61 protein-coding genes and 1 tRNA gene (2 of these 62 running past the window's edge) are annotated in these 54729 nt (G+C 56.3%); 33 read left to right on the top strand and 29 right to left on the bottom strand.

Annotation, left to right across the window (positions count from 1 at the left end):
* On the top strand, positions 1-309 hold the end of the coding sequence (locus MWU39_RS02235) for a hypothetical protein (RefSeq protein WP_247158346.1). 498 nt of this gene lie to the left of the window's left edge; 309 of the gene's 807 nt are visible here — the last part of the coding sequence; its start codon lies beyond the left edge, outside the window; the stop codon is at positions 307-309.
* 29 nt (positions 310-338) lie between these two features.
* On the opposite strand, the gene uxuA is transcribed toward MWU39_RS02235, so the two are convergent.
* From uxuA to MWU39_RS02260, 5 genes are all read right to left on the bottom strand, one after another.
* Entirely contained in the window at positions 339-1520 is a 1182-nt protein-coding gene (gene uxuA / locus MWU39_RS02240; protein ID WP_247158347.1) for a mannonate dehydratase, read from the bottom strand.
* Positions 1521-1536: 16 nt separating this feature from the next.
* Positions 1537-2793: an Nramp family divalent metal transporter gene (locus MWU39_RS02245; protein ID WP_247158348.1), complete on the bottom strand. Its 1257-nt coding sequence runs from the start codon at positions 2791-2793 to the stop codon at positions 1537-1539.
* Between the two features lie 50 nt (positions 2794-2843).
* Entirely contained in the window at positions 2844-3488 is a 645-nt protein-coding gene (gene gmk, locus MWU39_RS02250) for a guanylate kinase (RefSeq protein WP_247160285.1), read from the bottom strand.
* A 56-nt stretch (positions 3489-3544) separates the two neighbouring features.
* Positions 3545-3913, bottom strand: coding sequence for a hypothetical protein (locus tag MWU39_RS02255; protein WP_247158349.1), 369 nt, complete (start codon positions 3911-3913; stop codon positions 3545-3547).
* Positions 3914-3977: 64 nt separating this feature from the next.
* Positions 3978-4478, bottom strand: a complete 501-nt coding sequence (locus MWU39_RS02260; protein WP_247160286.1) for a ClpXP protease specificity-enhancing factor SspB — start codon at positions 4476-4478, stop codon at positions 3978-3980.
* A gap of 138 nt (positions 4479-4616) precedes the next feature.
* Here MWU39_RS02260 and hisB point away from each other — a divergent pair, with 138 nt between their 5' ends.
* The 15 genes from hisB to pal all read left to right on the top strand — a co-directional run bounded on the left by hisB (position 4617) and on the right by pal (position 13461).
* Positions 4617-5231 carry an imidazoleglycerol-phosphate dehydratase HisB gene (gene hisB / locus MWU39_RS02265; protein WP_247158350.1) on the top strand — a complete coding sequence of 205 codons (615 nt, stop codon included), beginning with the start codon at positions 4617-4619 and terminating at the stop codon, positions 5229-5231.
* The gene (locus MWU39_RS02270) at positions 5224-5520 is read left to right on the top strand and encodes a YciI family protein (RefSeq protein ID WP_247158351.1); all 297 of its coding nucleotides are present in this window, start codon (positions 5224-5226) and stop codon (positions 5518-5520) included. Before hisB ends, MWU39_RS02270 begins: the two co-directional genes overlap by 8 nt.
* Entirely contained in the window at positions 5513-6139 is a 627-nt protein-coding gene (gene hisH / locus MWU39_RS02275; RefSeq protein WP_247158352.1) for an imidazole glycerol phosphate synthase subunit HisH, read from the top strand. Before MWU39_RS02270 ends, hisH begins: the two co-directional genes overlap by 8 nt.
* The gene (gene hisA, locus MWU39_RS02280; RefSeq protein WP_247158353.1) at positions 6136-6864 is read left to right on the top strand and encodes a 1-(5-phosphoribosyl)-5-[(5-phosphoribosylamino)methylideneamino]imidazole-4-carboxamide isomerase; all 729 of its coding nucleotides are present in this window, start codon (positions 6136-6138) and stop codon (positions 6862-6864) included. Before hisH ends, hisA begins: the two co-directional genes overlap by 4 nt.
* Before the next feature lie 3 nt (positions 6865-6867).
* The gene (locus MWU39_RS02285) at positions 6868-7131 is read left to right on the top strand and encodes a hypothetical protein (RefSeq protein WP_247158354.1); all 264 of its coding nucleotides are present in this window, start codon (positions 6868-6870) and stop codon (positions 7129-7131) included.
* A complete protein-coding gene (locus tag MWU39_RS02290) occupies positions 7128-7427 on the top strand; it encodes a hypothetical protein (RefSeq protein ID WP_247158355.1) in 300 nt (99 codons plus the stop codon). Before MWU39_RS02285 ends, MWU39_RS02290 begins: the two co-directional genes overlap by 4 nt.
* Complete coding sequence (gene hisF, locus MWU39_RS02295) at positions 7424-8206, top strand: imidazole glycerol phosphate synthase subunit HisF (protein WP_247158356.1); 783 nt, start codon at positions 7424-7426, stop codon at positions 8204-8206. The genes MWU39_RS02290 and hisF overlap by 4 nt, the downstream gene beginning before the upstream one ends.
* 15 nt (positions 8207-8221) lie before the next feature.
* Positions 8222-8536: a phosphoribosyl-ATP diphosphatase gene (locus MWU39_RS02300; RefSeq protein WP_247158357.1), complete on the top strand. Its 315-nt coding sequence runs from the start codon at positions 8222-8224 to the stop codon at positions 8534-8536.
* A gap of 3 nt (positions 8537-8539) precedes the next feature.
* On the top strand, positions 8540-8920 hold the full coding sequence (locus MWU39_RS02305) for a histidine triad nucleotide-binding protein (RefSeq protein WP_247158358.1): 381 nt from the start codon (positions 8540-8542) through the stop codon (positions 8918-8920).
* Between the two features lie 96 nt (positions 8921-9016).
* Positions 9017-9475, top strand: coding sequence for a YbgC/FadM family acyl-CoA thioesterase (locus MWU39_RS02310; protein WP_247158359.1), 459 nt, complete (start codon positions 9017-9019; stop codon positions 9473-9475).
* Positions 9472-10173, top strand: a complete 702-nt coding sequence (gene tolQ / locus MWU39_RS02315; protein ID WP_247158360.1) for a protein TolQ — start codon at positions 9472-9474, stop codon at positions 10171-10173. The genes MWU39_RS02310 and tolQ overlap by 4 nt, the downstream gene beginning before the upstream one ends.
* Positions 10173-10616, top strand: coding sequence for an ExbD/TolR family protein (locus tag MWU39_RS02320; RefSeq protein WP_247158361.1), 444 nt, complete (start codon positions 10173-10175; stop codon positions 10614-10616). Before tolQ ends, MWU39_RS02320 begins: the two co-directional genes overlap by 1 nt.
* Positions 10617-10636: 20 nt before the next feature.
* Entirely contained in the window at positions 10637-11458 is an 822-nt protein-coding gene (locus MWU39_RS02325) for an energy transducer TonB (protein WP_247158362.1), read from the top strand.
* A gap of 2 nt (positions 11459-11460) precedes the next feature.
* Positions 11461-12873: a Tol-Pal system beta propeller repeat protein TolB gene (gene tolB, locus MWU39_RS02330; RefSeq protein ID WP_247158363.1), complete on the top strand. Its 1413-nt coding sequence runs from the start codon at positions 11461-11463 to the stop codon at positions 12871-12873.
* Between the two features lie 69 nt (positions 12874-12942).
* A complete protein-coding gene (gene pal / locus MWU39_RS02335; RefSeq protein WP_247158364.1) occupies positions 12943-13461 on the top strand; it encodes a peptidoglycan-associated lipoprotein Pal in 519 nt (172 codons plus the stop codon).
* Between the two features lie 18 nt (positions 13462-13479).
* On the opposite strand, the gene MWU39_RS02340 is transcribed toward pal, so the two are convergent.
* Complete coding sequence (locus MWU39_RS02340; RefSeq protein ID WP_247158365.1) at positions 13480-13641, bottom strand: hypothetical protein; 162 nt, start codon at positions 13639-13641, stop codon at positions 13480-13482.
* Between the two features lie 173 nt (positions 13642-13814).
* Between MWU39_RS02340 and MWU39_RS02345 the strand changes: the two genes are divergently transcribed.
* The 3 genes from MWU39_RS02345 to MWU39_RS02355 are packed head-to-tail and all read left to right on the top strand — an operon-like array spanning position 13815 to position 15445.
* Complete coding sequence (locus MWU39_RS02345) at positions 13815-14348, top strand: DnaJ domain-containing protein (RefSeq protein WP_247158366.1); 534 nt, start codon at positions 13815-13817, stop codon at positions 14346-14348.
* A 30-nt stretch (positions 14349-14378) separates the two neighbouring features.
* Positions 14379-14921 (top strand): NAD(P)H-dependent oxidoreductase, encoded by a 543-nt coding sequence (locus MWU39_RS02350; RefSeq protein ID WP_247158367.1) that lies wholly within the window; start codon positions 14379-14381, stop codon positions 14919-14921.
* Positions 14918-15445 (top strand): hypothetical protein, encoded by a 528-nt coding sequence (locus MWU39_RS02355; protein ID WP_247158368.1) that lies wholly within the window; start codon positions 14918-14920, stop codon positions 15443-15445. Before MWU39_RS02350 ends, MWU39_RS02355 begins: the two co-directional genes overlap by 4 nt.
* A gap of 20 nt (positions 15446-15465) precedes the next feature.
* On the opposite strand, the gene MWU39_RS02360 is transcribed toward MWU39_RS02355, so the two are convergent.
* The 7 genes from MWU39_RS02360 to MWU39_RS02390 form a co-directional block, all read right to left on the bottom strand.
* Complete coding sequence (locus MWU39_RS02360; protein WP_247158369.1) at positions 15466-16269, bottom strand: SDR family NAD(P)-dependent oxidoreductase; 804 nt, start codon at positions 16267-16269, stop codon at positions 15466-15468.
* A gap of 30 nt (positions 16270-16299) precedes the next feature.
* A complete protein-coding gene (locus MWU39_RS02365; protein WP_247158370.1) occupies positions 16300-17382 on the bottom strand; it encodes a hypothetical protein in 1083 nt (360 codons plus the stop codon).
* Between the two features lie 8 nt (positions 17383-17390).
* Entirely contained in the window at positions 17391-18707 is a 1317-nt protein-coding gene (locus MWU39_RS02370; RefSeq protein WP_247158371.1) for a cystathionine gamma-synthase family protein, read from the bottom strand.
* A 176-nt stretch (positions 18708-18883) separates the two neighbouring features.
* A complete protein-coding gene (locus tag MWU39_RS02375) occupies positions 18884-20317 on the bottom strand; it encodes a DASS family sodium-coupled anion symporter (protein WP_247158372.1) in 1434 nt (477 codons plus the stop codon).
* Between the two features lie 94 nt (positions 20318-20411).
* Complete coding sequence (locus MWU39_RS02380; RefSeq protein ID WP_247158373.1) at positions 20412-21602, bottom strand: DUF547 domain-containing protein; 1191 nt, start codon at positions 21600-21602, stop codon at positions 20412-20414.
* Positions 21603-21710: 108 nt separating this feature from the next.
* Complete coding sequence (locus tag MWU39_RS02385) at positions 21711-22835, bottom strand: DUF547 domain-containing protein (protein WP_247158374.1); 1125 nt, start codon at positions 22833-22835, stop codon at positions 21711-21713.
* A 162-nt stretch (positions 22836-22997) separates the two neighbouring features.
* Complete coding sequence (locus MWU39_RS02390) at positions 22998-24128, bottom strand: DUF547 domain-containing protein (RefSeq protein WP_247158375.1); 1131 nt, start codon at positions 24126-24128, stop codon at positions 22998-23000.
* A 458-nt stretch (positions 24129-24586) separates the two neighbouring features.
* Here MWU39_RS02390 and MWU39_RS02395 point away from each other — a divergent pair, with 458 nt between their 5' ends.
* A complete protein-coding gene (locus MWU39_RS02395; RefSeq protein ID WP_247158376.1) occupies positions 24587-25024 on the top strand; it encodes a GNAT family N-acetyltransferase in 438 nt (145 codons plus the stop codon).
* Between the two features lie 67 nt (positions 25025-25091).
* On the opposite strand, the gene infC is transcribed toward MWU39_RS02395, so the two are convergent.
* Both infC and pdeM read right to left on the bottom strand, forming a co-directional pair.
* Positions 25092-25610, bottom strand: coding sequence for a translation initiation factor IF-3 (gene infC, locus MWU39_RS02400; protein WP_247158377.1), 519 nt, complete (start codon positions 25608-25610; stop codon positions 25092-25094).
* A 99-nt stretch (positions 25611-25709) separates the two neighbouring features.
* On the bottom strand, positions 25710-26417 hold the full coding sequence (gene pdeM / locus MWU39_RS02405) for a ligase-associated DNA damage response endonuclease PdeM (RefSeq protein ID WP_247158378.1): 708 nt from the start codon (positions 26415-26417) through the stop codon (positions 25710-25712).
* A 142-nt stretch (positions 26418-26559) separates the two neighbouring features.
* Between pdeM and hemF the strand changes: the two genes are divergently transcribed.
* The 3 genes from hemF (at position 26560) to MWU39_RS02420 (ending at position 29930) form a co-directional block, all read left to right on the top strand.
* On the top strand, positions 26560-27417 hold the full coding sequence (gene hemF, locus MWU39_RS02410; protein WP_247158379.1) for an oxygen-dependent coproporphyrinogen oxidase: 858 nt from the start codon (positions 26560-26562) through the stop codon (positions 27415-27417).
* 63 nt (positions 27418-27480) lie between these two features.
* Positions 27481-29571, top strand: coding sequence for a bifunctional (p)ppGpp synthetase/guanosine-3',5'-bis(diphosphate) 3'-pyrophosphohydrolase (locus tag MWU39_RS02415; RefSeq protein WP_247158380.1), 2091 nt, complete (start codon positions 27481-27483; stop codon positions 29569-29571).
* Positions 29571-29930, top strand: coding sequence for a VOC family protein (locus MWU39_RS02420; RefSeq protein ID WP_247158381.1), 360 nt, complete (start codon positions 29571-29573; stop codon positions 29928-29930). The genes MWU39_RS02415 and MWU39_RS02420 overlap by 1 nt, the downstream gene beginning before the upstream one ends.
* On the opposite strand, the gene MWU39_RS02425 is transcribed toward MWU39_RS02420, so the two are convergent.
* Positions 29927-30262 (bottom strand): DUF1905 domain-containing protein, encoded by a 336-nt coding sequence (locus tag MWU39_RS02425; protein ID WP_247158382.1) that lies wholly within the window; start codon positions 30260-30262, stop codon positions 29927-29929. The genes MWU39_RS02420 and MWU39_RS02425 overlap by 4 nt on opposite strands.
* Positions 30259-31419 carry a peptidylprolyl isomerase gene (locus tag MWU39_RS02430; RefSeq protein ID WP_247158383.1) on the bottom strand — a complete coding sequence of 387 codons (1161 nt, stop codon included), beginning with the start codon at positions 31417-31419 and terminating at the stop codon, positions 30259-30261. The genes MWU39_RS02425 and MWU39_RS02430 overlap by 4 nt, the downstream gene beginning before the upstream one ends.
* A 77-nt stretch (positions 31420-31496) precedes the next feature.
* On the opposite strand from MWU39_RS02430, the gene MWU39_RS02435 reads away from it, so the two are divergent.
* A tRNA-Ser gene (locus MWU39_RS02435) sits at positions 31497-31586 on the top strand.
* Positions 31587-31959: 373 nt separating this feature from the next.
* Here MWU39_RS02435 and MWU39_RS02440 read toward each other — a convergent pair.
* The 3 genes from MWU39_RS02440 to MWU39_RS02450 are packed head-to-tail and all read right to left on the bottom strand — an operon-like array spanning position 31960 to position 34210.
* Positions 31960-33567: a recombinase family protein gene (locus tag MWU39_RS02440; RefSeq protein WP_247158384.1), complete on the bottom strand. Its 1608-nt coding sequence runs from the start codon at positions 33565-33567 to the stop codon at positions 31960-31962.
* Positions 33564-33974 carry a DUF2924 domain-containing protein gene (locus MWU39_RS02445; protein WP_247158385.1) on the bottom strand — a complete coding sequence of 137 codons (411 nt, stop codon included), beginning with the start codon at positions 33972-33974 and terminating at the stop codon, positions 33564-33566. Before MWU39_RS02445 ends, MWU39_RS02440 begins: the two co-directional genes overlap by 4 nt.
* A complete protein-coding gene (locus MWU39_RS02450) occupies positions 33971-34210 on the bottom strand; it encodes a DUF3489 domain-containing protein (protein ID WP_247158386.1) in 240 nt (79 codons plus the stop codon). The genes MWU39_RS02445 and MWU39_RS02450 overlap by 4 nt, the downstream gene beginning before the upstream one ends.
* Positions 34211-34399: 189 nt before the next feature.
* Here MWU39_RS02450 and MWU39_RS02455 point away from each other — a divergent pair, with 189 nt between their 5' ends.
* The 4 genes from MWU39_RS02455 (at position 34400) to MWU39_RS02470 (ending at position 37561) form a co-directional block, all read left to right on the top strand.
* Positions 34400-35719 (top strand): DNA methyltransferase, encoded by a 1320-nt coding sequence (locus MWU39_RS02455; protein ID WP_247158387.1) that lies wholly within the window; start codon positions 34400-34402, stop codon positions 35717-35719.
* Positions 35716-36255 (top strand): DUF5681 domain-containing protein, encoded by a 540-nt coding sequence (locus MWU39_RS02460; RefSeq protein WP_247158388.1) that lies wholly within the window; start codon positions 35716-35718, stop codon positions 36253-36255. Before MWU39_RS02455 ends, MWU39_RS02460 begins: the two co-directional genes overlap by 4 nt.
* Positions 36252-36830, top strand: a complete 579-nt coding sequence (locus tag MWU39_RS02465; RefSeq protein ID WP_247158389.1) for a DUF5681 domain-containing protein — start codon at positions 36252-36254, stop codon at positions 36828-36830. Before MWU39_RS02460 ends, MWU39_RS02465 begins: the two co-directional genes overlap by 4 nt.
* Positions 36831-36928: 98 nt before the next feature.
* The gene (locus MWU39_RS02470) at positions 36929-37561 is read left to right on the top strand and encodes a tyrosine-type recombinase/integrase (RefSeq protein WP_247158390.1); all 633 of its coding nucleotides are present in this window, start codon (positions 36929-36931) and stop codon (positions 37559-37561) included.
* Positions 37562-37630: 69 nt separating this feature from the next.
* On the opposite strand, the gene MWU39_RS02475 is transcribed toward MWU39_RS02470, so the two are convergent.
* Both MWU39_RS02475 and MWU39_RS02480 read right to left on the bottom strand, forming a co-directional pair.
* The gene (locus MWU39_RS02475) at positions 37631-38758 is read right to left on the bottom strand and encodes a copper resistance protein B (RefSeq protein WP_247158391.1); all 1128 of its coding nucleotides are present in this window, start codon (positions 38756-38758) and stop codon (positions 37631-37633) included.
* Positions 38755-40452 (bottom strand): copper resistance system multicopper oxidase, encoded by a 1698-nt coding sequence (locus MWU39_RS02480; protein ID WP_247158392.1) that lies wholly within the window; start codon positions 40450-40452, stop codon positions 38755-38757. The genes MWU39_RS02475 and MWU39_RS02480 overlap by 4 nt, the downstream gene beginning before the upstream one ends.
* Positions 40453-40529: 77 nt before the next feature.
* Here MWU39_RS02480 and MWU39_RS02485 point away from each other — a divergent pair, with 77 nt between their 5' ends.
* The gene (locus tag MWU39_RS02485) at positions 40530-40814 is read left to right on the top strand and encodes a metal-sensitive transcriptional regulator (protein WP_247158393.1); all 285 of its coding nucleotides are present in this window, start codon (positions 40530-40532) and stop codon (positions 40812-40814) included.
* 140 nt (positions 40815-40954) lie between these two features.
* On the opposite strand, the gene MWU39_RS02490 is transcribed toward MWU39_RS02485, so the two are convergent.
* Genes MWU39_RS02490 through MWU39_RS02500 form a run of 3 tightly spaced genes read right to left on the bottom strand, consistent with a single transcriptional unit; the run spans position 40955 to position 42455 of the window.
* On the bottom strand, positions 40955-41371 hold the full coding sequence (locus tag MWU39_RS02490; protein WP_247158394.1) for a DUF4345 family protein: 417 nt from the start codon (positions 41369-41371) through the stop codon (positions 40955-40957).
* Complete coding sequence (locus MWU39_RS02495) at positions 41368-41940, bottom strand: isoprenylcysteine carboxylmethyltransferase family protein (RefSeq protein WP_247158395.1); 573 nt, start codon at positions 41938-41940, stop codon at positions 41368-41370. Before MWU39_RS02495 ends, MWU39_RS02490 begins: the two co-directional genes overlap by 4 nt.
* A gap of 11 nt (positions 41941-41951) precedes the next feature.
* Positions 41952-42455, bottom strand: a complete 504-nt coding sequence (locus MWU39_RS02500) for an isoprenylcysteine carboxylmethyltransferase family protein (protein WP_247158396.1) — start codon at positions 42453-42455, stop codon at positions 41952-41954.
* Positions 42456-42534: 79 nt separating this feature from the next.
* Here MWU39_RS02500 and MWU39_RS02505 point away from each other — a divergent pair, with 79 nt between their 5' ends.
* Positions 42535-42966, top strand: a complete 432-nt coding sequence (locus MWU39_RS02505; RefSeq protein WP_247158397.1) for a helix-turn-helix domain-containing protein — start codon at positions 42535-42537, stop codon at positions 42964-42966.
* A gap of 248 nt (positions 42967-43214) precedes the next feature.
* Here MWU39_RS02505 and MWU39_RS02510 read toward each other — a convergent pair whose 3' ends face one another.
* On the bottom strand, positions 43215-44312 hold the full coding sequence (locus tag MWU39_RS02510; protein ID WP_247158398.1) for a cellulase-like family protein: 1098 nt from the start codon (positions 44310-44312) through the stop codon (positions 43215-43217).
* A gap of 658 nt (positions 44313-44970) precedes the next feature.
* Between MWU39_RS02510 and MWU39_RS02515 the strand changes: the two genes are divergently transcribed.
* Complete coding sequence (locus MWU39_RS02515; protein ID WP_247158399.1) at positions 44971-45948, top strand: oxidoreductase; 978 nt, start codon at positions 44971-44973, stop codon at positions 45946-45948.
* Between the two features lie 557 nt (positions 45949-46505).
* On the opposite strand, the gene MWU39_RS02520 is transcribed toward MWU39_RS02515, so the two are convergent.
* Positions 46506-47114, bottom strand: a complete 609-nt coding sequence (locus MWU39_RS02520) for an SOS response-associated peptidase family protein (RefSeq protein ID WP_247158400.1) — start codon at positions 47112-47114, stop codon at positions 46506-46508.
* A 649-nt stretch (positions 47115-47763) separates the two neighbouring features.
* Here MWU39_RS02520 and MWU39_RS02525 point away from each other — a divergent pair.
* On the top strand, positions 47764-49248 hold the full coding sequence (locus tag MWU39_RS02525; protein ID WP_247158401.1) for a hypothetical protein: 1485 nt from the start codon (positions 47764-47766) through the stop codon (positions 49246-49248).
* 394 nt (positions 49249-49642) lie between these two features.
* Complete coding sequence (locus MWU39_RS02530) at positions 49643-50002, top strand: TrbC/VirB2 family protein (protein ID WP_247158402.1); 360 nt, start codon at positions 49643-49645, stop codon at positions 50000-50002.
* A gap of 373 nt (positions 50003-50375) precedes the next feature.
* On the opposite strand, the gene MWU39_RS02535 is transcribed toward MWU39_RS02530, so the two are convergent.
* Positions 50376-50657, bottom strand: a complete 282-nt coding sequence (locus MWU39_RS02535) for a hypothetical protein (RefSeq protein WP_247158403.1) — start codon at positions 50655-50657, stop codon at positions 50376-50378.
* A 65-nt stretch (positions 50658-50722) separates the two neighbouring features.
* Positions 50723-54729, bottom strand: partial view of an RHS repeat-associated core domain-containing protein gene (locus MWU39_RS02540; RefSeq protein ID WP_247158404.1) — the 3' portion only. Its footprint extends 181 nt past the window's final position; 4007 of the gene's 4188 nt are visible here — the last part of the coding sequence; the start codon falls outside the window, past its right edge — the gene reads right to left on this strand; the stop codon is at positions 50723-50725.

A 54729-nucleotide genomic window follows, 5' to 3' on the forward strand; every position in this document is an offset into this window, starting at 1 on the left:
TTCAATACGTCGCCAAGGTTTGCGAGAGGTAAGAGGCGGTTTGATAACTTAAGGCATTCGGTTGTGGAATTTGGAGATATTTTGAAATCCATCAGGCTATTTGGCCGTGAACCAACTCAAATTTACACTTCAATCAATTGCACTAATGGCGGGGTGGCCAGTCAGCATTCTTCACGAAACCTAGCCGAGTGTCTGACTTGGATCGCTGCATGGGAAGATGTAGATGCAAAGTCATCTGTTTCCAAAAATAGCATTGCACGTCCTGACACAAGATCAAATGGACCTGACGTTCCGAGAGGCGGCAATTAGCTATCCCATAAACTGTCGCACAAACTCTTCTACCCAACCTCAGAAACTGCGCGGATAACACCGCGAATTTCTGCGAGGCCTTTCATGCGGCCGATTGCCGAATAGCCCGGATTGGAGGTGCGTCTGACATCGCCCATCATCAGATGGCCGTGATCGGGCCGGATGAAAATCTCGCGGCTCGTTGCGCCTTCGTTTTCGAGCAGGTTCCGGATCACGCGGACCATATCGATATCGCTATCAAGATGGCTGGCTTCGACAAAAGAACGCTGCTCGCTGGCATCGCGGGTCACGCCGCGCAGATGGGCGAAATGGATCCGGTCGCGGTAATCGCGGGCCATTTGCGGCAAGTCATTATCCGGACGGCTGCCATAGGTTCCCACGCACAGCGTCATGCCGTTGGATGGGCTGGGAGCGGCGGTGAACAGCTTGTCGAGATCATCCGGTGTGCAGATCACACGGGGCAGGCCGAACATGTCCCAAGGCGGATCATCCGGATGGATGGCTAGCATCACATCAAGCTTTTCCGCAGCGGGCAAAACCCGCTCCAGAAAGCCGATCAGATTGGCGCGCAGGCGGCCGTGATCAATGTCCGCATAGCGGGCCAAAGCGCGGCGAAAATCATCGAGCGAATAGGCCTCTGTCATCTTGCCCGGAAGCCCGGCGATGATGGTTTTTGTAAGAGCCGCGATGTCCTCTGCCGACATGTCATCAAAGGCTGATTTCGCGCGAGCAATTTCTTCGTCGCTGTAGTCGTGCTTCGCACCAGTGCGCTGCAGAATGAAAAGGTCGAATGCGGCAAAGCGGTCCTGATCAAACCGCAAGGCAAAGGCGCCATTGGGCAGCTGGTATTTGAGGTCGGTGCGCGTCCAGTCGATCACCGGCATGAAATTGTAGCAGATGGTTTTGACGCCCTCTGCCGCGAGGTTTTCCATGCTTTCGATCCACGCATCGACATAGGTTTTGTGGCCGTCCGAAGCGAGCTTGATATCGTCATGGACAGGGATGCTTTCCACCACCGTCCAGTGCAGCTCTGACCCCGCAACGTTGCCGCTTTCGATCAATGCGCGGTGCGCCGCAATCTGATCGCGCGGCCAAACCTCTCCAATCGGAATGTGATGCAGGGCGCTGACAATATCGGTCGCGCCCGTCTGGCGGATTTCCTCCAGAGAGACCGGATCGTCAGGGCCAAACCAACGCCAGGATTCGCGCATTGCCTTGTACCTTTCCTTAAGCCGACAGCATGCCCATCAGGCCTTGGAAGCCCATATAGCCTGTCAGTAATGAGAACAGGAACAATCCGGTCAATCCGATATTGGTGAGCGCCGAATTGCGATATTCACCCATCAGATCGGCTCGATTGCCGAGATAGATGATGCAGCCGACGGTCACCGGCAACAATACGACGTTGAAAGCCTGAGACAGGATCAGGACGAACACCGGACGCGCATCAAACAGCGGCACAACCAGACCCAGCAGCGAGATCGCGCCGACAAACAGGCGGTATTTCCACAGCGTCATATCGCGCGGGGTGCCGCGAAAATCGCACAGCAACCACGGGATCATCAACAGGTTCGGGAACTGCGAGGAAACGCCCGCCGCGATGATGCCGATGGCAAAGATCGAAACGGCAAGGGGACCAGCCAGCGGCTCCAAAAGGCCGATCATTTGTGATGCATTATCGAGGCCTACGCCCTGAACATACAGACTGCCCGCTGCCGCAGCCATGATCGATGCGCTGATCACGAACATCATGATAGCGGCAAAGGCGGCATCGCGGCGCTGCTGCTTGTCGTGCGCGATCGTCCAGCCCGCTTCTTTCACCAAAGTTGTGCGAATGATGAACAGGCCCGAGAAGATCGTCGTGCCAACCATCGAGGCGATCAGGAGCAACGGACCGGTTTCGCTCGCCGGAACATCCGGCACGGAAGGCACAAGACCGGCAGCCATATCTGCCACTGGAGGCATCAAAATGAAGAAATTGAGCACGAAACAAGCGGCCATAATCGCCACGATCACGGCAAGAGTGCGCTCGAATACCTGGGTGCGACCGCTCCAGAAAATGAAGTAAGCGACAAGGCAAAAGAACGCCGCCCAGAATAGCGGATCAATGCCGCCTTCGATAAACGTCTTCGACCATTCAAAGCTGATTTCAGCGACGATGCCCATCACGCCCATCACACTGGCGCACACTCCAATGCCCAGCGCGAGAATAAAGAACATGCCGACCGCTGGATGGATGTGTTTGCGGAATGCTTCGAGCGCAGTTTCCCCAGTTACCAAGGTGTAGCGACCATAGGTTGCGATCATCAAATAGGTCGCGGCGCAGGAAACCAGCACGGTCCACAGCAAAGTCATGCCGTAATTCGCACCGGCGGTCGCCATGGTCGTGACGCTGCCAGTCCCGATATTGAACCCGAGCAGGAAGATACCGGGCAGGAACAGCGCGAGCGTCGTCTTCCACTTCGATGGTGCCTGACTTCCCATGCCTCCCCCCAATTTTTCTATGCACCGGCACCGTCTTGGGCGCGGCCGTTTTATCCCATCAATTCGCGCACAAACGGGATAAGGCCCGTTTGCCGTGTCCGTCGCATGCGTTCCGCGTCGAGCACTTCGCGGACCCGGTCAAAACACTCATCGACATTGTCGTTGACCACGACGTAGTCGTATTCAGCCCAGTGGCTGATCTCTGCACGGGCGCGTTCCATGCGGTCGTCAATCACATCGTTGCTGTCCTGCGCCCGGCTTTCGAGCCTGCGGCGCAATTCATTGAGGCTTGGCGGGAGGACGAAGACGGTGACGACGTCCTGATCATCCTTCTGTTTAAGCTGCTGCGTTCCCTGCCAATCGATATCGAACAGGAAATCCTGCCCTTCTTTGAGTGCCTCGCGGATCGCGCCTTTGGGCGTGCCGTATCGGTGATTGAAGACATGCGCCCATTCGTAGAAATCGTCTTCCTCCACCATCCGATCAAAATCGGCATCGGAGACGAAGTGGTAATGCACGCCGTCTACTTCGCCGGGGCGGGGAGGGCGGGTCGTGGCGGATACCGACAGCTTAATCTCAGGATCAGCGTCGAGCAGCATGCGCGAAAGCGTGGTTTTGCCCGCGCCCGATGGCGAGGATAGGATGAACAGCAGGCCGCGGCGTGCAAGTTTGTCAGTGGATTGGAAGTCGCCCATGCGCCCCAATGCCGCGAACTGCCCCCAAAAATCAAGGGCGAGACGCATGCGTTGGTTTAGTCCGCTTTGCGGGCCTTACGCAGTCGTTTCCGGCGCGATTTGCCGCGATCATACAGCGTTTTCAGCACCAGACCGCCTGCGACAATGCCCAGGCCAACGGGAGAGCGGGTCGCCAGCTTACTCGCACCATACAGGCCGAGCGTCGTAATGATCCCGCGCCCGTCGAGCACATCGCGGGCTTCCTGCTGAGTTTCGGACGTCTTTTCAGCCACACGCTTTTCGACATTCTTGCGAAAAAGCGACGAAGCGCCGCGCACGACGATATCGGTGATCAGCAAATTGGTCGCCGGATTCGGGCTCAGCGGTAAAAGACCGGACGTCTTTTTTGCATCGCCTTGATCGCCGGTGGTGTCAGTTTTGCTCATGGTACCCAATCAATCCTTTGGGCGGCAATTCGATCCAGCATCTCGCTATCAAAGCACGGCGGCCTTACTTTTTCTTGCCGAAATCGACAGTTACGACATTCGAACCGTCATCGGCCGTTTGTTCAGGCACATCGCCGCTTTCCGGGCCATCATTCCCCGCAACATCATGCGCTTCGGGTGAAGCGTCGTCGCCCGACGCCTGAAACTGCAGCCCGAAATCGACCGCCGGATCAACAAAAGCTGTGATCGCAGCAAACGGGATCGAGAGCTTGGCCGGGATCTGATTGAAGGAAAGCCCCACACCAAATCCGTCTTCGCGGACCTCAAGATCCCAGAATTTGTTCTGGAGCACGATCGTCATTTCGTCCGGGAACCGTTCTTTCAGATGCGGCGGGATCGAAACGCCGGGCGCTTCGGTTTTGAATGTGATGTAGAAATGATGATTGCCGGGCAGCTCGCTGCCGCCCTCAACAATTTCGCCAAGCACACGGCCGACCACGGCACGAAGTGCTTCCTGAACGATCTCGTCATACGGGATCAGGCTGTCGGGTGTCTCATCACTCATAGTGCCCAGAGTCGTGGCGAGACGCGCCGCGCTGGTCAAGCCTTAAGCATGATTGATGCGTAAAATCAGTGGGCCAGCACGCAAAACGAAGCGTCTGTGCATCTTGCAACGTGCTCTCACCCGCTTATAGCGCAGTCCATGTCTGATACCCCTCTTTCTCCCCGCACAGGCTCAGTTGAGCGCAAGACCGCCGAAACGTCGATCGCGATCCACGTGAACCTTGACGGGACCGGTGCCTATGACGTGTCCACTGGCATCGGTTTTCTCGATCATATGGTTGAGCAGTTTTCCAAACACTCGCTGATCGATGTGACGATGAAGGTTGAGGGCGATCTGCACGTGGATCAGCACCACACGACCGAGGATTCAGCGATTGCGCTGGGTCAGGCGATTTCCGATGCGCTCGGCGATAAGGCCGGCATTGGCCGCTATGGTCACGCCTATTCGCCGATGGACGAAACGCTCAGCCGCGTTGCGCTGGATATTTCGGGCCGCCCGTTCTTTATCTGGAAGGCGAAGTTCACGCAGGAACGGTTGGGTGAATGGGATACAGAGCTGATCGAGCACTGGTTCCATTCGGTTTCGCAAAGCGCTGGACTGACGCTGCATTGCGAGCTGCTTTACGGCGTCAACAATCACCACATTTGCGAGAGTCTGTACAAAGGGTTCGCCCGCGCGATGCGCACCGCCGTCGAACGCGATCCGCGTAAAGGCGGCGCTATTCCAAGCACAAAGGGGCAGCTTGGTGGCTAGCATCTTTATCGCATCGCTGACCTACACGGTGCCGATCGACAAAATCGACGCTTTGCTGGCCGCGCATTTGGAGTGGCTCAAGGCAGGACACGCCTCTGGCCACTTTATGGCGTGGGGTCCGAAAGAACCTCGCGATGGCGGCCTCATCTTTATCCGCGCCGAAAGCCGCGAAGAGGCCGAGCGATTGGCGGCAAGCGATCCTTTCATCACGGAAGGCGTCGCAAACAGCCAGATGATCGAATGGACACCTCGCTTTGTCGGCCCGGGATTAGAGGCATTCAATGGCTGAAGTCATCGCCCTGATCGATTACGGCGCGGGCAATCTTCATTCGGTTCACAATGCATTGAAAGCGGTGGGGGCGAATGTCTCTGTCACCGCTGATCCACAAGTCGTGCGCGCAGCCGACAGGATTGTGCTGCCCGGCGTGGGATCGTTCAAAGCCTGCGCTGAAGGGCTGGCCGCGATTGATGGCATGACCGAGGCGATGACCGAGCGTGTGCATGTAGGCGGTGCGCCGTTCCTCGGCATTTGTGTCGGCATGCAATTGCTCGCCACGCGCGGGTTGGAGCATGGCACCACCGCTGGTCTCGATTGGATTTCGGGCGAAGTGCGCCTGATCGAGCCGAGCGATCCCGCGATCAAGGTCCCGCATATGGGCTGGAACGATGTCGCGTTGATGCCGCATGCGAAAGAGCACCCAGTGGTGGAGGAGGGCGAAGCGTATTTCCTCCACTCCTATCACTTTGCCGCCGACAATCCGCAGGATGTGGCCGCGATGACGGACCACGGCGAAGGCCTCGTCGCGGCGGTTGCGCGCGGCAATGTTCTGGGCGTGCAATTCCACCCTGAAAAAAGCCAGGCCTATGGCCTTGCGACCCTAACCCGCTTTCTGGAGTGGAATATATGATTGTGTTTCCGGCCATCGACCTGAAAGCTGGCCAAGTCGTGCGCCTGTCCGAAGGCGATATGGACCGCGCGACTGTCTATGGTGACAACCCGGCAGCGCAGGCGATGATTTTTGCTGAGGCCGGTTCTCAGCATCTCCACGTGGTCGATCTGGACGGTAGCTTTGCCGGAGCGACACAGAACCGGGAAGCTGTCGAAGCGATCATCAAGGAGTTTCCCGGCCACGTTCAACTGGGCGGCGGTATCCGCGATCGCGCAGGCGTCGAAGGCTGGTTCAAACTCGGCGTGTCGCGCGTTGTGATGGGTTCTGCCGCGCTCAAAGACCCCGAATTCGTGAAAGATATGGCGAAGGAATGGGAGGGCGGCATTGTCGTCGCAGTCGATGCCAAAGACGGCATGGTCGCGACCGAGGGCTGGGCTGAAGTGTCCGATGTGCCTGTGGTCGATCTCGCCCGCCGGTTCGAGGATGCAGGTGTTGCCAGCCTGCTCTTCACCGATATTGGCCGCGATGGCTTACTGAAAGGCGTGAATATCGATGCGACCGTCGAGCTGGCGCGGCAGGTTGATATTCCTGTGATCGCCAGCGGCGGGGTCAAAGGCATTGATGACATTCACGTCCTTTCGCTCAATGCCAAAGAAGGCATCGAAGGCGTCATCACAGGCCGCGCGCTGTATGAAGGCAAGCTGGATCTGGCGGCGGCGATTGCGATGGGCGCGCGCGCCTAACCGATGTCCATCGAGGATATCGCCTTACTCGGATTTTTCGGTATTATCGTTGTAACGGTGATCGATTGGCTGCGCGGGAAGACAGCGATTGGCAGATTGCAGCTGACCATAGAGAGCGATCCCGAAAAGTACTGGATGGCGCTGGTAGTTTATTTCAATATGGCTTTCGCGCTGTTCTGGCTGGCGGGGCAGGTGGCCGAGAGCGAGGCAAAAAGCATTCAAGAAGCGGGAGTGCAAACCGTGGCATTGGGAGTGGTTGATCAATGACCCGCCTGATCGGTTCGCTCTTTCTCGGTCTGACATTCCTTGCAGGCATCACGGTAGCGACGCTGGAGATCGCGCTGATCAATATGGTTGTGTTTCTGGTGCTTGCACTCGGCGTGGCCAAATTTCTTGCGCCGCGCTTTGGTCAGGAAGGATTGGTCTACGGCATGGCGGGCGCATTCTTCGTTAGCTTTCTGTGGCCCTACGCCATGATCTTTGCGAGTGATGGCTGTTCGGGTGACGAATGCCTTGCCGAAGGCGAGAGCCGCACAATCATCCTGGAGCCGATGGAACAATGACAGTCCGTATTCGAGTGATCCCCTGCCTCGACGTCGCTGAAGGGCGCGTGGTGAAAGGTGTGAACTTTGTCGATCTGAAAGACGCGGGCGATCCTGTTGAGCAGGCACGCGCCTATGATGCGGCGGGTGCGGATGAGCTGTGCTTCCTCGACATTTCCGCAAGCCACGAAGGGCGCGGGACATTGCTCGATATTGTGAAGCGCACCGCAGAGGTGTGTTTTATGCCGCTGACCGTCGGCGGCGGTGTGCGCAGTGTTGAGGATGCGCGTGCGCTCTTGCTCGCAGGGGCTGACAAGGTTGCGATCAATTCCGCAGCAGTCGCGCGGCCTGAACTGGTGAGCGAAATTGCGGCCCAGTTCGGCAGCCAATGCGTTGTTGCCAGCGTCGATGCGCGCCGCGTGATCCTGCCCATTGGCGAAGCGCTGCCCTATTGGGAGATATTCACCCATGGCGGGCGCAAATCGACCGGGATCAACGCGGTTGAGTACGGGAAAAAAGTCGCTGATCTGGGCGCGGGCGAATTGCTCGTCACCAGCATGGACGGCGACGGGACAAAGGCCGGATATGATCTCGAACTGACCCGCACGATTGCCGACGCCGTAAGCGTTCCCGTGATCGCGAGTGGAGGCGTCGGGACGCTGGATCATCTTGTCGATGGAGTGACCAAAGGCCATGCGAGCGCGGTTCTGGCGGCGTCGATTTTCCACTTTGGCGAGCACACCATCACCGAAGCGCACGAAGCCTTGCGAGCCGCAGGCTTGCCCGCGCGCGGTGTTTGAGGGAAAAGCTAAGCCATGAGCACTTTGGAACGCCTCGAAAAAACCATCGCCGCGCGGCGCGAAGCCTCGCCCGACAGCAGCTATGTCGCGAAACTCAACGCGAAAGGCGTGGCGAAGATCGCGCAAAAGGTCGGCGAGGAAGCCACCGAAACCGTGATCGCGGCCGTTTCTGGCAGCAATGAAGAACTCGTCGGCGAAAGCGCCGATCTGCTGTTCCATCTGATGGTTTTGCTGAACGCAAAAGGCGTGTCGTTTGACCATGTGCTGGGCGAACTGGACCGGCGCGAGGGGCTTTCCGGCCTCGACGAAAAAGCATCACGTACGGAGTAAACCATGCCGATTGATCCGACGCTGCCCTATGACGATGACAACATCTTTGCGAAGATCCTGCGCGGGGAAATCCCCTCCAACAAAGTCTACGAAGACGAATGGGCCTTCGCGTTTGAAGATATCAATCCGCAGGCTGAAGTGCACACGCTGGTGATCCCGAAAGGGCGCTATGTCAGCTGGGACGATTTCTCGGCCAAAGCATCCAACGAAGAGATCGGCGGCTTTGTCCGCGCAGTGGGCGAAGTGGCCCGGATGAAGGGCCTCGTTGAACCGGGTTACCGGATGATGGCCAATATCGGCGCGCACGGCGGACAGGAAGTCCCCCACCTGCACGTGCACATCTTCGGTGGACAGCCTTTAGGACCGATGATCTGGAGAAAATGAGTTTCGTCGTGCGCGAGACTCGTTTCACCTTCGTTCATGCCCCCAAACACAAACGCCGCTTTGCAGCGATTCTCCGCTGCGCTAGATGGTGCTGTAATGGTTAACCCAACTCCTCCCGGCGGCGTGTTCGATGGCCCGCGGCATCTTTATGCGGTGCGCGTCTATTACGAAGACACCGATCTTTCCGGCATTACCTATCACGCGAATTACCTGCGTTGGTTCGAGCGCGCGCGCTCCGATCTTTTGCGGATGCTGGAGATTGACCAGCGCGCCGAAATCGAAGCAGGCGCAGAAGGTGGGGCCTATGCTGTTTCTGAAATCCACCTCAAATATCTCCGCCCGGCCAAGCTCGATGATGATGTCGTGATCGAAACCATTTGCACAGAGCTGGGCGCGGCGAGCTGCCGGATGCACCAGATTGCACGGCGCGGGGATGAGAAGCTTTGTGAAGCGACCTTGCGCGTTGGCTATATCTCGCTTTCAGGGCGTCCCAAACGCCAGCCCGCGCCGTGGCGCGACGCATTCCAATCTTTCATGGACCAAGAGGCCTCATGACACTTACGCTTCAAATACTCGCCGCTGCTCCGACGACGCGGCTCGATCCGCTCGAACTGTTTTTGGACGCGGATATCGTGGTTCAGGCCGTAATGGCGGGCTTGTTATTGGCCAGCCTTTGGGTCTGGACGATCATCGTTTCATTCACGCTGCGGATGAACCGGATGGAAGGGCGTTCCCGCCAATACGAAGCCGATTTCTGGGAAACGCGCGATCGCGAAGCTTTGCTGACAAAACAGCAACGCCGCGAAGTCGCCTCGGCCCGCGTGGCCTCCGCTGGTCTCGATGAATGGAAGCGTTCGACATCAGGCTCTACGATTGACACAGGCGCTGCGCGTGACCGCATCAATGCCGCGATGGAGGGGCAGGTCGCGCACGAAGCAGACGAGCTCGCCGGCCGGCTGAACTTTCTCGCCACCACCGGATCGGTTGCGCCATTTGTCGGCCTGTTCGGCACCGTCTGGGGCATCATGAACAGCTTTTTCCAGATCGGCGCGCAGGAAAGCTCCTCTCTCGCCGTGGTTGCACCTGGTATTTCCGAGGCGCTGTTTGCGACGGCCATAGGTCTGTTCGCCGCCATTCCTGCGGTTATCGCTTACAACCGGTTCTCCAACCGCGTGAACCGTTATGAGGCAAAGCTGCAACGCTTCGCTGATAAGGTGCATGCGGGCTTAAGCCGCGAGCTGGATAAGAAATAATGGGGATGGGGCTCGCCTCTTCTCGCTCCGGTCGCCGCTCTCGCCGCGCGCCTATGTCGGAGATCAACGTCACGCCGTTTGTGGACGTGATGTTGGTGTTGCTGATCATCTTTATGGTCACTGCGCCGCTTCTGGCGGTGGGTGTCCCGATTGAACTGCCCGATAGCCGCGCCAACGCTGTGGAGCAGACACCCGAGCAAATCACCATCTCCGTCGACAGTGACGGGGTGATCTACATTGACAGCGAAGCCGTTCCTACAGGCGGTTTCCCCGCTGCACTCGCGGCGATTGATCGTCAGGCTAATGGCGAGTTGCCGATCATCGTGTTCCGCGGAGATCGCGCGGTCGAATACGGGCGCACCATGGCTGTTCTGGGCGAATTAAACCGCGCAGGCTTTACCAATATATCGCTGGTCACCAGCGGTTCAGTCTCGCCGCCATAGCCTTGGGCAGTATGGGAGAGGTGACCACCCCCGATAGCGGTATGTTCCGCAAAGAGGATAGCATCGCGCTGCCGATTGCGATTGCGCTGCATGTCGCGGTCGCAGCGGTGCTTGTGCTTCAGCCCGTGCGCGAAGAGGTTATGGAAATCCCGCGAAGCATGAATGTTAGCCTCGCAACAGAAGTCAGTCTGGAGGCGACCGCGCCCGAGCCGGTGCTGGAAAGCAGCGCCGCGATTGCGCCGGTGCTGGGCGAAGAGCTTGCGCCTGACAGCACCGAGACACCGGCCGAGGTCGTGCCGGAAACGCCCCCACCGCCCCCCGTCAACGTGACACGTCGGAATACAACGACACCGTCAACAACCCCGCCGCGCGACCGTTCGCGGCCTGATCGCACACCACCAAAACCTTCGCCAACGCCGGCGCGCGCCGCCGAACGTGGCGGTGGTAGCCGGATTGGCGATGATTTCCTTCCAGGGCAGGGCAGTTCGACGACGACAACAGAGACGCGCGCGCCAGCTGCAACGTTCGGTCGGAAGGAGCGCGCCGATCTTGCTTCAGCGATCTCACGACAGCTTAAGCGCAGATGGGATGCGCCAAACGGCATTGAGGTGGAGAAACTTGTCTCTATCGTGCGATGGAATTTGAACAAAGACGGCTCTATTCGAGGCACGCCGACGTGCAAAACCGTCCCCAGCAGCATAACACCCTCTAACAGACCGCAAGCGGGCCTCCACTGTGACCGCGCAATCCGCGCGGTTCGGCGCGCTGCGCCTTTTAACTTACCCGAGCAGTTCTATAGTCGTTGGGACGATCTCGAATGGCAATTCGACAGAAGGCTTTGATAATGAAATTGACTGTTTTTCTTGCAGCATTGGCGGGCCTGATGGCGGCTCCGGCGCTTGCGCAAAATCAGGATCTAGGGGAGCCTTTGGCAGAAGGCGGCGATGTCGCTGATGTCGCACTGGATGGCGAAGAGATCGAAGATGATGGTCCGCTGCGCGGCACCGTTACCGATGAAAGCGACTGGTCCGATATCGGCATTGCGATCCCTGCCTTTGCGACAAACCGCAACCGCACCACCGCCGCCAATGTCGATGGCACCGAAGCGCTGGGCCGCGAGATTTCCCGCGTTATCGCAGCCAACCTTCGCAACAATGGTCTGTTCAAGCCGGTCGGCCCAGACAGCTTGCCTCAACCGAGCTTTCCGCAGATCAAATCGCCTGCTTTCGGCACATGGAGCGGGCGGGGCGCGGAAATGCTGGTGCATGGTTATGTTGTCGCGCAAGACAACGGCACACTCGTTGTCGGCTGTTATCTCTACGACGTCGCGCTTCAGGATGAACTGATCCGTGAAGGATACGAAGTGCGTCCGGCCGATTGGCGGCGCGCGGCGCATAAATGCTCCGACCTTGTCTATTCGCGCCTGACCGGGGAAAGCCCGTTCTTCGACAGCCGGATCGCATATATTGCCGAAACCGGGCCCAAGGATAAGCGCGTCAAACGCCTCGCCGTGATGGACAGCGACGGCGCGAACCACCGCTTCCTGACTTTGGGCAGCGCCACTGCGCTCACTCCGCGCTATTCACCCGACTATTCGAAGATCATGTATCTGTCTTATGTAGACGGCAATCCGCGCATCTATGTCTATGATATCGGCAGCGGTAAACAGACACTGGTGACCGAAAACAGCAACCCGACGCTCGCGCCGCGCTGGTCGCCCGATGGCCGCCATGTTCTGTATTCGATGGCGGTTGCCGGCAACACTGATATTTACCGCGTGCCTGTCACTGGCGGGCGCTCGGTGCGGCTCACCAATACGCCGGGCATCGATATTGGTGGATCGTATTCCCCAGATGGCTCTAGAATCGTGTTTGAAAGCGATCGTTCAGGCACACAGCAATGCTATGTGATGGATGCTGACGGTTCGAACCAGAAACGCATCAGCTTTTCCGGTGGTCGCTGTGCGACGCCGGAATGGAGCCCACGCGGAGACCAGATCGCGTTCACCCGCATCGCTGGTGATTTCAACGTCGCGGTGATGTCGCCCAGCGGTCGCGGCATGCGTGTGCTGACGCGCGGCTGGCAGGACGAAGCGCCGACATGGGCGCCCAATGGCCGGATCATCCAGTTCTTCCGCACGACCCGCAATTCGGGGCGTTCTGCCCTGTGGCAGGTTGATCTTACAGGTGACAATGAGCGCCGTCTGCCCACTCCCGTCGATGCATCTGACCCCGCTTGGGGGCCGATCAGAGATTGATCCGTTTGAATTGAAACCAACCGGGCTTTTGGCCCGAACACCGAAGGCAGTTTTCGAAAGGATAAGATTATGAATTCGATGAAAGCCACAATGCTGCTGGTCGCGTCAGCCACCGCGCTTGCCGCCTGCTCGAAAAAGCCGCCGGAAGAGCTTCCGCCCGCTCCAATCACTTCGCCAACCCCGGCGCCGATTGACAACACGCCGAACCAGTCCGGCCCGATTGTTGGCTCGCAGGAACACTTTGCAGGGGCTGTGGGCAGCTCAACCGTGATCTATTTCGATACGGACCGCTTCAACATCGATAGCTCCGATGCTGCCGCGCTTCAGGCGCAGGCGCAGTATTTCGCGCAATATCCGCAGCTGACCTTCACCGTCGAAGGACACGCCGATGAACGCGGTACACGCGAATACAACCTTGCTTTGGGTGAGCGCCGCGCAAATGCGGCGAAAAACTATCTCGTCAGTCTGGGTGTCGGCGCAAACCGTATCCGCACGGTCAGCTTTGGTAAGGAACGCCCGGTTGCGCTGGCATCGAACGCAGCGGCTTGGGCGCAGAACCGTCGCGCCGCGAGCATCATCATCAATTAATCGGTAAAATCCGCGTGATTAGCTGTTCAGGCCGGGCGCGAGCTCGGCCTGAATTACAAACGGCTGGATCGGAGCCGCGTCTGATCCGCCTGCGCCAACCATACCGTTCACCGATGCGAGGCTGAGCACTGCCAGTGCAAGCACCGAAAAAAGGCTGGATAGGGCGAGTTGTTGGCTCATCAGGGTCTCACATTATGCGGGATCGAAAGACCCGATACCGCAGATTTGTAAACGTTGTATTGCAATGCAACATTTCACTTCGCAACTGGTTCCCTGTATTGATTGCATTGGCTTTCCTCGCCACCTCGCCTAGGTGAATCGCAATATGTCATCGACTAACAACACAGCTTCCCATGCCTAAGGCGCGCCGGTCCGACGATTGGGGTTTTCCCCGCTGGCGTTCGTATGAATCCTCGCGCGAAACCGTGGCTCAGCGTGAGTGCGATCGGCATGGCTGCGGCGAGCCGGGCCTATGCCCCGCGCCCAAATCGCCAAACAACCCAGACAAATGGTATTTCTGCCAAAAGCATGCCGCGGAATACAACAAGGGCTGGGACTATTTCGAAGGTCTCGACAAAGAGGAAAAGGAGCAGCGCGCCAAATCCGAACGGCAGGAAAGCGCTGGCTATGCCGAGGCTTCGCATTACGGGTGGACCGGATCGGGCGATGGCAGCCGCAGCGCGGACGAGATGATGGCGCTTGAGGTGCTGGAGCTTGAAGCTGATGCCGATTACCCCGCGATCAAGAAAGCGTACCGCGCCAAAGCCAAGGAAGTGCATCCCGACGTGAAGCCGGGTGATGAAGAGGCGGCCAAGCAATTCCAGGCCATCCAAGTCAGCTACGAAGTGCTCCGCGCCGCCGAAGAGCGCCGCAGCTGGAAAGGCTGATTTCGGCTACCCCACAATCTGGAGAGTAAAATGCGTATCCTCGCCTTTGCGGCCAGCAATTCATCGGTGTCGATCAATCAGCAGCTTGTTGCCTACGCCGCCAGCCTTGCTGAGGGCGCGGAGATCGAAATGCTCGACATTCACGATTATGATATGCCGATCTATCGCCACGACCGCGAGGAAGAGAGCGGTATCCCTCAGCAGGCGCACGACTTTCTCGCAAAGGTCGGTTCGGCAGATGCGCTGATCATTTCCTTTGCCGAGCATAACGGTATCTACACCGCCGCGTTCAAAAACCTGTTCGACTGGTGCAGCCGCGTGGGCCGCAATGTGTGGCAGGATAAACCGATGGTGCTGCTCGCAACATCTCCCGGTGGGCGTGGAGGCAAAGGCGTGTTGGAGTTTGCGACAGGCCACATGCCGCGCTTTGGCGGCAATCTTGTAGGGTATCTGTCTGTGCCGAGCTTTGGTGAGAATTTCGATACGGGCGCAGGCAAGCTGATCGAAGACACACTGAACACTCAGCTGCGCGGATTGATTGCAATGCTGGCTAATACGGTTGGTGAAGAATGAAGACTATTTGCCTCGCCTTGGCCGGCACAATCAGCGCAGCCTCAATCGGTTGCTCAGGTTCTGAAGCCGCGCAGCCAAACGACGTTCCAACCCAGTCAGCCGATATCCATGCGGATCACGAGGCGGAACAGGCCGCGCGCGAGCTAAGGCGATTGATGGCAGCAGGCGAATTTTCCGCAGGCGCCGATTTGACCGATGATCCCGAATACTATCTGCGGCAGATAAACCGCGAACTGCAAACCTATGGTCTCGAAGAGACGAAAAAGCGTTGGCAGGCGGCATTGGATGATCGGAATATCCGGTCAATCAGCGAATCCGGCGATTACGCAATGATCCTTGTCGAGCGCCCTGACTCCGATTTTTCGCCGGTCGCATCGGAAATCTACAAGCGCGGTGCCGATGGCACATACAAGACCGTCATGCTGCCCGGCCCGGACATTCCATGTCCTCTGGTTCGCGAATACTTTGTTCAGAAAGGGGAGCCTGATGGAGAGGCTCCGTGTGTCAAAGTCGAAGCGGACTGACCGATTGAGTCGACCTTGATTCAGGTGCCCGGCTTGCCGCGATTGATTGCGGCTATCGGATTGTCATTCCACCACGCCACATCTGTGAATGGCCGCGCGTCTATTTCGTGGGTCCAGCAATTCTTGGGTTGTTGCGCCAGGTGCCAGTATGTTTCGGCGAGTGCAGCCGGGTCGATCACTCCATCTTCGCCCTTCGCGGCTTTGTACGCCTCAAACTTGTCACCCAGCAATTTGCCCAGCGTGTCCGGCGCATCGACCGATCCATCGACGACAATATGCGCGACATGGATGCCCTGCGGCGCAAATTCCGCGTTGAGCGTCTGGCAAAGCATCCGGCGGCCAGCCATCGCGGCAGCGTGGCTGTGCTGGCCCGAATTGCCGCGCACCGCAGCCGTGGCGGAGGTGACCAACAGGCTGCCTTTGCCGCGCTCCACCATCGCGGGCAGCATGGCATGGGCAAGGCGGAACAGGCCGAATGTGCCAAGCCGCCAGCCCAGCTCGAATGTGCGGTGCGGTGTATCGGCCAGCGTCCGGTTTCCGATCTGTGCACCCAGATTATATAGCGCGCAGTCGATCGGGCCGATGTCGCGCTCTGTGCGCTCAATCAGCTCCTCTATCGTGCCGTCTTCCGATACGTTGAGCAAAGAGCCGGTCGCGCCGCCGCCAGCTTCCTCGATTTGGTTCACCAGCTTGGCGAGCCCGTCCTCATCAGAGCGCCGCGCCAGAACTGCGTGATAACCACCCGCCGCAAAGCGCGCGGCGGCATGTCCGCCAATTCCCGCACCTGCGCCGATGACGAGGAAAACTGGTCTGCGTGTGGTCATCAATTGTCCTTTGCAGTCGTGCCGGAGGCGTCAATCCGCCCCATGATAGGGAAGGAGCAGCGGTCCTTTATACTCCCGCAGGCCGTTTTTGGCGACATCATCCATTTTCGAAATGACCCGCTCCTGACAGTCTGCATCTCGGAGCAGTTTCAGCACATCTTCGTCCTTGCGATACGGGGCGAGGACACCCGGGAACAAAGGATCAAAAATCGAACATAGGCTGGAGTAGTCGCGCTCAAGTCCTATCCGCTCTTTCAGCGTTTCCAGCAGTGCCGCTTTCCGCCCGTCCTTTGCGAGCAGGTACATTCTAAACTCCAGATGATCCCGGTAGCCAAACCGAAATCCAAATGGCTCTTCGCGTACGAAATACAAATATCTCTCTGTCGCGCTTTCCGCGTAGTTCAGATCGCCTTTGCGAATGGCATCAATGATCAGATTGCGGCTGTATTTGCTGAGAGGCAGGCCAACCTTGTCACCTGCTGGCCCATTGAGGAGCGACCACGCTGTCATGAAATCAGCTCGCGCTTCTTTCACGCGCCCAAGTTTCAGCAACACCTCGCCATATCTCCGGTGGGCGAAGCCGCGGCGGAAATCGTCGTACTTCATCAGATCGCCGCTGACATTTTCAACCAGATCGCGAGCCACGGGGAGGGCAGCGTCCCAGTCTTCGAGTTTGACCAATGCCGAGAGCTTCACTTCAAGCAGCTTCGAGCGGAGATGCTCCTGCAGTGGCCAACGCGGTGTACCGATGAATGCCAGACCCTGATCGGCGTATTCTACGCCCTGCCGCTGGTTCGCAGCCATATCGCCGGTCGGCTCGCCTTGTGCGAAGCTGGCCAAGGTAAAGAGCTGTGCTGCGCGAAGAACGGGCCAGCATGTGACCGCAGTTTCATCGAGGTCCAAGTCATGCCGCGCACCGCAGCTCGACACGTCGTCACGCTGTTCCGGCGGTATCGTGTAATCGAGAATGGGTGGACGCGACCATTCGAGCAGCGTCTGCCCCTCTTTCGGCGGTTCGTCCGGATATGTCTGCTCGAATTGCGCGGCTGCGGGCGCTGCGAGGCACAGGCTGACAAACAGCGCTGTGCCCCGAAGTGATTTAAGCCATTTCATGCATGCAGTTATACATGCTCCAGAGCCTGCGCAAAGTCCGCGATCAGGTCGTCGGCATCTTCGATACCCACGCTGATCCGCACTAGATTGTCGGTGATGCCAAGGGCATCCTTGCGCTCTTGCGGAACGGATAGGTGGGTCATCGCAGCGGGGTGGCTGGCGAGTGTTTCTGTCCCGCCAAGGCTAACCGCGAGCTTGGCGATGGTAAGATTGTCCAGGAAGCGGAAGCTTTCTGCCTCACCGCCCTTGATAAACACGCTGAATGTGCTGCCTGCGCCTTTGCAGTGGCGATCATAGATGTCCTGCTGACGCGCATCTTCGATCAGGCCGAGGTAGCCGAGCCCCTCAACTTTCGGATGGCTTTTCAGGAATGCGCAAACTTTAGTCGCGTTCTCACCTGCGCGCTGCATGCGCAGCTCGACAGTTTCCAATGAGCGCAGCAGCATCCACGCGGTGTTTGGATCTACGATCCCGCCCATTGTGTTGCGCAGAGCGCGAACCGGATCCATCCACTTCTTCGCGCCCGCAATCGAGCCAGCGACAAGATCGGAGTGGCCGCCGACATATTTGGTTAGCGAGTAGGCGACGATGTCCGCGCCATGATCCAGTGGGCGCTGCCAGAGCGGGCCGAGGAACGTGTTGTCGATCGCAATCGGGCAATCCCATTTCAGGTTTGCGTCGCGCGCCTCTTTTACCGCTTCGATATCCACTAAAGCGTTGGTTGGGTTGGCCGGGCTTTCGAGATAGATCATGGCGACTTTGCCGCCATTCTCGTTCGCCTGCTTCTTGGCGCGTTTCAGCACATCGTCGAGCTCCTCACGCGTCGCGCCAGCGGGGAAATCGACATAGGTCACGCCGAATTTGGACAGGAATTTCGCGACGAACCCTTCGGAGGCTGCATAGAGCGGGCCGGAATGGACGATCACATCGCCCTGGCTGACATAGGCCATCATCAGGATGCAGATTGCGGTCATGCCGGATGAGAATGTCAGCGCGTCTTCCGCGCCGTCCCAAACCGCCAGACGGTCTTCGAGGATTTCTTGGTTTGGCCCGTTGAAACGCGAATAGACGAGACCTTCCGCGCCGCCTGGACGCTTGCCCGTAATGCCTTCGAAATGGCGCTTACCTGCCGCAGCATTCTCAAATGCGAAGGTGGAGGTGAGGAAGATAGGGGCTTTCAGCGATCCTTCGGACAAAGCCGGGTCATATCCGTGCCCCATCATCAGCGTTGATGGCTTCAATTCGCGGCCGCCAATGCTGGTCTTTTCAGGCTTCGGCTTGCGGCGCGGGGTTGGGGTGGCGATCGGGTCTATGGAGTCGGTCATACCGAGATCCTTCCTGTTGAACGCTCCCAGGAAGGCAGGAGCCAATTGGTTGGCCCGTGGGCACCCGCTTCTAACCTCCGCAGAAGCGCTTCTCCCCCGAGCCGTGCAATGGCCAGAGAGTTACCGCCGACTAGTTTCGTTTGCAACCGGTTCTGGTGCGACTTTCCGCAATCTGATCAGACGAACGCTGCGATTGCCCAAACCACGCCGACGATCAGGAACACGCCGACGATATCAAGCACAAACCCTGCGCCAACCATTCGCTCTATTCTGATGCGTTCGGTGCTCCATGCAATTGCGTTCGGGCCGGTGCCTGCGGGCAGCATAAAGCCCCAACTGGCGGCGAGGGCGGCTGGGATGGCCAGCAACACAGGATCAGCCCCCAGCGCCACGATCAGCGCAGCAACCACCGGAATGATACCAGTGGCGGTTGCGACATTGCTGGCAAATTCGGTGATCACGATGATCATCGCAACAACGCACAGTGCGACGACGAACAAAGGTAGGCTTTCCAGCGGCAGCAAAGCCTCGCCCAGCCATGTGGCGAGGCCTGAAGCCTGCATTCCGGCGGCAAGCGCCAATCCGCCTCCGAACATCATTATGACGCCCCACGGCGCGCGATTGGCTTCTTTCCAATTGAGCAGCGGACGGCCCGTGCCATCGGGCAACAGGAACAATGCGAGGCTGGCGATGATGGCAATGGTGCCGTTGGTCCACGATCCGTCCGGCAAGAATGGGCGCACCCATTGCACCGTCATCCACGCGAAGAAGGTGAGCGCAACAATCGGGATCAGTCGCTTTTCTGCGCTGCTCCAAGCGGAATGCGTATCAATGGCTTTACGCGCCGCGGCGACATCAAAAGGGTGGTCGGCGACGCGTTGAAATTTGGCGATGATAAAGGCGGCGAGCGGGACTCCGATGATAACAATCGGAAGGCCATAAAGCGTCCATTGCGCAAAAGTGATCTCCATCCCGATCATTGTGTCGAGCAAGCCGACAGCGATGGCGTTGGTGGGGGAGCCGACAATCGTTCCCAGCCCGCCAATCGAGGCTGCGAAGGCGATGCCCATCGGTAACGCGCCAGATAGACCCTCCTTGTTCAAGACCTCTGCTGGCGAGGCGGTGGCCGATAATCCTTCGCCGCCTGCAAGGACAGCTAGGGCCATCGGCATCATGATTAGCGCGGTCGATGTGTTAGAGATCAACATCGAAAGCAGCGCGGCAGAGATCATAAAGGCGAGCAGCAATTGGGTTTGACCGCCGCCGCTGCCGACGACGCGCAGGATCGCGAGGCTCAACCGTTTGTGCAGGCCAGTTCGCTCAATCGCGAGCGCCAGAAACGCGCCCCCGAGCAATAGGAACAGGATGGGCGAGTAATATGTGCTGGCGACATCTCTCGCGCTGGAAACACCGCTGAAAGGCAGGATTACAAACGGGAGCAATGCCGTTCCGGTGAGAGGGATGGCCTCTGTCATCCACCATGTCGCCATCCAAACGACCAGCCCGGCAACCAGCCAAGCGCCTGCGGGCATCCCAGCTGGTGGAGCGGTCAACACCGTCATTGCAAAGATAAGAGGGCCGAGAAACAGGCCGATCCGCTGAGCAGTCATGTCTATTGTGCGCCCCTCTTTGTGCAGGCGCTATATTCGCGGCAGTCCAGCGCGGTGTCCAGTGCGGGCGCAGAAACGCCCGCACAATTTCACCCTATTCGACCTCTTTTTCTTCGCCGCCAATTTCGCCATCGCCATAGATCACCATGCCGGTGCGGATCCCGCGCTTATTCGCTTTTGTCAGTTTGTTCTGGCGTTCTGTAATAAGGCGCTGGATCGACATGCTGATCGGTGAATTGGCGTTCAGCGCACTGCGCGGCGTGTAAGAACGAAACACGCGGTCTCCACCTGCTGGATCGGTGGCCGTACCGAAATTGAAGAACCCGGGCGCTTTCTCCCCGCGCGTCAGATCGGCGAGATCGGTTTCATACGCATTATAGTGCGTTTTATCAGTGCTTTCGATCAATCCGCGCACATCGTCACCGGCGAACTGGCCAAGATGACTACGCAATTGATCGAAATCGCCAAAGTAGAACGGCGCGGCTTCTTGATAGATTTTCGAAACGCGCAGCGCGCCGCCGAATTTTTCAACGCCGCGCAGGGAATTCACAAACTCCTCGGCTGACAGGGCAAGCAGTGCATCGACATTTTGGCTGTTATAGGCCAGCCGCTGGATCGACGGCCCGCCAATTTCCCCGCGCCAAAAACCGTAGATCACTTTGGGATCACGCCAATTCGCAAAGACAATGCCTTCGCGGATGTCGCGCGGGCTCAGAGCAACACCTTTGACCGAAACAAGCTTGGCATCATCGAGTGCGGCACTGTTCGGGCCAAATCGTCTCGTTCGCGGCTCGCTGAGCGGATAGGCCCCCGCGAGCGCTTCGATCATGGCTACGTTGTGGAGGTTGATCCAATACGCCAACTGCTCGTTGCGCGGTAAACTTGCGATGTCCAGCTGGGTGCCGATGCGTTCCAGATCCATCCGATATTCGGTGAGTGATGCGCGAACGCTATCGTCAAAGAAACTGAACGCGACCCGGTTTCCTTCGAGACGATAACGGGAATCGTGGCCGTAAATGCGCCGGCTGCCAGTGAACGGTTCAACCCGCGGCGCGCCTTCACGTAAGGATGGCCCCATCGGGATAACAAACCAGCCGAGGGCTTCGTCCCAATGTGCGTAGTCAATTCTGTGATCGGTACTGATCGATGTAGGGGTAAACTGCTCGACACCGCCGAGCGATGCTTTGCTGCTGCGCGGTTCAAAACTGTCTGAGTTGTTCTCAGCCGCAATTGGCGCGGCAAGCGATGAAAAGGCGAGGGCAGCGGCTACCGAACGAAATTGCATTGCGTTTCTCCCACTATGACAGATCATGCCCTCCGCTTGGTGTGCATTGGGTGGCTGCTGTTGTGTAACACATGGCCGGAACTGGGCAAAAGCCTTTGCCCGGCGGCGCTATTCGACTTCACCCTTATTGGGATCGTCTCCCGGCAGAATGATATTGCTGAACGTTACGGTGCCGGTCCGCAGGCCTTTGCGTTCAATATATTGCAGTTTCTGGGCACGCTGATTGAGCAGGTTGATAATGCCCTGGTTCAATTTCCCGTTGGAGAAGAACGAATTGAGCCGCGCTCCGCCCGAAAGATCGGCAATATCATGCTCTCGCAAGGAAGCTTCTACGGTGCTTGTGGCGTTCACCCGTTCCAGCACCTCGCCTTCGACGTGAGATAAGAGATGCGCTCGCAAATCCGCTTCGAAATTCGGGAAGTAATAGGGCGCGGCTTCGAGATAGAGCCTTGAGACATGCAAGGTCTTTCCGCGTTTCTCCACGCCGCGGCGCGAATTGGCGAATTCCTTCGCCGCGCGGTCCAGCTGGTCTGATAGCTTGTTGCCTTCAAACGCCCGACGCTGAATTGCCGGGCCGCCAATCTCGCCATGCCAGAAGCCGTAAATAACCTTTGCATTTGACCAGTTGGGATAGACTATGCGGGTGCGGATGTCTTTTGGTGACAAGGCAACGCCTTCAACCGTGATGAATTTTGCCTCATCAAGAGGTACGCCGTCGATCTCAATTGTACGTGGTTGACGAACGGGCCAAGCTTTTGCGACCTGTTCAACCATCGCGACATTGTGAAGGTTCAACCAGAATGCGAGCTGTTCGTTGCGCGGGATCGATTGGATGTCGAGGCCATCTGCTACACGTTCCAGATCCTCGCGATATTCTGTGAAACTGGCGATGATATTGGGGGGCATGAACGAAAAGCCCATCATTGCCCCATCAAGACGATACATCGAATTGTGCCCAGCGCGCTGACGGGTGCCGAGCGTGCTTGGCACTTCAAATGGTTTCTTGCGAAGGGGTGGGCCCATCGAAATGACGAAACTGTTAAGCGCAGACGTCCAGATCGAATAGTCGATCCGGTGTTCAACTCTGTCATCATTAGGGACAAATGTCGCGATCGGTTCTGCCGCCGCCTGCACCGCGCCGATGTCAGACTGCGCGAATGCTGGCATGGCGGAGAGGCATAGAGCCACACCGGCGAGTGTGCCGTGAAGAGCTGTTCTGTATATATTTGTCATCGGCCCCACCATCTGCCCCCTTATCCAGCTGTTTATACGATGAAACGCGCTTCCATAACCCATGATGAATTGCGCAAATGAAAAGACCGTCAGAATTGCTCCTGACGGTCTTGATATTGCCGGCCTCACAGGGCGAGACTGGCCTAGATTTATGGCCGTGCCTTATTCGACTTCGCCATTGTCCTTGTCTTCCGGATCGCCGGGCAGGGTGATGTTGCTAAACGTGACAGTACCGGTCCGGCCTTCACGCAGTATCTTGCGGAATTTGGTTTCGCGCTGGGCAAGAAGGCGCGCCATGCTTTGCGGGATGCGGAAGCTTGGCGTGCGGCCATCGGATTCGATGTTCTGATAGGTAGGCTCACGAACGCCGCCGGCCAGATCGGCAATGTCCCATTCCTTAATCACCGCTTCTACATCAGTGGTAGCGGCGAGAAGCGCGTTGGTATCGGCGTTGGCATATTCCGCGACATGCGCGCGAACATCCGCTCCGAAATTGTCGAAGAAGAATGGAGCAGCCTCTGCATACAGCTCGGAAACTTGCAGTGTGTTGCCCGATTTCTGCGAACCGCGCAGCGAGTTCACGAAATCACGTGCACTCTTGTCGAGCAAACGGGCCACATTGTCCGCATTGTATGCTTCGCGCTGGATCGATGGTCCGCCAATTTCGCCGCGCCAGAAACCGTAAATGACCATCGGGTCGTTCCAGTTCTGGAACACGATCTTTTCGCGAATATCGCGCGGGCTAAGAGCGATGCCTTCAACGGTCAGGAATTTCGCATCATCCAGCGGAACGCCGCCGATCTTGATCTCGCGCGGCTGGCGCACTGGCCATTCGTCAGCGATTTTTTCGATCATCGCAACGTTGTGAAGGTTGATCCAGAAAGCGAGCTGTTCGTTGCGAGACAGCGATTGGATGTCGACTGTGTCTGCGGTCGCTTCCAGATCGCGGCGATATTCGCCAAAGCTGGCTTTCACATCGGAATCGAGGAAGCTGAACATGATCCGCGTGCCTTCCAGGCGATAGCGCGAGACATGGCCGTATTGACGGCGCGAGCCATAACTTGGGTCAGGCCGCCCTGCGGTTTCGCGGAGCGATGGCCCCATCGAGACGACAACATTCTTCATCGCCTCATCCCAGATCGAGTAATCGATCTTGTCATTGTTGGGATTGGAGGACGGGACAAAGGTGGCAAACTGCGGATCGCTGGCTGAGCCGTTCTGAGCTGATGCAGGGACGGCGATCAGCGCAAGAGCGCTGGCAGCAGTGAGGGTAAGAGCTTGGAAGCGGGGCATTATGATCAGTCCTTCCTGAACAGGTTATTTAATGCCCTCTTTCGGGGCTTTTGCGGGGTGCTCCGGGGGAGGAGCGGGGTATGTGCGCCACGTAGCTGATTATCGTTGCCGAAGCGGGATCGGCTTTGGGGAAACCCGTTAGGGCTAAAACCGATCCCGGCCTCGTGAACTATTGTATAGCCGCGAATGAATTGCGCGTGTTGCCGGTTGTCGGATGCGGTGTGTTATTCATCGAACACACCTGCTGTTGGTCGGCTGCGGTCCAGTCTATGCGTAACGCAGGCGGGGTGGCATAGAGTGTCGCCATGCAAGCGAAGCGTTCTATACAAACCGTAACCGGACCAAATGCTCAAATTGCTTTGACCTTGGCTCAGGCATTTCAGGACGACCCTGCATTATCATGGATTGTAGCCGACCCGGATGCGAGGCGACGGATGTTACCGCGCTTTTTCAAACTAATGGTGGAGCAATCCCTGCGTTACGGCACGGTTCTAGCCTCAGAGCAGGGGCACGCGGCAGCGCTTATCTATCCTTCTGGAGAAGTGAAGGATGATCGTTTGTGGGATTCAATCCGCCTTGTCGGCATGTTCAAGACTGCGTTACCGCGCGGGCTAAAGGTCGCCGAGGCAATGCATGCCCGCCATCCGCATCCGCAGCCTTACTCCTATCTCAAATATGTCGGTGTTGCCCCGCATGCTCAGGGACAAGGTTGGGGCGGTGCCGCTGTAAGAGCGGTGATCGCCCATGCGGCAGAACACGGGCAGGGTGTGCTTCTGGAAACGGCAACGCCCGCCAATGTCGCGATTTACTCGCGGCTCGGCTTTCGAATTGACTCTGAGTGGGAGGTGCCGGGCGGAGGTCCAAAGTTCTGGACCATGATCCACCCGGCAGCCTAATATACAGCTGGCGGTGAAGCCAGCTTCCTGTCCGCATCCCCAAATCGGGATGCGCAACACAAATTGCCTATTTCGGCGAGAGCACCATCAGCATTTGGCGGCCCTCAAGGCGAGGGAAAGCCTCAACCTTGGCGATTTCTGCTGAATCATCCTGCACCCGTTTGAGCAGGTCCATGCCTAGGTTCTGGTGAGCCATTTCACGGCCGCGGAAACGCAGTGTGATTTTCACCTTGTCGCCATTGCTGATAAACTTGGTCACATTCCGCATCTTCACGTCATAATCATGCGTGTCGATGTTTGGACGCATTTTGACTTCTTTGATGTCCTGCGTCTTTTGCGATTTACGCGCCAGATTGGCTTTTTTCTGGGCCTCGAAGCGATACTTGCCGACATCCAGGAACTTGCACACTGGAGGGTCCGCATTGGGGGACACCTCCACAAGGTTCAGGCCTTTCTCATTGGCCTGCTCTGCCGCTTCATTGGTAAACATCACGCCAAGGTTCTCGCCTTCGTCATCAATGACGCGGACCTTGGGGACTTGAATAAACTGATCGTAGCGAGGGCCGCTTTTAGTTGGCGGGGCCATCGAGCGCCGGGGTGGACGAGCTATGTGAGATTCTCCTGTAATAGCCTGTGTAATATGCGCGCTATGTAAGGCCTGCATGGCCGAAACGCCAGATGAGTCTTAAGCAGCTGCGCGATAAAGCGGGAATGTGACCAATTTGCCCTTTGCTGGCAGAACTGCATCGATCTGATTGGCTGGACCTAGCGCTTCGAGGATTTCGGGTGAGCCCGCATCCATTCCGCCGGTATAGGCGCCAAATGCGGGCAGGATCATCCGGTCTCCGCCGGCGCTTGATCGGCTGACCACGCCGCAGGGCCGCGCAATGTGCCTGTTTCTGACTTTCACCCGCATTTTTGGGTGGTAGTGCCCAGAAAGCTCTGCGCGTGTTTCGCCGCGTTTGGCTTCGTGTCGTAGAGTAATCCCGCCGATCTCCATTTCATCGACCAGAGTGGCCCCGAAAGAGCGCTGCATCTCTTCATCGTGATTGCCGGTGATCCACACCCAATCGAGCGCCCGGGTGAGGGATTCCAGCATTCCCGCCGCATACGGATCCAACCGGTTTGTCCCTTCGCTATCGTGAAAGTTATCGCCCAAGGTGATCACGCGGCGTGCGCCAGTGGCTTTTACGCTGTCTGCAATCCGTTCGAGCGTTTCGCGGCTATCATAAGGCGGTAGCATCTGGCCTTGCTTGGCATACCAGCTGCCCTTTTCTAGGTGTAAATCAGCAACCAGCAACGCCCGCTCGCGCGGCCAGTAAAGCGCGTTGCTCTTCATCAGAACAAGCTCTTCACCGGCGAAATCCAGAGGTGCGAACGAAACGGGAACCATGATGGTGCTTTAGGCGCGGCCGTTCGCCTTTGGCAAGCGCGATTGCGACCAACACCCTGTTGACTTGATCTGTGTCAAAGCGGATTGGCAGATCAACTGACATTGCGCGTTGCATGCCAGCCTGAGAGACGAGGAACACCAAATGAGCGATTGGGCGCCAAAGACGGATCAGGCGAAACAGTGGTTCGAAACTCTGCGTGACCAGATATGCTCTGAATTTGAATCGATTGAGCGTGACAGCGGATCGGACGCGACGTTTCAATACACGCCCTGGCAGCGCGAAGAAGAAGGCAATGATGACCCGGGCGGAGGCGTTCAGGGCCTGATGAAGGGCAAAGTCTTTGAGAAAGTCGGAGTGAACGTTTCGACCGTGCGCGGCAATTTCCCGAAAGAGTTTGCCGGCAATATCAATGGCGCTGATCCCGAAAACCCCGGCTTCACCGCAACCGGAATCAGTCTGGTCGCGCATATGCACAATCCCCATGTCCCTGCTGTCCATATGAATTGCCGGTTCCTGACAACAGGCAAAGCGTGGTTTGGCGGCGGCGCCGATCTCAACCCTCCGCTTCCCTATGAAGAGGATACGGATGAATTTCACGCGAGCATGCGCGCGGCCTGTATGGCTCACAATCCGACCTATTATGAGAAATACAAGAAGTGGGCGGATGAGTATTTCTACATCCCGCACCGCGAAGTTCATCGGGGCGTAGGCGGCATTTTCTATGACCACCTCGAATGCGATGATGATCCGTCATGGGATCGCAATTTTGCATTTACACAAGACGTCGGCAGAGCATTCCTCGACATCTATCCCAAGCTTGTGCGCAAGAGGATGGGCAGCGAATCTTCCGCCGAAGACGAAGCGCGATTGCTCGAATATCGCGGTCTCTATGCCGAGTTTAACCTCGTCTATGATCGCGGTACGATTTTCGGCCTGAAAACGGGCGGAAACATAGATGCGATCTTGATGAGCCTGCCGCCCAGGGCGACTTGGGGCTGACTGGTTAAGAACAGAGCATTTTTCGCATTGCAATAAGTCGCGCTGGCCCGCACATTCATTCCCATGCTGCGCCAGTACGAACTCGTTGAAAAGGTCCTAGATTACGACCCGGACGCTGATGAAGCGCTGCTCAACCGCGCCTATGTTTACACCGTTCAGAAACACGGCAGCCAGAAACGCGCCAGTGGTGACCCGTATTTCTCGCATCCGGTGGAAGTCGCAGGATTGATGACCGACCTGCAGCTGGATCAGGAAACGATCATCACTGCGCTGCTGCACGATACGGTTGAAGACACGCTTGCCACGATTGAGGATATCGAGGCCAATTTTGGCCCCGAGGTCGCGCGGTTGGTCGATGGCGTGACCAAGCTTTCCAAGATCGAGGCCATGCCGGAGGACGAGCGCGCGGCGGAAAACCTGCGCAAATTCCTGCTCGCCATGTCCGAGGACATCCGCGTGCTGCTGGTGAAACTGGCGGACAGGCTGCACAATATGCGCACGCTGCATTTCATCAAAAAGCCGGAAAAACGCCAACGGATCGCGCGCGAGACGATGGATATCTACGCGCCTCTGGCTGAGCGCGTCGGCATGTATGAATATATGCGCGAGATGCAGCTGCTCGCTTTCGAACAGCTTGAGCCCGAAGCCTTCACTACGATCACCAAAAGGCTCGAGGAACTTCGCGGGCAAGACGGCGGTCAGGTCGATGCAATCGCATTAAAGATCAAACAGGCTCTGGCTGAAGCGGGTTTGACCGTTGAGGTGTCCGGCCGCGAAAAGCATCCTTATTCGATCTGGCACAAGATGGCCGAACGGCATGTCAGCTTTGAACAGGTCACCGACATCATGGCGTTCCGTGTCATCACGGAGAATGAAGCCGATTGTTACCGCGCGATGGGCATTCTGCACACGACATGGCAGTTCCTGCCGGGCAAGTTCAAAGACTATATCTCGACACCGAAGAACAACGGATATCGATCGCTGCATACCTCGCTGATGTATGAAAATTCGATGCGGGTTGAGGTGCAGATCCGCACACGCGAAATGCATCGCCGTAATGAATTTGGGCTCGCGGCGCATTGGGCTTACAAACAGTCGGACAGTGCCGATGGGCAGGTCGGCTGGCTGCGTGACCTGATCGAAATTGTCGATGCCAGCCATGATGCGGAGGAATTGCTCGAGCATACGCGCATGGCGATTTATCAGGATCGCATTTTTGCCTTCACGCCGAAAGGCGCGCTGTTCCAGCTGCCCAAAGGATCAAGCGCGGTTGATTTCGCCTTTGCGGTCCACACCGATCTGGGCCTTTCCTGTCTCGGTGCGAAGATCAATGGACGGCACATGCCGCTTCGCACGACGTTGCAGAACGGCGATGTGGTTGAAGTCATAAAAGGGGCGGGCGCAGAACCGCAGCTATCGTGGCTCAGCTTTGTCGTGACGGGGAAAGCGCGCGCCGCGATCCGTCGGAATGTGCGACAGAAAGAGCGCGCTGAAGTCGCGGCTATCGGTTCAAAACTGTTTGATGAAATCGCGAAAAAGGTGCCCGCTCGGATCGGCAAGAAAGCCATACGTGCAGCGATAGAACGGCTGGATATGGAAGGGCCGGAAGACCTCATGTTCGCTGTCGGTGCGGCGAAGTTGACCGACCGCGAAGTGATGGAGGCATTGGTCCCCGGATGCACCGCCGATTTCGCAGACGACAATGAATGGTCCCCGCGTGACCGCGCTATTTCGATCAAAGGGATGACGCCCGGCGTCGGCTTTGAGCTTGCCGAATGCTGCCATCCGGTCCCCGGTGATCGGATCGTGGGCCTTAGACGCAAAGGTGAGACTGTTCTGGTGCACTCGATCGACTGCCTTGAGCTGGTCAACGGGGTGGATGCCGACTGGCTTGATCTGTCATGGGGCAAGCGGTCCCACGGTGCGGTCGGGCGGTTTTCCGTTACGATTTATGATCGTCCGGGTACTTTGGCTGAAATGGCTGGCCTGTTTGCACAGAACAAAAGCAACGTGACCAGCCTCGCGCAATCACAGCTCGATCATCCATTTGTGACGTATAGCATAGATGCCGAAGTGCAGGATTTGTCGCACCTTGCCCGCATTCTCAGCGCGCTGCGCGCCAGCGATGCGGTGGCTCAGGCAGAACGCATTTAGTGGGCGTTATCGGGCTTGATCATGTGCAACTCGCCATACCGGCGGGCGGCGAAGATCAGATGCGCGGGTTCTTTTGCGGTCTGCTGGGGATGGTCGAAGTGCCGAAACCCGCTAATCTTTCGCCAAGCGGCCTCTGGCTAACTGGAGGCGGCGCGCATTTGCATATCGGCGTCGATCCCGATTTCACGCCTGCACGAAAAGCGCATCCGGCGTTTCTCGTTGATGACCTTTCATTGGTGCAGGAGCGGCTGGAGACGGCAGGGTATGAAACCCGCGATGACAAACCAGTCGATGGCTATGCCCGCTTTTTCACCACCGATCCGTTTGGCAACCGGATCGAATTGATGCAGCGCCTTTAAAGCAGATCGAGTTCGAGGGCGACCGGATCGCCCTCGGCCAAATCTTCGGCCCGCATGACTTTCTTGCTCACCAGCAAGGTCCAGTTTTTGGTTTGCCGGGACATTTCCTCGATATTCATCGGGAATACCGACGTTTTCCATTCCGTACCGCCAATCCGCGCGATGACTTTGACCGAGCCAAAGCCGCGCTGTTTGCCGAACTCAAGCCGGTGCAGGCGCGCATGCATGGCGATCGTTTCCGCCGCATCGCTTGTGACATTGACGAGATGATAGGTGCCGCGATCGCCCTGCCACCGTTTCAGCGGGAGCGTGGCGGTGACTGTCTCGCTCACTCGGCCTCGGCTTGGCCTGGCGCAGGCCCGTCGAGCGGTTCGTAGCGTGTGTATTCAAACTTCCGGACGGGCACGGGGATGTTGCAGATGTCCGCACCGCCGGCGGGCTTGATAAAGAACGGATCGCGGCGATTGGCGCGGGCATCGGCATATTTGGCGAAGGTTTCGCTTTCCGTGGAGAGATATTCGTAGGCATATTTGCGCTCAGTGGCGCTGCGTTCTTGATAGGTGCCGGTCGCTGCCAGATCGCTAACCACGCGGACCGACAGTATTGGAGTGCGCAGCTCGGCCTCTTCTTCGGTGTAAAAGCCAAGCTCGCCAGTGCCGCGCGGTAGCGAAGACAGGTGCTCCATCCCATCGATGATGCGACCCACCAGAGCGATATTGCGATCCAGATGACGCGGCGCATGGCCGATGACGGTGTAAAGCTCCGCGCCTGAGCCCGTGTCCGGCGAGTAATTCCGGCCCACGCCGACCATGCCGTAGCAGTGGATGGGCCAGAATTGGGCGGAGTCTTCGGGTGTGTCGGAGGCTATTGGCCAGCCTTCAAAGAATTCGACGAAATACGAATACGAGTCTCGCTGGTGCCACCCTTGTGGAGCAGAATCCGTTCTTGTGGTTGCAATCGAAAGCATTGAACGCCGTTCACTCTCCTCAGGGGTGAGCGTAAATTCGCCCGTTTGGTCTCTCTCCATTTTAAATTCATTCTCAGCCACTGCATCTGCCATTACTTCCATCGGTTGCGAGTAGTCACTCTCCCCCATCACCTTAAGCCCCTCGGGCAAACGCTTCTGCTCGGTCTCGCCGCTTTCGGGATTGTCGTATCCCGGATCACCCCATTGCACGACGTAATTGTCCTGCACGCGGTTGACGCTGATCCCGTCATACCATTTGGCGCGGGCGAGCGTGCGGATGTTGCTGACCCAGCCTTGCGAAAACGGCGCGGGCATCAGTTGGATCACCACTTCGCGCGGCTTCCCATTTGCATCGGGCGCAAGCGTCATCACGATCAAATCTTCGGTGTCGATCTGAACCCACTCTTCCTTCGCAGCCGCATCGACGATGGCATTGGGCGATGGCGCTCCAGCTGGAGCTTCTTGAGCCGAAAGCGTGGAGGTCAGGGCGAGCGCGGTGATGCCAAGGAATAATGTTCTCATATTCACTTCGTGCCATCATGCGGCTTGCGCTGCAATGGCAGGAAAGCTAGAGGCCCGCATCTGCCGTAATGGCATGCGGAGACGTGGCCGAGTGGTCGAAGGCGCACGCCTGGAAAGTGTGTAAAGGGGCAACTCTTTCGTGGGTTCGAATCCCACCGTCTCCGCCACCCACCCCCAGCACCAATCTCTGATTACAGGGCGCCTCTGCAAAGCCGCGGTGCGCGCGGTGTTGAACAGGCCAAACCGCCGTTGGCGCGCTCTTCAGCATCAGTCTCAGAGCGTTTCAGGCGAGATTTGCGGGGCCGGTCTCTGCGCCAATCGCAATCGGTAGAGTTTCCCTGTTTAGCAGGGAAAGAACAGGGAAAAACGTGCATTTCGAGGCCAAAACAGGCCGTTTCGCTTAGATTTGGGTAGAGAATCACTGATGAAAGCTCGTGATTGCCGCGACTTAGATACCGGAAAAGGAGGTTTCCCTGTTCTTCGCCGTAACAGGGTACTTATTCGCCCATAACAGGGGGCGAATTCGCAATAACAGGCCTGTTACTCAGCAGAACAGGTTAGCTGGGCGCTCGGCCAGTTCAGCGCTTTTCGCTGCTCATTCCAGCAAATCGGTATGTCCATTTTGATAAGCTGCTGGAGGTTGAGCGATGCAGGTTGACGTCCGCTGATAATGTCCCGCTGAATGTCTGGCGCGAGAAACGCAAGCCGGACAAGGTTTCGATCATAAGCGGCGGGAGGCGACGTCTCGAGCAAAGGCATGCCTTTGCGATCGCGTCCGAGCAATGAGTGCGCGCGGCGAAGCGCCGCAATCAAAGTCTGATCAGGTCTGATGTCCGGCTTGCCTTTGGCAATGATCAGACGCCGCCCACCACGCAGCGGAAGCGAGATCGGCATTTTGATGCAGCAGACCTTGGCGGAGGAATGGATGATCAATTCGCTGCCGCGAAGGTATCGGGAAACGCCATCGGCAAGCTTTGCGGCGAACTCGAATACCAATCCGTCATCTGCAATCCGAACGGCACGTATGAGATCAAGAGGGGCCTCATGGTGTGGCAGCCAGCGCGCAGCCGTATCAGAGACTATCGTCTCTATCGCAGTCGCCGGGAGTCTCTGGACGATGGCGTCATCACACTTGCTGCTGCCTTGCTGAAGTGAGGAGGATACGTAATAGCGATAAACCCGATTGGATCTTCCGCGTGAGAATGACGGGCTCATAAGCTCGCTATTTGCATCAAACAGCTTGCCGGTTAGCGGCGCTTTGGCGACGCGGTGCTCTGCGGCAAAACTGTGGCGGCGAGCATTGCGATCGAGCTTGCGCTGCACGCGCTCGAACAGTTCTGGATCAACGATCCCGTCATGCTCGCCTTCGAACACCTGATCCTTGTGTACGATCTGACCGAGATAGACGCGGTTGCGCAGCAGATGGAACAAAGCGCCGCGGCTGAAAGGGGTGCCGCCCGATACTCGTCCGGTTGAATAGATGCGAAGCTTGGAGAAAATCTTTCGCTCGGTGAGATCACGTTGAAGGGCGTGGACGGATCCCAGCTCGAGGTAGCGGCTAAAGATGCCCCGCACGGTCTCGGCCTCATCCTTGTTTATCTGCAATGTACGCGTGCCGGCTGCAGGGACGTCATAACCTAGCGGCACATTGCCTCCCATCCACATCCCCTTGGCTTTGGATGCAGCGATCTTGTCGCGGATGCGTTCGCCGGTGACCTCGCGCTCGAACTGTGCAAACGAAAGCAGCACATTGAGCATGAGCCGTCCCATCGAGTCCTTGGTGTTGAACGACTGGGTCACTGACACGAAACTGGTGCCAGCTTTATCGAAGGTTTCAATGATGCGAGAGAAGTCGGTCAGCGAACGCGTGAGCCGGTCGATCTTGTAGACCACCACAACGTCGATCCGGTTTCCTTCGATATCGTTTAGCAGAGCCTGCAGACCGGGCCGCTCCATCGTCCCGCCCGAATATCCGCCATCATCATAGAGGGTCGGGATTATGGTCCAGCCTTCGCTGGCCTGACTGGTTACGTAAGCCTCGCCTGCCGCGCGCTGCGCATCGAGACTGTTGAACGATTGCTCTAACCCTTCGTCGGAGCTTTTGCGGGTGTAGATTGCGCAGCGGACCGGTTGCTTGCCCTTGGTCATGCCGCATCCCTAAGGCCAAAGAACCGAGGCCCGTTCCAGCGGCTACCAGCAATTGCGGTCGCCGCAGCTGAGAGGCTTGGATAGAGCTCATCCTCCCAGCGGAACCCTTCTTCCTCGACCACGACTTTGATCTCGCGGCCTTTCCAAGTGCGGGTAAAGACTGCGCCAACGCCGAGTTGCCGTCCTTCTGGTTGAGCCGAGCCGGTTCGGGAAAGCGCTTTGCGGGTTTCTGCATCAATCCCGCCATATGCTTCGGTTTGTACTCGCCATGCCAGCATCAGACGCATGATCGGCTTCGAGCGCAGGATTGGAGGGACGCCGTAGCGCCGCCTCCATTCGGCTCGCAGTTCTTCAAGGTCCATAGCTGCAATCTCGCGAACGAGCTGTTGGGTCTCATCGATGCTCATGACGACACCTCAGCGCGGTAACGGCGGACGCCATCCACCTTCTCGGAGGTAATAGTGAGACCGCGCTTCTTAAGCGCGCCTGCCATCGCGCCTCGCACGGAATGCTGCTGCCAGCCTGTGGCTTTCATCATCTCCGCGATGGTTGCGCCGTTCGCGCGCAAGAGCAGTTTTTGAAGTGAGTCCAGTTTGCTCGGTTTCTTAGCTCTGGGTGTCTTTGTTTGTGATGCCTTGGCCATGGGTGTTCTCCGGTTGACGCGGGCGCCGAAATGGCGGCTGCTACCGAAAAAGGCCCGGATCTCCGGGCGCAAGAGACACTCATGCTCGCTAATGCATTGAAGTCCAGTCGAAGTTTAGCCCACAGTTTATCCCCATAGTGTTTGCTCACCTACCTTAGAATGCTGGTTTGAACCTGATATGTTCATGATATGAGCAAACCCTCTCCTGCGGCGCTTCCCTACGCCGATCGCCCGCTCAATGTCGTCTATAAGGCGGCCGCGAGTCTTGTTCCCGACCCCCGCAATGCGCGCACGCATCCCAAGCGGCAGATCGAACAGATCATCGCCTCGATAAAGGCGTTCGGGTTCACCAACCCGATCCTTGCTGATCCGGACTGCAACCTCATCGCAGGCCATGGCCGATTGCGAGCAGCCAAGGAGATGGGTCTTGCAGAAGTGCCGGTGATTGAACTGGCCGGTTTATCTGAAGCGCAGAAGAAAGCGCTGCGGATTGCAGACAACAAGATCGCGCTCAATGCCGGTTGGGATATGGAAATCCTCAAGCTCGAGCTGACCGAGCTATCGATGCCCGAGATCGATATTGATCTGGGTCTGACCGGGTTCAGTTCCGGCGAGATCGACGTCGTGCTGGCGGACAGCCCGGACCCGGACGACGAAGTGATACCTGAAGTGCCTTCCGAACCGCGCGTAAGGACCGGAGACATTTGGCAACTTGGCGAACACCGCGTCGCGTGCGGTGATGGCCGTGATACAGATTTTCTGGCCAAGCTGATCGGCGAGGGCGGACAGATCGACTGCGCGTTTTTGGATCCGCCTTACAATGTGAAGATCAACGGACATGTCAACGCGGCCGGCCGACACCGCGAGTTCGCAATGGCTTCCGGCGAAATGAGCGACAACGAGTTCCAGACCTTTCTCACCGATACATTAGGTGCCTGCGCCAAAGTATCGCGCGACGGCGCAGTCCACTTCGTTTGTATGGACTGGCGCCATATGGATGACGTCACAGCATCAGTAACCGAAGTCTACAAGAAGCTGCTGAACATCTGCGTATGGAACAAGAGCAATGCCGGGATGGGATCGCTCTATCGGTCCAAACACGAAATGGTGTTTGTTTACCGGGTGGGCGATGCGCCGCACACAAACGCGGTGGAGCTCGGCAAGCACGGCCGCAACCGCACCAATGTCTGGGACTATGCCTCGGTCAACTCGATGCGCGGATCACGGCGCGAGGATCTGGCGCTGCATCCTACGGTCAAACCGGTTGCAATGGTGGCGGATGCGATCTGCGATGTGACGCGCCAAGGCGAACTGGTGCTCGACATCTTCCTGGGCTCGGGCACCAGCCTGATCGCAGCAGAGCGGGTAGGGCGCGCGTTCAGAGGTCTCGATATAGACCCGGCCTATGTCGATGTGGCGATGACCCGCTGGTCACAGATCACGGGCAAAGAACCCAAGCTGATCCATCGATCGTCGAGCGGAGACTACAAGCTAGAGAACGCGGAATGAGCCGCGGCGGCGATACCCGTTTCAAAAAGGGGCAGTCGGGCAATCCCGCAGGCAGGCCGAAGAAGCGCCGCCCCAATGTTTCTGCATTCGATATTGTCTTCGACAAGGTTCTCACCGTCAATGAAGGCGGCAAGCCCCGCGAGTTGACCGTCGAGGAAGGCCTGCAGCTCCAGACCTATCAAGCGGCTTTGGGTGGGAGCAAAATGGCGATCCGTCAGGTGCTCAAGATGATCGAAAAGCGCGAGACGGCGCTTGCGAAGCGTAACAAGCCGGCCACCAGACAAATCAGCACGGTGCACGAGCAAAGCGCCCACAATGCGACCGAGGCTCTCGCCATTCTGGGCATGATTGAAACTGAGCCAGAGCCAAGTTTAGGTTCTGATGCCGAACCTCGCTGGAAGGTGACGACTTGGGCCGCACAAGCTGGCTTGAGCCGCCCGGGTAAGCGTCAACTGGAGGCGAAGGACATTAGCGACATAAAGTTCTTCACCAAAGGTTCTGAGAGGCTGCGCTGGCCGCGGGGGAGCGACGCATGAATCAGCGAAAAGCCAATGCTCAAACGGATCAATCACAGTCGGTAGGCTACGGCAAGCCGCCGAGCGCGACCCGGTTTAAGAAGGGCCAGTCCGGCAACCCAAAAGGGCGGCCAAAAGGCAAACGCAACTCACAGATCCCGTACAATCATGTTCTGGGACAAATGGTCACGGTACGAGAGGAAGGACGCAAGCGCCGGATCACCGCGGCTGAGGCATTTATCCTTCAGCTCACGCAGAGAGGACTGGCCGGTGACAGCGCGGCGGCTCGGTCATCATTGGCTGCCATTGAAACCGCGCGTGCGAAGAGTGCGGATGCGGAAGGTCTTGGGATCACGAAGATCGTGACTGTGCCCATGCAGATCGAGTGCGTTCTACGAACGCTCGGCATGACCACAAAGAAGTTCCCAACCGACAAAAAGCGCGTGCGTTGGGAAATCAATCCTTGGGCGGTTGAGGCCGCACTCGCTAGGCTTGGCGAACAACAGCTCACTGAGGCGGAACAACGCGAGGTGTGGAACTGCACCCGTATGCCGCACAAAGTGAACTGGCCGGACTGGTGGACGGTCACTGAGTGAACGGCTGCTTTGCGCCCCAACATAAGACGTAGTCATTCGAGATCTTAGTGCCCGAAAGCGGACATTCTCTGTGGCCATTCCGGCCACGGGGAATGACAATGACTTACTCACCCTTCGATCCTGCAGCTCAAAACCGAGTGCCTTGGAATTTTGGAGCGAAGATTGGGCCCAAGCGTCCATTCAATCAGAAACAGATTTGGGCGATCCGTTTCTTTCTAGATCGCGAAAAGCGCGTTCGAGATCGCGCGCTGTTTGATCTGGCGATCGATAGCAAGCTGCGAGGCTTTGATCTTGTTGAGTTGAAGATCGGTGACTTGGTCAGCGGTCTAGAGATCAGAGCGCGAGCAACTATCACTCAGCGCAAGACCGCTCGGCCTGTTCAGTTCGAGATTGCGGCAGATGCGCGAGCAAGCCTGTTTACCTGGCTGGAACTGCGAGGAGGTGACGTCGAGGACTTCGTCTTTCCAAGCCGAGTGGATCACACCCGTCATTTGAGCACCCGACAATACGCTCGCCTTGTCGATGAGTGGGTTGCAGCGATTGGCTTGCGTCCGGAGGAATATGGCACATATTCGCTTCGTCGAACGAAGGCTTCGATCATCTACAAAGCCACGGGCAACGTCCGAGCGATCCAGATATTGCTCGGTCATTCCAAGATTGAAAACACGGTCCGATACCTTGGTGTCGATATAGAAGACGCTCTTACCCTTGCAGAGAAGACTGAGATTTGACCGCTCACGGGCGCTGGCTCGAGAGCTGGCGTCCGTTACTGGGGGTGGAAGCGGACATCACGTCCATAGCTAGAACCAAGCCCTCAGGCCGATCACGACCTTCAACCCATCCGGGTCTTCGCCAGCGGCTCTGGCGATGTCTGCGGTTTCCCCCAACGCAGCCTCATATTCGATGCCGACATACGGCGCGAACTCGCGTTCGATCTCGTAGCGCAGCCGCACACCCGGCTCGATCTTAGTGATCCCAGCACCAATCCCGCGTTCGGGAATATCTTGCGCCGCCAATTCCACCTCAAGGCGCGGCTGCACGATCAGCCGCTGCGTGATCTTCTGATCGTATTCGCCTTCCAAGCGCGCCATAAGATCGCCTCGATCCGACAAGAAGAGCGCACCATCGACATGGAACATATAGGGCGCAAGGCCCTGAACACCGACAACCAGATGCCCACGTGTGTCCGGCTTTGGGTCAAAGCGCACACCCGCTTGCAGATCAAAGAAGGGGCCAATGGCGCGGCTGTACAGTGCCTGTATTTCCGCGTCCTCCAACTCACCGCTGAACTCGCCTTCACCCTCTGTTTTCAAAACAAAGCGGTTGATGTCGCCGCCGTAGAAGGCTTGCGCATCCCAGACATATCCGTCCTCGCCGCCATCTGTTGCGACGCGAGCCTCAAGTCTTTCAATGAGAACGCTTCCCGTGCGCATCCCGCCATTTTCGCGGGCAAGATTTTCACGGCTTGGTGCCATGGCGCCAGCTCCCCAGATCGCATCGGCGGCATGGCGCGGGCCATCGAAGGCTCGCGCGGGCACTGCATCTTCGGGCGCGGCACCGGGAACAGACTTGTTTGGGGCGGCCCCATGGCCACTATGGTCCATCCTGGAATGATCCATTGAGCCATCATCCTTCGCGCCATGCTGCGAGTGGTCCATTGCCGAATGGTCGGGCGCGGCATGTTGCGAATGGTCCATCTTGCTGTGGTCCGGTGCTGGAGCGTCCTGATCTTCTGCGGTTTCCTCAGCCTTAGGCGGGCATTGCTCGGGCGGCAAATGGCCCATGGCGCAATGATCCGTTTCCGTTTCAGGCTTGGCATCCCGCGCTCCATGCCCGGCATGGCCGCCGTGCCCCGAATGATCTTGAGCCGCCGCAGCTATGGGCGAGAAGGCGAGCAAAGCGGCGGCGATTTTTGCAAAGCGCGTCATGCTGGGAAAGGTCGCACGGTCACAACCTGCATCATGCCTGCGTGCATGTGGTAAAGCAGGTGGCAATGGAAGGCCCAGTCGCCCGGCTCGTTCGCGGTGAGATCGAATGTCGCCGTGCCGCCCGGTTGCACCACCATTGTGTGCTTCAAAGGCTGGTGCGTATGGTCCGCGCCGTTCACCATCTCGAAGAAATGGCCGTGCAGGTGGATCGGGTGCGCCATCATGGTCTGATTGACCAGCTTCACACGGACACGCTCATCATATCCGAAACGGATCGGGTCATCGGTGACGGCAGTGAACTTCTTGCCGTCAAAGGACCACATATAGCGTTCCATGTTCCCGGTGAGATGTATCTCCATTTCCCGGTCAACTTCGCGGTGCGGGTTCATGCGTTTGGCTTTGAGGTCGGTGTAACGCAGCACGCGGTGCGGAACTTTGTCTAAGCCAAGGCCGGGGAAGTCCATCCGGTCCATTGGCATCGGCGCGACCATATCGACGCCGGGTCCGGCCTCGACATCATCGGGGAGCAGCGAGGTGTCGCGCATATCGTGATCCATGCTGCCCATATCGCCATGGCCCCCACCATGACCCATCGCAGCGTGATCCATCATGCCCATGTCGGTCATGGTCAGTGTCGGTATCTCACGCAAGGCGGGAGGAGTGGCGATATGGCCGGGATGCGAAGTAAGGCTGGCAACGCCCATCCCGCTTCGATCCATGGCTTCTGCAACGATGGCGTGACTGCCATCTATGGGCTGGACGATGACGTCATATGTCTCGGCAACGCCAATCTGGAACTCGTCCACCTCGACTTCATCAACGTCCTGTCCGTCGGTTTGAATAACCGTCATAGGGACGCCGGGTATGCGGACATTGAAGAATGTCATAGCACTGCCGTTGATAACGCGTAGCCGCACACGCTCGCCGTGTTTGAACTCCAGTTGCAGATCATCAGAAGGGCCGTGACCATTGATGAGATAGGTGTAAGTTTGCCCCGATACGTCCGCGATGTCGCGTGGGTTCATGCGCATCTGGCCCCACATGCGGCGCATCTCGCCCGACATCTCACCCTCGGTCGCGCTTTGCATCTGATTTTGGAAATAGTGCTCCCCAACTTTCAGCAGACGCATAATCTGATGCGGATGGATCGGAGTGAACTCACTCAGCAGCACCACATAGTCGCGATCATAGCGCGGGTCCGGTTTTTCGCTCTCGATGATGATCGGACCATAGTGGCCAGCCTGCTCTTGCAGGCCAGAGTGCGAGTGCCACCAATAGGTTCCTGTCTGACGGATCGGAAACTCATAGGTGAAGGTCTCACCCGGCTTGATACCGGGGAAGCTGACACCGGGAACTCCATCGAATTGAAACGGCAACAGCAGGCCGTGCCAGTGGATCGAACTGTCTTCGTCCAGTTTGTTAGTGACGTGCAGGCGAACGTCCTGCCCCTCGCGTAAGCGGATAAGGGGACCGGGCACAGTGCCGTTCACCGCAAAGGCGTGACCTGACTGTCCGCCCGTCATGAAGTGCGCATCCCCGATCGAGAGCTTTATGTCTTCGCCGGATAACTCGCCAAAACCGTTCTTTGCATGCGGCAGCGAGCCGCCCTGCGCCCAAGCAGGCATGGGCAGCGAAGATGCTGCGGCCAATGTGGCAGTGCTGGTGATAAGTTTGCGACGGGAGAGCTTAGGCATATAGAACAAAATCTCTGTTGAACGAGTGAGATGACGTTTATATACCCCCCTAGGGTATTTCAATCAGAAAGCGAACTATGGCCAAAGACTCCGCAACAACTAAGGGCGCCAAGCTGAACCGCCTCAAGCGGATCGAGGGCCAAGTGCGCGGCGTCGCGCAGATGGTCGAGGATGACCGTTATTGCATGGATATCCTCCAACAGATCGCCGCGATCAAATCAGCACTCGCGAAGGTCGAAACGCAGGTACTGAAGGATCACGCGGCTTGCTGCGTTGCGGAAGCTATCGCCAGTGGTGACGAGGGCGAACAGCGGGAGAAGTTTGAGGAACTTGTGGACCTGCTGGAGCGGACACGGAAGTAGCGTGAGCAATGTCCGCAATTGGGTCGTTGCCAGTCAGTTCGTTCTTAGCGCCAAAACCAGTCTAGCCGCCAGTCAGTCCCCGCATCACCCGATTTGCCGCTAAGAGGCTGTTTATGGGGTGGGAAGCGGACCGTTGGAGTTCAATTTCTGCCCTCACTGGCTTTCCAGTTGCTAGCCGCCCAAAGCCCTGCACCGCCAAGCACAAGTTCGATGGCAACTTCGCGTAGCGGTTGAGTAGTTAAGAAATCCAAGCCTTCAATCCAGACCCCGCCGAGCCTGCTCAATCCCACAGAAATGAAAATAATCGCTGCAATGAGGCTGCGCTGCTGTTGAGACAATTGAATGTGACCGCCGAACAGCAAGGTTAGGGCAATCCCAATCTCACCGCCGCCGATCATGGCGCGCATTGCTGTGCGCGCCGATGGTTGGTCGAGGTTGATATCGTAATAGTGCAAAATTTCTGGCTGAACAAAAGTGACTATCGCTAATGCCAGAAAAATGCAGCCAGCAATGGTAGGGTAGAGGCGGCTGGCACCGTTGCGGAAGCAGCTGATCAAAAGAACCGCCTTGTCCCGCGTTTGTAGTCCAAATACTCTTCGCCATATTGCTGCTCTAGCCATGGTTCCTCGAAGATGGGAGCGAGCAAATACAAGGTGGCCCAGAACACCAACAATATCCAGACCAGCGGCGTGTTGGCCAGCAAGCCCCAGCCAATCATGCCAACCCATGTCGCGACGTAGACAGGGTTACGGCTTACGCTGAACCACCCTTGGGTCTTGAGGCCATGTTTCTCGCCGAAGGCATTGCGCCAGCCCATCTGGAAAGTGACCCAGAAAGCAAGCGAGAACCCTATCACCAACAACAGAGTTCCAATCGAATATTGAGGGAGGGAGGACGCGGGAGGCACAGGCTCGAAAAATAGAAACGAAAGCGCCGCCAATGGGTAAAGAAACAACCGAAACAGCGTCATGAAGGTTCGGTGCTGCCAACCCTCTTTCGTCGGTGGCGGGAAGAACTTGAATTTACCACTCAAGGCCGCAAATGCAGCCAGGATGACTATCGCGGATATTGCGCAGGCCGATACGCCAAATAATATCCAAGGCGTGGACGAAGGAAAGTCGATCATCAGTGTTGCTCCTATAGCCAGCGCCTTGTCTGCTCGCGATATGCGGCAAAGGCATTTCCGAAGTTCTCTTCAAGAACACGCTCTTCTGGAATGATCTGAAAGACGGTTATGGAAATTGCATAAAGCAATGCCCCGCTAAACGCGGCGATGTTCTGCCAGGCGAAGGCCAAACCAAGAAGAACAAGCAGCATGCCGAGATACATGGGATTTCTCGTGAAGCGATATAGACCTGTTGTTACCAGCCGCTCGGCTTTTTCAGGTTCAATCGGATTTACCGTTGTCCCTGCCCTTGCGAATGATCTTACAGATAGCAGCAGCAGTAGCGAACCAGCCAGAACCATCGGCACCGATAGCCAAAAGAATACTCCGGACTGGATAGTTAGGAATGGGATGTTCACCGCTAAAAAGTAACTCGCAATGCCATAAATGGCGAATTGCAAGAGCGGCGGAAAATAGAGCCTTTTGGTGTCTTTGGCAGGCTTGCTTTGCGAAGATTTGCTCATCGTTTCACTCACTTGAAAATGATTCGATGTAGGTGATACAGTCTACAGCGACTGTAGAGGCAAGAGAGAAACGCACATTCTTATGAAACCAATGACAATTGGCCGTCTATCTAGCGCTGCAAACGTAAAAGTGACCACTATTCGCTACTATGAAAGCATCGGTTTGATGGGCATCCCAGAGCGCAGCGCGAGTGGACAAAGGCTATACGGTAGCGTTGACGTGGAGCGTCTATCATTTGTCAGGCATGCCCGTGAACTTGGTTTCTCGATGGAAGCAATCAAGGATTTGATTGGATTGCAAACCGAGCCCGATCAAGACTGCTTAGCTGTAGACACAATTGCACAGAAGCAACTTCTCGAAGTGCAAAAGCGGCTTGCTCAGCTTGAAGCCTTAGAGCGTGAGTTAAAACGCATGATCGAGAATTGCCAAGGCGGCAAAGTTGGCGGGTGCCAAGTCATGGCTGCAATCAATGATCATTCTGAATGCGAGGCCGACAGACACGAGCGTTTGAAGTCGCTCTAAAGCGAAAATTCTCCAAAGGCCGCAATTTGGTCGTGAGCCGGAAGGTCCGCTCGGTGTGCCTTGCTGGCCAGAACCGGACAGTCCGTTTCCGGCCCACTTTGAGCCATCGCTTGTTGCGCGGTTCTGGGGGTGAAAGCGAACTGTCGCTTCCGTTGAAAAACAACGCTGTTAAACGCAATTGCGCGAGGTTGCGGTTCCTGGAAGCGCCACAGACCTTCCATGGCTTCAAAAGGATCTTGGCGGTAGCTCTACAGCCTCTCCCAAAGTCGCCCGTTCATCAGTTCCGGTTCTATAGGTGCATTCTTGATCACAGCAGTTAGGTTCTGGTGCCATTCAACATCGCGCCACATGCCAACGAACTGCGGCCCACAGAAGTTGCTCGTTGCGTTGACCAGCCAGCGCCCCGTCGCGGCGGCCGAGAGCGTCCCAACTGAACAGACGTCCTTGACCCAATCCCATGGCAGCAATGGCCAGTCCTTATAGTCAACTATGGCCCAGCACTCGGTTATAATCATGGGCTTACCCGTGTTCCTCGAAATATCAGCGAGTTCCGCGATTTCTTCTCTGAGCAGCGTGTCCCAATATTCCGGACGCGCAGCATAGGTGGACGCGGCCAGCTGCTGCATTTCGATATAGTCATCTTGCGAGAAGCGCTGATACTCGTAGCCAATGATGTTATAAAACTCATTGCCGTTTTCGTTCACCATCCATTCGTGGTGATCGATAGCATCCAAGTACGACAGATCGTGACGGGCATAATCTTGAATGTCACTATTGTTGGTTGAGAATAGGAATGGGATCTCCGGATAGTCAGCGCGCAAGGTCGCAAATGCTCTGCGCATAAAGTGCTCTGCCCGTGGGGCATGAAACTCACCCCATTGCAGTTCCGGCTGCATAAATGGCGCCCACAATGGCCCTGGCCACTCGTTGCAAACATCTACATACAGCACGCTATCCAGCAGCCCTGCAGCATTGATGTGATCAAGAGTAGATTTCCAGATGCGCGCCAACGCTTCACCATCGGTGATTTGCAAACGAACATTGTCGAGATCTTCCCGAAACCAACTTGAAATTCCCAGCTTGATATCGCGTTGCTGGCACTTGCTGAGAAATTCGATCAAAGCAGGCAGAACCTGCACATCGACGAGTCCCGGCGCGCCCCAATCTTGTACGTGCCAAACTGGCTTAAGCCGCCAAGTTTTCATCGGATTGGCATCAATAAGGTGCGGATAGACGTCAATTCGAATAGCATCATAGCCCCGCTCGACCAGCTCATCGAGCGCTTGATCCCAATTCTCGTAACCAGCGCCAGGCCATCGCCTTTCAAGCCATGAGAAATCCCACATAGTTATCGCACGAGGGCGTTTTGTTCCGCGATGCTCGGACGACACGTTGGATGCAGTCGCCGGCATTGCTGCCAGGCCGCCCAGTGTAGCGCTAAGGCCTGCGAGAAATTCCTTTCGATTTAGCACTTAAACACCTTTCTCGTAGTTCTCGTCAGACAAGCCGTGTTCGAACGCTCAATCACAAAAAGCGATCCTAAGCAGCGCCGCTTCCAGCCACAGATCAAGATCATTGAGAAACCAATATGACATCGTTGTCAATAAGTTCGTATCTAATGAGTGCTTCAACTGAAGCACTCTCACGAACGCACACTAGGCGACTCATCGGGACTAGGCTCGTCTAGGAGCTTAGGGCCTCGGGGCAGATCGAAAACCCGGCACTTTCGGGTCCAATCTATCTGCTACATCCTAGATTTTGACGCTAGCTTTCTCTGCATAAGGCCATCACGTCTGCATCTGGGGCGTGAGCTGAATGTCGGCTTTGACGAATTCCACCCTTCAAAGCGGACTTCTGCATCCGGCCCAAAAGACGAACGAAGGAAGATTAGAGGGAGAAAGGCCGCTGGCCTGCGCTCTTAACTTGGAGCGGTACTTCAAACTGTGCTGTTGGCGGTCTCGCCATGGGCTTGCTAAGGTAGGGGCCTGCTAGAGGAGAACTATTATGGCCATCGCAGACCAAGTCCCCGTCAATTCGGGTTTTCCAGCCCGCACGGATGGTGCGGATGTCATTCGGGATGTGGACTTGGTGGGAAAAACGGCAATTGTCACGGGCGGCTATAGCGGCATTGGCTTAGAAACTGTGCGTGCGCTCGCCAACCAAGGAGCGCGCGTAATTGTCCCCGCGCGTAGTCGGGACAAGGCAACATCAGCGCTCGCGAGCCTTAGTGACCAGGTCGAGATAGGCGACATGGATTTGGGCGACATCGCTTCGGTTAGGCGGTTTGCTTCAAGCGTGTCGAATTCGCTGACACGCGTCGATCTTTTGATCAACAACGCCGGTATTATGGCTTGCCCTGAAACGCGGGTCGGTCACGGCTGGGAAGCGCAATTTGGCACAAATCACCTGGGGCATATGGCATTAGCGCTAGGGCTCATGGACGTGCTGTGCAAAGCCACAGGAGCTCGAGTTATCACCTTGTCATCAACGGGACACAAGCTCAGCAACATTAGATGGGATGATATCCAATTCACAAAGACCCCATATGAGAAATGGACTGCTTATGGGCAATCAAAGACTGCAAATGCGCTATTCGCTAATGCGCTGAGCAGACGCTTGAAACGATCTGGCGGACTTGCTTTTTCTGTACACCCAGGGGGAATATTCACGCCCTTGCAACGCCACCTTTCGATAGAGGAGCAGGTGACCTTAGGCTGGCTGAACGAAGATGGCAGTCCATCTGAACTCGCCAAGTCGGGCTTCAAGACGCCCGAACAAGGATGCTCTACGACACTCTGGGCCGCGACCAGCGACAAGCTAGATGGCAAGCCAGGCGTATACTGCGAGGATTGTGATATCGCCGTGCCAACGGAGCTTGGTAGCCCGACGGCTCGCTTTCGCGGTGTTGACGCCTACGCGTGTGACGATGAGGCAGCCGAACGGTTGTGGGAAACGAGTGAAGCGACGTTGGCAGGGAACTGATCGCATCCGATGGCAAAACACCCTAGCCTAAGCGCGGTCTTTCGCTGTGAAACAAGTGCTGACATGAGCAGAAAAAATCACAGCTAGGTGACTTATGTCCGAATCTGGCATCGTAAGCATAAGATCCCTTTGGCGCCTACTTCAGCCATTAGCAGACATTCCGCTAACGGCCCACAATATGCCAATTTAGGGCGAGGCGGCGCTAGTTGCTGTCGGGCTGATGCAGTCCATGTCTAGTATACGTAAATGATCGCGTTCCATCGGCCAGTTCAAAACCTTCGAACACCTCCAAAAACTGGCGGGCTTGATCCAGGTCACGAAAATAGATGGCTGTGGCGTGGTGTGTCGTTCCGCGCGAGGGATGCACTGCGAAATCCCACGACCCCAAGTTCTCGCTCAACCAGCTTTCCATATCGATTGGCCATCGAACCGTTCCACCTTCTGGAACGGCAAACTTTATACGGATTGGAAACGCTTTGTCGTCGATGGCAGATTGAGGAGTTGAGCGCCTTGGCATCATCGGAACATAAAAAGAACAAATGTGATTCGCAATCCTATTATCCCCGCTGCGTCCAGAGTTGTTCGGTGCGATCAATTTGAACGTCGCCTTTGTATGGCTGGCAAAGATGCCTTGCCTCCAAATGCGACCCGTTTTGCCAGAGCGCGAACTGCTTCGGTTCGAGAATTACCGGCATGCGACTATGAACTTGTGCTGCCGCTCCAGCACTGTCCGTCATCACCATTGAATAACATTCACCCCATTCATCAAACGCACGCCAAATTCCTGCGACTGCAAAAAGCTCTGTGTTTGGCAATGAAAGCCAAGTACGCACTTTTTTGCCTTTAGCGCCTTCCGCCTCAGCCCAGGCATTCAACGGAATAAGGCAACGCCGTTCCTGAAATGAGAAGCGCCACATAAAGCTATCTAGCTTGTCTGAACGCGCATTGTTGACCGGTTTCGGCTTCAACGAATTTCCAGTTTTCTTGCTCTTTTGAACGAGTGGGAAGCCCCATGTCATTTGCTTTAGTTCGCCGTCAGCGACAACCGCACCGGGATAGCCGGGGTAAACTTCGACGCCGAAATTTGCACCGCTCAAGCTGTCAGCGGCGTTGAACCATTTGGCAACTTCGGCCGGCATCGTTCCAAGTTTGTAAAGGTTGCACATTTGAATCTCTTTTTTGCAGAGTGCTCATTGAGCGAACTGGAGCGAGAAGCCAATCCGTCGCGCATTCCAATTCTCACTTGGCCCGCAGAAGAATTGCAACCCGAACAGATTTTCAACTCCATGCGACTTAGTCAAAGCCTCTGTATTGCCGAACTCGTAAATCAGCATCAGATCGTCCGAGTGCCGATCGGACTTAAGTCATAGAGAATTACTGGGCCCTAGTAGCTTCTCGCGCAAACGAGGGCCTTTAGCTCGTATTTTGGGCCGAGCCGAGAATCTACTTTTAGCGCCCCGGCCGCCAAGAGCGGCCATTCTGCTATTGGCCCAACGTCTTACCAGGCACACGAGGAGAGCTAAGCTTTCTTCGATTGCTATGGCTGCCGCCACTTGGCTCACTTGTGGTGACTTATCTCAAGATTGATGCGCTGTTTTGTAGATCTAGCATTCCGAACATTGATGTGCTTGCTTGGGACGGTTCGAAGTTGATCCACAAGCGATGATGCTCGAGTTGATACGAGAGACTGAGAATTCCAGTATCGCAGCGCTTCGCAGGTTAGTCTATAAATGGTGCAAAAGAGCGCGAAATTAGCAACTAAATGAACCCTTTGAATAGCCCGCGCACGCTTCAACTGTCAGGGATACCACATCAATGAGTGATCCGAACATTGACGATGAATTACCGGCGCTTCAGCTGGCTGAAGATGCCCGCATTAAGAAGGCTTTCGATCCACATATCGCATCGATTGTTCTGAGGCCTAAAACCAACAATCCATCTGAGGGATACGGCCTTGCGGCCTCAGTTACGCTAGGCTCCGAGATCGTGGAGATTCCCGTCGATGACAAGAGCTCAGATCCATTGGCCGGACGGGAAGTATTCGAATTCAGAATTCAGATCTTCAAGGCTGAGCTGATACTGGACACAGTGGATTGTGCGCTGGACCACACACATGAGGTGGAAAAACTAGCAGGAGGGTCGATCTCTAGTTCCGCTTCGCTGGAGCAAAGTGCGGCAAGTCGATCAACGAAGATAAAATTGGATTCAGGGGATCTGATCGAGAGCCTTACTGGCGCAAAGGTTGGGTTCGAGCATGAATTTTCAGGCCCATCGAATGAGGTTCCGAAGCATTGGTTTGAGGTCACGGCTCTAGATGACTGTATCATACAATTTGCAAGTATGGGTGACGAGCCGGTGCCGCTATCTGGTCGGCTACTCGATGAGTTTGCTGGTTGGCGGATCATACCTAGACATGACGGTCCCTCCGCCGTCGTAGGAAGGGTTAGAGTCAGAGAAAGCTGGATAGAGCTAATTGATCCAAGACCAGTAGGTCGAATGGGGATTTGGACAAAAAGGCTCCTCGATCTTTTTGGTGGAACGAGTAAGCGAGCGACGTTTCGAAAGAGCGCGTTTCAACTGCTCTTAAGGCATTTGGTTGCCGAAGGTCTTCAATCGAGTTCCGACACAAGAGACGCTACTCTTGCCGCTGACTCGGTCATAGTAGACGCAAGAACCGCTGCTCTCTCGAAGCTAGAGTTTGACGATCGAGAGAGCGCGTTCGACTTCGCGGGTAGGGCCATCACCCGCTTTCTGCAAGCGCCAGCCGGCAAGGAGACTGACGCCCTTTTGCAGCTCGGTGTACCTCAGGAGAGCGTAGAAAGGCTAGTAGACCGATATTCAATAGCCATCGGCGAAGAATTTGAAATCATTAACGTTGAGTCGGAGGTTTTGGACCAGCTCGTAGATTTGTATGTTGATTCTGTGGCCACCAGAATCAAGGAAGAAGGTCTGGCGATTGAGGATTTCAGTGTCGAAATCGTTGGATCGATCTTTGGTGATGAGGACGTGCTCTCGCAACGTTCGAGGAAACAGCTTCGGCGGGTGGGTATCGTCCTGAACAAAACGGTCGCTCAAGGACTTCTTCGTAAGGTCCAATCACCAGCAGCAATTACCTATATCCTCGGCTCTGAAGAACTTCGGAAGTTCCGGCACCAAGTTGGTAAATCTGTGAGGTATGACTTGACTCTTCGTCAGCTGGCAGAGGTCGTTGCAGATGAGGATTATGTGGCGGCATTCTTAGAAAACCGAAAAGATCGGTTCTCTCGACTGATCAAGAACTATACTGATCGTGCCGACTAGAGAACATCTCCGATCGTTTTGTACGTTGCGAACCGGGTCGCTAAATCTTCGATTACGTCGCTTGAGTATGTCTAATGCAGTAATCTCAGAGACTCGCTAGAATCGAAAAGGACCCAAGCCCATCTTTTTAGAACGGCCTCACCAGAGTCGAACGCCAATTGTCTGCTTTTAAGCCTCCACTGCTCAAACCTGATATTCCGTTATCGGCCCAGTTCAAGCCACCGTTCGACATCTGATTCTGGGAGTGAAAGCGGACGTTGGGGCTATTCGACCGTCAACAGACTTGCATCGAGACTCGCTTGGATGTTGGCGCTAACGTAGTTCTTATGGGGCGCGACCTAACCGAGATGACTGAAGTCTGTCAGGTGACAACGAGCAACAAGTAAGGGATCAAATGACGATAAGGCAAAGCTTGTTTGAACCCGCACAAAGCGCACCCGTGGGCTCTTCCGTGCATTGGGTTGGCGAACTGTTGTTTGGCGGTGTGGCGGTGACGCTGTGCGTTCTCGCGGTGGCGATTGTAGGGTTTCTTTGGCTTAGCGGGCGGCTGGCTGTGCGCGAGAGCTTGAGCGTTGTGCTTGGCTGTTTCCTGCTAATCGGCGCGCCTGCGATTGCACTGGGGATTATGCAAGGTCTGAGTGGGAGCGGAGCGCAGTCCAGCCAAGTTGCGGGCTTGCCGCTAGCCGAGCCAACCGCGCGCGAGCTTGAGCCGGTGCCCGATGATCCAAATCCAAGCGCATCTTTGAGGCGGTAGAAAAGTCAGCCCCACCGCGCTGTTTAGTGCAGTGGATCAGCGAACTTTTGGATGGTTACGTAGCTGTGATGGTGTGCGTTCTTGCGGCCTCAATTATGGAGGTTTTGTTGCTGAGCAGGCACCCGGTTGTACGAGAGAATTTGGCTGTTTCGTGCTGATCGGAGCGCCTACAGTCTAAGCTAGCCTAGCAAATCTTCCGATGGCCGCCAAACACGCCTGGCCAAGCTACACGCTGCTCCAGCGTCAGCGGAGAGCTTCCGCAAGTTGGGAGAGTTACTTCATAACTCCACCCCAATTTAGTGTAAAAATGCACCTCCATAAGATATTGATGGTTTTGCAGCAATATTTTGTCAAGAATGCCGTGGCCTTAGGCTTATTCATCCATATAAAAACTAAAACCACTTCGTATCTCAAACAATGCCGGATCGACTTGCTTCCACTCTATGGCGCTTAAATCTTTGAGTGCGGCATAAAGTGTATCATTTTCTGCCGATAATTCCGAATTTATCAGACGAGTACCTTTGGCAATCGCTTGGGAAATGGAGGCACTCGAAATATATCGTAGTGTGTGGAAGCCAGATATTCTTTCGGTACTAAAATCGGAAGTATCGTTGAATTCGAAATTTCCTTCAAATAAGATTTCAAAAACCTTCACGGTTGTTCACTCCATCGAATTGGAACACTGCATATCCAGATAAGACATTATTCGAAAACTATAAACTAAGATATATCTTCGTTGTCTAGATTCTCAGTCATTTCGACATCTTCGTCGAACACGTAGGATTCTAAAGCCTTCTCAGAAATCGTTCCTAACGGGTTCGAAATCGCGTCAGCCGCCTCCATCGCTTGGTCTACGGCTTCTAAGCCGACTGCACCGGCTGCAGAAAGGTGTCCCCAGAACGAATGACCTTTTCTTCCCTCGGTCTGATTATGAGGCTTTCCCTTTTGTCCAGTCGGCTTACCGTCCTTGTCCTTTAGGGCGTGACCTTTGTGTCTCATTCGCTTGCTTTTATCGTTGCTAGTTGCGCGTTCAAGCTCCGTGCTTTTTTGCTTGGTCCGAGATGTAATGTTTCCTTCCTTGCTTTTTCTAATCCGGATAGCTTCTTTCTTGGAGACTTTCCGGCCTAACTTAAATCCTTTTCGGGTTAACGTAATCAATCTCCAGCCCCATTTACCCGTAGGATCCGCGGCATTAATCGGGTCCTGTCCAACATAGCCGTAGAGATTGACGTTGTCCTCATACCCAATCGGATCGGTCTGCATAAACCGGCCCAGCGCGGGTGAGTAGATGCGGGCTTTGTAGTAATACATCCCGAGCTCAGGGAGCCAGACTTGGCCCGTGTACTGGAACCGCCCGCTATTGCTGGAGCCGGGCTGACCGTACTCGTCATAAGTGTTCACCACCCGCGCGCCGTCTTGATAATTGGAGCTGTAGACGATCGATCCGCGCGCATCGCTCTGCAGGAACCGCGCCGAGCCAAGGCTTGCATATTGACCGCTATAACTCACTAGAGGATCGTCAACGCCCTCGGCTGGCCCATGAACGTGCCGCGCCAGTGTGGTGCCGTTCGTGGCGAACTCTCCGACCATCGCATCGCCGTCATGCAGATATGTGCGCTGATCATTTAATATGCCGCAGACATAGTTCTCAGTCTTGTAGAGACGGCCCAGCGGATCATAGAATAACCTTGCTGCAAGAACGTCCGTTGCGGTTGGGCAGCCGTTTTGAGATGCCTTGAACCGCATCTCAACCAGACGGTTTTCAACGTCGTAGAGATAGGTGTTGGAGCCATCATCGATCAGATTGCCATTGTCGTCATACTCGTAAGTCGCGCCGCTGACAGAGGTATACTGGTTCAAACCGTTGGTCGCGTATGTCCGTGTGACCGGGTTCTGATATCCATCCCAGCTATAGGTGTCTCTGGTCTGGGTTTCGCTCTTGATCTGGGACGCGGCATTGCGCGTGAACGACCATGTGACGTCATACTGACTGCTAAGGCTGTCGATATTGATCGAAGCCATCCGGCCAATCGGATCATAGGTCCAGCTTTGATCTGGTGCAGAACCATACTTTGCAGCAGTCGCTAACTGACCATTGGTGTTGTAATTATAGTCAACCAGAACTTCGCTAACGGGTCCTCTCAAACGGTTGAACTGACCACCTGACGAGTATTCATAGGTGAAGGTCTTGTTGTCCCAGCCATGGGTCACGCTCGTGCGCGATCCTGCGTTATTGTAGGTATAGCTGAGCGTCTTTCCTGAGCTTATGCCGGTCGTATCGATGGTCGAGATAATCCGGCCATAGCGATCATAGGTTGAGCTCGTTCCAACCCCTGTATCGTTTCCAAAGCGAGCATGGGTCTGCAGCCCTCGGATATCGTAATCGTAATAGACGTCTCGCGTATGCTCAGCTGCCAGGTCGGTGCGATTTTCAACTTGCTTAACGATGACCCGATTGAGGTTGTCGTAAACATAGTCCAGCTCCGAGCCATCGCGTTTGACCAGCTTCGTGCGGTTCCCGTTTGCATCGTATTCGTAGCGTTCAAAATCGGTTGTGCTTGCGACTCCGGTGGTCGTCTTGGATGGGAAGTACCAGTGCGTCTGACGCCCGAACCCGTCATAGAGCATCTCCGCACGGTAGCCCCGCGCGTCGATCATCGAGGTCATCTCGCCAAGCGTGTTGAACTCATATGTCGCATAATTACGAACGAGTGATGTACCGACGCCCTGCTCAATCCGCTCAACGCGGCCTTCGCTGTCGTAATGGTTGCGGGTAATCCGATCAGGACCATCGCTGCTTACAGCACCGGCAACACAAGCGTCGGCAGGGAGACTGGAGAAGTTCATCCGCGCCGCTGTGCAAGTTCCCCGATTGAGAGCATCATAGCTCATTTGGGTCACCGCATAGGTCGTACCACCGGAGGCTTTGATTGTGCTTTTGACGGCCAGTCTGCGTGAGTTGTATTCGGTCTCGGCTTCGCTGATCACGGACAAAACCGGATCGCCTGATGGTGAGAGATGGGTTGTGGTACCAGCAACCGTTCCGCTTTGCACTTCAAGCACCTGATCGTCGGCATCGCGGTAGGTTGTCTTGCTAGCAGGACGGCGACCGTTCTCACCCTTGGGCCCAATTTCCCATATCTTGCGACCGAGATCATCATAGCGCGCGTAAGTCGCGTCATAAGTGCCTGGAAGTGGACCATCCATAAATAGCTGTCGCCCAGCACTGTCATAACCATAGTTCGTTGTGAGTGGCCCGTTGCCAGCCCCGTCCGTTGCAGTCTGGCTGGCAGGAAGACGGGTCGACCCAAAGTAGGTGATTTCTCTGACAAACGAACTGGCTGTCCCGCACGTCAGCTCGGTTCCACTGGCATCATTCGCAGCTTCGCAAATCTCCTCTCGGATCAGACGGCCCTCATTGTCGTAGGTGTTCTTGACCTTGCGGCGCTTCCCGTTCTCATCCGCAGGGTCGAGTTGCTCAAGCAAGCCGCCGTGACTGTTACTCCAAAGATAATCGGTCTGATTGCCTTTGGGATCGGTGGTCGACGTTGGAAGGAAGCACGTGACTGCATCGCACTCAAAGTAAGTGCTGTAAGTTGCAGTTTGCGTCAGTGAACCGCTTGGTCCAGTTTGAGTGAGGGACGTTACATTGCCGCTCAAGTCATATGTCAGGCTGCTCGAACGCCCGCCAGGGTAGTCAATGGAGTCGACTCGGGACCAGTAATTCTGGCCATTTGGATCGTAATTATAGGTGGTCGTCTGATTCTCAGAATTGGTAATCGACGTCACTCGCCGACGCGGAGGTGAGCTGCTGTTGCCTTGCGAGGTTTGCGCATCGACCTCGACTTCAACGCGGCGATAAAAACCCTCTGGCCCCGTAATCACCATTCGGTCGAGCGCATCATACCAAAGCGAGTTATGTGTCACAGCGTAGTCATAATCGACGCCATCGCTGCTGATAGTAAGCGTGTAATCATCGTTATTGGCGCAAGGCTGCGTGCAGGCAATGTCGAAGGCCGGAGTGGTCTCACCCGGCAACGTCATCGAAGTCCCCGAATTGCGCCCCGGTCCCGAAATGGTCTGTTTGCATCCACTGCACGAGAAGATGCGACCATCAATATCCGTTACCAGCGTGCTGGAAGAATTACTGATGTCATAGGTCAGCGACGCCAGCGGAACATTGGGCGCTGCGACGGCAACAATCTCAGCCTTTTCGAGGGTTCGCCAGAGATACGACGTGGGGTCTGTGTTGTTCTGATAGGTGAACTTGAGCTGGTATCCAGAGCTGCTCGTCACAGTGATCGGACGCAGCTCCCAAAAGGCCGTTCCTTGGATCGGATTGTTGCCTTGCTCATATGCAAAAGTGAGCGTCGGGCCGCCGGGTGTGGTTACCGTGGTTCCCATGTAGAAGAATGTTTCGCCACCGGTGGGCGGCGAGGTCTGCCCTCTTTTGACGTCAAAGACGATTTTTCGTCCGCTACCGCCTTGCGTGTAAGTAAAAGGCCCTTGAGTTGGGCCGCCATCAAGAACCGAGCCGCGCTCGCTCTTAACCCCGCAAGCGTCGAAACACTTGATGCTGTCCGATGCGAGGCCGCCTGCATTTATCTGATAACTTGTCTGATCAGTCGTTGAGTTTCCTCCGCTCGGCACCTTGCCTTGAAGAAGCGGATAGAAATCATCGAGCTTGCTAAAGGCAAGCTCTGGTGCAGCCGGGATAGCAAGCGTGG

Origin of the sequence: Erythrobacter sp. F6033 (genome assembly GCF_023016005.1) — a bacterium.
GTDB lineage: Bacteria > Pseudomonadota > Alphaproteobacteria > Sphingomonadales > Sphingomonadaceae > Erythrobacter.

Bases quoted from the DNA above. Each gene is read 5' to 3' on its own strand.
- uxuA (WP_247158347.1), bottom strand. From the start codon at position 1,520: ATGCGCGAATCCTGGCGTTGGTTTGGCCCTGACGATCCGGTCTCTCTG.
- MWU39_RS02245 (WP_247158348.1), bottom strand. From the start codon at position 2,793: ATGGGAAGTCAGGCACCATCGAAGTGGAAGACGACGCTCGCGCTGTTC.
- gmk (WP_247160285.1), bottom strand. From the start codon at position 3,488: ATGGGCGACTTCCAATCCACTGACAAACTTGCACGCCGCGGCCTGCTG.
- MWU39_RS02255 (WP_247158349.1), bottom strand. From the start codon at position 3,913: ATGAGCAAAACTGACACCACCGGCGATCAAGGCGATGCAAAAAAGACG.
- MWU39_RS02260 (WP_247160286.1), bottom strand. From the start codon at position 4,478: ATGAGTGATGAGACACCCGACAGCCTGATCCCGTATGACGAGATCGTT.
- hisB (WP_247158350.1), top strand. From the start codon at position 4,617: ATGTCTGATACCCCTCTTTCTCCCCGCACAGGCTCAGTTGAGCGCAAG.
- hisH (WP_247158352.1), top strand. From the start codon at position 5,513: ATGGCTGAAGTCATCGCCCTGATCGATTACGGCGCGGGCAATCTTCAT.
- hisA (WP_247158353.1), top strand. From the start codon at position 6,136: ATGATTGTGTTTCCGGCCATCGACCTGAAAGCTGGCCAAGTCGTGCGC.
- MWU39_RS02285 (WP_247158354.1), top strand. From the start codon at position 6,868: ATGTCCATCGAGGATATCGCCTTACTCGGATTTTTCGGTATTATCGTT.
- MWU39_RS02290 (WP_247158355.1), top strand. From the start codon at position 7,128: ATGACCCGCCTGATCGGTTCGCTCTTTCTCGGTCTGACATTCCTTGCA.
- hisF (WP_247158356.1), top strand. From the start codon at position 7,424: ATGACAGTCCGTATTCGAGTGATCCCCTGCCTCGACGTCGCTGAAGGG.
- MWU39_RS02300 (WP_247158357.1), top strand. From the start codon at position 8,222: ATGAGCACTTTGGAACGCCTCGAAAAAACCATCGCCGCGCGGCGCGAA.
- MWU39_RS02305 (WP_247158358.1), top strand. From the start codon at position 8,540: ATGCCGATTGATCCGACGCTGCCCTATGACGATGACAACATCTTTGCG.
- MWU39_RS02310 (WP_247158359.1), top strand. From the start codon at position 9,017: ATGGTTAACCCAACTCCTCCCGGCGGCGTGTTCGATGGCCCGCGGCAT.
- tolQ (WP_247158360.1), top strand. From the start codon at position 9,472: ATGACACTTACGCTTCAAATACTCGCCGCTGCTCCGACGACGCGGCTC.
- MWU39_RS02320 (WP_247158361.1), top strand. From the start codon at position 10,173: ATGGGGATGGGGCTCGCCTCTTCTCGCTCCGGTCGCCGCTCTCGCCGC.
- tolB (WP_247158363.1), top strand. From the start codon at position 11,461: ATGAAATTGACTGTTTTTCTTGCAGCATTGGCGGGCCTGATGGCGGCT.
- pal (WP_247158364.1), top strand. From the start codon at position 12,943: ATGAATTCGATGAAAGCCACAATGCTGCTGGTCGCGTCAGCCACCGCG.
- MWU39_RS02340 (WP_247158365.1), bottom strand. From the start codon at position 13,641: ATGAGCCAACAACTCGCCCTATCCAGCCTTTTTTCGGTGCTTGCACTG.
- MWU39_RS02345 (WP_247158366.1), top strand. From the start codon at position 13,815: ATGCCTAAGGCGCGCCGGTCCGACGATTGGGGTTTTCCCCGCTGGCGT.
- MWU39_RS02350 (WP_247158367.1), top strand. From the start codon at position 14,379: ATGCGTATCCTCGCCTTTGCGGCCAGCAATTCATCGGTGTCGATCAAT.
- MWU39_RS02355 (WP_247158368.1), top strand. From the start codon at position 14,918: ATGAAGACTATTTGCCTCGCCTTGGCCGGCACAATCAGCGCAGCCTCA.
- MWU39_RS02360 (WP_247158369.1), bottom strand. From the start codon at position 16,269: ATGACCACACGCAGACCAGTTTTCCTCGTCATCGGCGCAGGTGCGGGA.
- MWU39_RS02365 (WP_247158370.1), bottom strand. From the start codon at position 17,382: ATGAAATGGCTTAAATCACTTCGGGGCACAGCGCTGTTTGTCAGCCTG.
- MWU39_RS02370 (WP_247158371.1), bottom strand. From the start codon at position 18,707: ATGACCGACTCCATAGACCCGATCGCCACCCCAACCCCGCGCCGCAAG.
- MWU39_RS02375 (WP_247158372.1), bottom strand. From the start codon at position 20,317: ATGACTGCTCAGCGGATCGGCCTGTTTCTCGGCCCTCTTATCTTTGCA.
- MWU39_RS02380 (WP_247158373.1), bottom strand. From the start codon at position 21,602: ATGCAATTTCGTTCGGTAGCCGCTGCCCTCGCCTTTTCATCGCTTGCC.
- MWU39_RS02385 (WP_247158374.1), bottom strand. From the start codon at position 22,835: ATGACAAATATATACAGAACAGCTCTTCACGGCACACTCGCCGGTGTG.
- MWU39_RS02390 (WP_247158375.1), bottom strand. From the start codon at position 24,128: ATGCCCCGCTTCCAAGCTCTTACCCTCACTGCTGCCAGCGCTCTTGCG.
- MWU39_RS02395 (WP_247158376.1), top strand. From the start codon at position 24,587: ATGGTGGAGCAATCCCTGCGTTACGGCACGGTTCTAGCCTCAGAGCAG.
- infC (WP_247158377.1), bottom strand. From the start codon at position 25,610: ATGGCCCCGCCAACTAAAAGCGGCCCTCGCTACGATCAGTTTATTCAA.
- pdeM (WP_247158378.1), bottom strand. From the start codon at position 26,417: ATGGTTCCCGTTTCGTTCGCACCTCTGGATTTCGCCGGTGAAGAGCTT.
- hemF (WP_247158379.1), top strand. From the start codon at position 26,560: ATGAGCGATTGGGCGCCAAAGACGGATCAGGCGAAACAGTGGTTCGAA.
- MWU39_RS02415 (WP_247158380.1), top strand. From the start codon at position 27,481: ATGCTGCGCCAGTACGAACTCGTTGAAAAGGTCCTAGATTACGACCCG.
- MWU39_RS02430 (WP_247158383.1), bottom strand. From the start codon at position 31,419: ATGAGAACATTATTCCTTGGCATCACCGCGCTCGCCCTGACCTCCACG.
- MWU39_RS02440 (WP_247158384.1), bottom strand. From the start codon at position 33,567: ATGACCAAGGGCAAGCAACCGGTCCGCTGCGCAATCTACACCCGCAAA.
- MWU39_RS02445 (WP_247158385.1), bottom strand. From the start codon at position 33,974: ATGAGCATCGATGAGACCCAACAGCTCGTTCGCGAGATTGCAGCTATG.
- MWU39_RS02450 (WP_247158386.1), bottom strand. From the start codon at position 34,210: ATGGCCAAGGCATCACAAACAAAGACACCCAGAGCTAAGAAACCGAGC.
- MWU39_RS02455 (WP_247158387.1), top strand. From the start codon at position 34,400: ATGAGCAAACCCTCTCCTGCGGCGCTTCCCTACGCCGATCGCCCGCTC.
- MWU39_RS02460 (WP_247158388.1), top strand. From the start codon at position 35,716: ATGAGCCGCGGCGGCGATACCCGTTTCAAAAAGGGGCAGTCGGGCAAT.
- MWU39_RS02465 (WP_247158389.1), top strand. From the start codon at position 36,252: ATGAATCAGCGAAAAGCCAATGCTCAAACGGATCAATCACAGTCGGTA.
- MWU39_RS02470 (WP_247158390.1), top strand. From the start codon at position 36,929: ATGACTTACTCACCCTTCGATCCTGCAGCTCAAAACCGAGTGCCTTGG.
- MWU39_RS02475 (WP_247158391.1), bottom strand. From the start codon at position 38,758: ATGACGCGCTTTGCAAAAATCGCCGCCGCTTTGCTCGCCTTCTCGCCC.
- MWU39_RS02480 (WP_247158392.1), bottom strand. From the start codon at position 40,452: ATGCCTAAGCTCTCCCGTCGCAAACTTATCACCAGCACTGCCACATTG.
- MWU39_RS02485 (WP_247158393.1), top strand. From the start codon at position 40,530: ATGGCCAAAGACTCCGCAACAACTAAGGGCGCCAAGCTGAACCGCCTC.
- MWU39_RS02495 (WP_247158395.1), bottom strand. From the start codon at position 41,940: ATGATCGACTTTCCTTCGTCCACGCCTTGGATATTATTTGGCGTATCG.
- MWU39_RS02505 (WP_247158397.1), top strand. From the start codon at position 42,535: ATGACAATTGGCCGTCTATCTAGCGCTGCAAACGTAAAAGTGACCACT.
- MWU39_RS02510 (WP_247158398.1), bottom strand. From the start codon at position 44,312: ATGTGGGATTTCTCATGGCTTGAAAGGCGATGGCCTGGCGCTGGTTAC.
- MWU39_RS02515 (WP_247158399.1), top strand. From the start codon at position 44,971: ATGGCCATCGCAGACCAAGTCCCCGTCAATTCGGGTTTTCCAGCCCGC.
- MWU39_RS02520 (WP_247158400.1), bottom strand. From the start codon at position 47,114: ATGTGCAACCTTTACAAACTTGGAACGATGCCGGCCGAAGTTGCCAAA.
- MWU39_RS02525 (WP_247158401.1), top strand. From the start codon at position 47,764: ATGAGTGATCCGAACATTGACGATGAATTACCGGCGCTTCAGCTGGCT.
- MWU39_RS02530 (WP_247158402.1), top strand. From the start codon at position 49,643: ATGACGATAAGGCAAAGCTTGTTTGAACCCGCACAAAGCGCACCCGTG.